Annotated in this window: 49 protein-coding genes and 1 pseudogene (1 of these 50 only partly in view); 27 read left to right on the plus strand and 23 right to left on the minus strand. The window is 63.0% G+C overall.

All coding sequences use genetic code 11. The features are described from left to right. The 3 genes and pseudogenes from AC0L2L_RS15695 to AC0L2L_RS15705 all read left to right on the plus strand — a co-directional run. A pseudogene (locus AC0L2L_RS15695) lies at positions 1-282 on the plus strand (S-(hydroxymethyl)glutathione synthase); the annotation flags it as partial. A gap of 382 nt (positions 283-664) precedes the next feature. Next, on the plus strand, positions 665-3,046 hold the full coding sequence (locus tag AC0L2L_RS15700) for a phosphoketolase family protein (RefSeq protein WP_473579487.1): 2,382 nt from the start codon (positions 665-667) through the stop codon (positions 3,044-3,046). Positions 3,047-3,111: 65 nt separating this feature from the next. Further along, positions 3,112-4,278, plus strand: coding sequence for an acetate/propionate family kinase (locus AC0L2L_RS15705; protein ID WP_473579488.1), 1,167 nt, complete (start codon positions 3,112-3,114; stop codon positions 4,276-4,278). A gap of 210 nt (positions 4,279-4,488) precedes the next feature. Here AC0L2L_RS15705 and AC0L2L_RS15710 read toward each other — a convergent pair whose 3' ends face one another. The 3 genes from AC0L2L_RS15710 to AC0L2L_RS15720 are packed head-to-tail and all read right to left on the minus strand — an operon-like array spanning position 4,489 to position 8,046. Next, positions 4,489-5,304: an alpha/beta hydrolase gene (locus tag AC0L2L_RS15710; RefSeq protein WP_473579489.1), complete on the minus strand. Its 816-nt coding sequence runs from the start codon at positions 5,302-5,304 to the stop codon at positions 4,489-4,491. Between the two features lie 8 nt (positions 5,305-5,312). Then, positions 5,313-6,800: an NAD-dependent succinate-semialdehyde dehydrogenase gene (locus tag AC0L2L_RS15715; protein ID WP_473579491.1), complete on the minus strand. Its 1,488-nt coding sequence runs from the start codon at positions 6,798-6,800 to the stop codon at positions 5,313-5,315. A 19-nt stretch (positions 6,801-6,819) separates the two neighbouring features. Then, entirely contained in the window at positions 6,820-8,046 is a 1,227-nt protein-coding gene (locus AC0L2L_RS15720) for an iron-containing alcohol dehydrogenase (RefSeq protein WP_473579492.1), read from the minus strand. 237 nt (positions 8,047-8,283) lie between these two features. Here AC0L2L_RS15720 and AC0L2L_RS15725 point away from each other — a divergent pair, with 237 nt between their 5' ends. Further along, a complete protein-coding gene (locus AC0L2L_RS15725; protein WP_473579493.1) occupies positions 8,284-8,982 on the plus strand; it encodes a GntR family transcriptional regulator in 699 nt (232 codons plus the stop codon). 108 nt (positions 8,983-9,090) lie between these two features. After that, on the plus strand, positions 9,091-9,684 hold the full coding sequence (locus AC0L2L_RS15730; protein ID WP_027167758.1) for a DJ-1/PfpI family protein: 594 nt from the start codon (positions 9,091-9,093) through the stop codon (positions 9,682-9,684). A gap of 106 nt (positions 9,685-9,790) precedes the next feature. On the opposite strand, the gene AC0L2L_RS15735 is transcribed toward AC0L2L_RS15730, so the two are convergent. The 6 genes from AC0L2L_RS15735 to AC0L2L_RS15760 form a co-directional block, all read right to left on the minus strand. Continuing rightward, the gene (locus AC0L2L_RS15735) at positions 9,791-10,534 is read right to left on the minus strand and encodes a ribonuclease activity regulator RraA (protein WP_473579494.1); all 744 of its coding nucleotides are present in this window, start codon (positions 10,532-10,534) and stop codon (positions 9,791-9,793) included. 22 nt (positions 10,535-10,556) lie between these two features. Further along, entirely contained in the window at positions 10,557-11,720 is a 1,164-nt protein-coding gene (locus AC0L2L_RS15740) for a mandelate racemase/muconate lactonizing enzyme family protein (RefSeq protein WP_473579495.1), read from the minus strand. A 25-nt stretch (positions 11,721-11,745) separates the two neighbouring features. Further along, positions 11,746-12,843 carry an ABC transporter ATP-binding protein gene (locus tag AC0L2L_RS15745; protein ID WP_473579496.1) on the minus strand — a complete coding sequence of 366 codons (1,098 nt, stop codon included), beginning with the start codon at positions 12,841-12,843 and terminating at the stop codon, positions 11,746-11,748. 12 nt (positions 12,844-12,855) lie between these two features. Then, entirely contained in the window at positions 12,856-13,746 is an 891-nt protein-coding gene (locus tag AC0L2L_RS15750) for a carbohydrate ABC transporter permease (protein ID WP_027167754.1), read from the minus strand. After that, entirely contained in the window at positions 13,743-14,702 is a 960-nt protein-coding gene (locus tag AC0L2L_RS15755; RefSeq protein ID WP_473579497.1) for a carbohydrate ABC transporter permease, read from the minus strand. Before AC0L2L_RS15755 ends, AC0L2L_RS15750 begins: the two co-directional genes overlap by 4 nt. 76 nt (positions 14,703-14,778) lie before the next feature. Next, positions 14,779-16,260, minus strand: a complete 1,482-nt coding sequence (locus AC0L2L_RS15760) for an ABC transporter substrate-binding protein (RefSeq protein WP_473579498.1) — start codon at positions 16,258-16,260, stop codon at positions 14,779-14,781. A 218-nt stretch (positions 16,261-16,478) separates the two neighbouring features. On the opposite strand from AC0L2L_RS15760, the gene AC0L2L_RS15765 reads away from it, so the two are divergent. The 5 genes from AC0L2L_RS15765 to AC0L2L_RS15785 all read left to right on the plus strand — a co-directional run bounded on the left by AC0L2L_RS15765 (position 16,479) and on the right by AC0L2L_RS15785 (position 21,456). Further along, positions 16,479-17,189, plus strand: a complete 711-nt coding sequence (locus AC0L2L_RS15765; protein ID WP_027167751.1) for a GntR family transcriptional regulator — start codon at positions 16,479-16,481, stop codon at positions 17,187-17,189. Between the two features lie 50 nt (positions 17,190-17,239). Then, complete coding sequence (locus AC0L2L_RS15770) at positions 17,240-18,406, plus strand: mandelate racemase/muconate lactonizing enzyme family protein (RefSeq protein ID WP_473579499.1); 1,167 nt, start codon at positions 17,240-17,242, stop codon at positions 18,404-18,406. Positions 18,407-18,460: 54 nt separating this feature from the next. Beyond that, the gene (locus tag AC0L2L_RS15775) at positions 18,461-19,819 is read left to right on the plus strand and encodes a mandelate racemase/muconate lactonizing enzyme family protein (protein ID WP_473579500.1); all 1,359 of its coding nucleotides are present in this window, start codon (positions 18,461-18,463) and stop codon (positions 19,817-19,819) included. 101 nt (positions 19,820-19,920) lie between these two features. Next, positions 19,921-20,247, plus strand: coding sequence for an NIPSNAP family protein (locus AC0L2L_RS15780; RefSeq protein WP_027167748.1), 327 nt, complete (start codon positions 19,921-19,923; stop codon positions 20,245-20,247). Between the two features lie 9 nt (positions 20,248-20,256). Next, entirely contained in the window at positions 20,257-21,456 is a 1,200-nt protein-coding gene (locus AC0L2L_RS15785) for a mandelate racemase/muconate lactonizing enzyme family protein (protein WP_473579501.1), read from the plus strand. Between the two features lie 47 nt (positions 21,457-21,503). Here AC0L2L_RS15785 and AC0L2L_RS15790 read toward each other — a convergent pair whose 3' ends face one another. Continuing rightward, complete coding sequence (locus tag AC0L2L_RS15790; RefSeq protein ID WP_473579502.1) at positions 21,504-22,388, minus strand: NAD-dependent epimerase/dehydratase family protein; 885 nt, start codon at positions 22,386-22,388, stop codon at positions 21,504-21,506. Positions 22,389-22,464: 76 nt separating this feature from the next. Beyond that, positions 22,465-23,622, minus strand: a complete 1,158-nt coding sequence (locus AC0L2L_RS15795; RefSeq protein WP_473579503.1) for a mandelate racemase/muconate lactonizing enzyme family protein — start codon at positions 23,620-23,622, stop codon at positions 22,465-22,467. 295 nt (positions 23,623-23,917) lie between these two features. On the opposite strand from AC0L2L_RS15795, the gene AC0L2L_RS15800 reads away from it, so the two are divergent. After that, the gene (locus tag AC0L2L_RS15800; RefSeq protein ID WP_473579504.1) at positions 23,918-24,904 is read left to right on the plus strand and encodes an aldo/keto reductase; all 987 of its coding nucleotides are present in this window, start codon (positions 23,918-23,920) and stop codon (positions 24,902-24,904) included. Between the two features lie 174 nt (positions 24,905-25,078). On the opposite strand, the gene AC0L2L_RS15805 is transcribed toward AC0L2L_RS15800, so the two are convergent. Continuing rightward, positions 25,079-25,792 carry a FadR/GntR family transcriptional regulator gene (locus tag AC0L2L_RS15805; RefSeq protein ID WP_473579505.1) on the minus strand — a complete coding sequence of 238 codons (714 nt, stop codon included), beginning with the start codon at positions 25,790-25,792 and terminating at the stop codon, positions 25,079-25,081. A 461-nt stretch (positions 25,793-26,253) separates the two neighbouring features. On the opposite strand from AC0L2L_RS15805, the gene AC0L2L_RS15810 reads away from it, so the two are divergent. From AC0L2L_RS15810 to AC0L2L_RS15845, 8 genes are all read left to right on the plus strand, one after another. Beyond that, the gene (locus tag AC0L2L_RS15810; protein WP_473579506.1) at positions 26,254-27,534 is read left to right on the plus strand and encodes an ABC transporter substrate-binding protein; all 1,281 of its coding nucleotides are present in this window, start codon (positions 26,254-26,256) and stop codon (positions 27,532-27,534) included. Between the two features lie 2 nt (positions 27,535-27,536). Next, complete coding sequence (locus AC0L2L_RS15815) at positions 27,537-28,460, plus strand: carbohydrate ABC transporter permease (protein WP_473579507.1); 924 nt, start codon at positions 27,537-27,539, stop codon at positions 28,458-28,460. Then, complete coding sequence (locus tag AC0L2L_RS15820) at positions 28,457-29,335, plus strand: carbohydrate ABC transporter permease (protein ID WP_473579508.1); 879 nt, start codon at positions 28,457-28,459, stop codon at positions 29,333-29,335. Before AC0L2L_RS15815 ends, AC0L2L_RS15820 begins: the two co-directional genes overlap by 4 nt. A 41-nt stretch (positions 29,336-29,376) precedes the next feature. Then, positions 29,377-30,132 (plus strand): RraA family protein, encoded by a 756-nt coding sequence (locus tag AC0L2L_RS15825; RefSeq protein WP_473579509.1) that lies wholly within the window; start codon positions 29,377-29,379, stop codon positions 30,130-30,132. A 25-nt stretch (positions 30,133-30,157) separates the two neighbouring features. Next, the gene (locus tag AC0L2L_RS15830; RefSeq protein WP_473579510.1) at positions 30,158-31,213 is read left to right on the plus strand and encodes an ABC transporter ATP-binding protein; all 1,056 of its coding nucleotides are present in this window, start codon (positions 30,158-30,160) and stop codon (positions 31,211-31,213) included. A 565-nt stretch (positions 31,214-31,778) separates the two neighbouring features. Then, entirely contained in the window at positions 31,779-32,762 is a 984-nt protein-coding gene (locus AC0L2L_RS15835; RefSeq protein ID WP_473579511.1) for an ABC transporter substrate-binding protein, read from the plus strand. A 178-nt stretch (positions 32,763-32,940) separates the two neighbouring features. After that, entirely contained in the window at positions 32,941-33,744 is an 804-nt protein-coding gene (locus AC0L2L_RS15840; protein ID WP_473579513.1) for an ABC transporter permease, read from the plus strand. 122 nt (positions 33,745-33,866) lie between these two features. Next, positions 33,867-34,625 carry an ABC transporter ATP-binding protein gene (locus tag AC0L2L_RS15845; protein ID WP_473579667.1) on the plus strand — a complete coding sequence of 253 codons (759 nt, stop codon included), beginning with the start codon at positions 33,867-33,869 and terminating at the stop codon, positions 34,623-34,625. A 37-nt stretch (positions 34,626-34,662) separates the two neighbouring features. Here AC0L2L_RS15845 and AC0L2L_RS15850 read toward each other — a convergent pair whose 3' ends face one another. Beyond that, entirely contained in the window at positions 34,663-36,282 is a 1,620-nt protein-coding gene (locus tag AC0L2L_RS15850; RefSeq protein ID WP_473579668.1) for a GMC family oxidoreductase, read from the minus strand. Between the two features lie 353 nt (positions 36,283-36,635). Here AC0L2L_RS15850 and AC0L2L_RS15855 point away from each other — a divergent pair, with 353 nt between their 5' ends. From AC0L2L_RS15855 to AC0L2L_RS15875, 5 genes are read left to right on the plus strand one after another with little or no spacing between them, the layout of a single operon-like run. Then, the gene (locus AC0L2L_RS15855; RefSeq protein ID WP_473579514.1) at positions 36,636-37,910 is read left to right on the plus strand and encodes a flavin-containing monooxygenase; all 1,275 of its coding nucleotides are present in this window, start codon (positions 36,636-36,638) and stop codon (positions 37,908-37,910) included. 44 nt (positions 37,911-37,954) lie between these two features. Further along, on the plus strand, positions 37,955-38,371 hold the full coding sequence (locus AC0L2L_RS15860) for a RidA family protein (RefSeq protein WP_473579515.1): 417 nt from the start codon (positions 37,955-37,957) through the stop codon (positions 38,369-38,371). Between the two features lie 5 nt (positions 38,372-38,376). Then, positions 38,377-39,048: a DUF1028 domain-containing protein gene (locus AC0L2L_RS15865; protein WP_473579516.1), complete on the plus strand. Its 672-nt coding sequence runs from the start codon at positions 38,377-38,379 to the stop codon at positions 39,046-39,048. Positions 39,049-39,069: 21 nt separating this feature from the next. Continuing rightward, positions 39,070-40,560, plus strand: a complete 1,491-nt coding sequence (locus AC0L2L_RS15870; RefSeq protein ID WP_473579517.1) for an aldehyde dehydrogenase — start codon at positions 39,070-39,072, stop codon at positions 40,558-40,560. 44 nt (positions 40,561-40,604) lie between these two features. Next, on the plus strand, positions 40,605-41,540 hold the full coding sequence (locus AC0L2L_RS15875; RefSeq protein ID WP_473579518.1) for a LysR family transcriptional regulator: 936 nt from the start codon (positions 40,605-40,607) through the stop codon (positions 41,538-41,540). A 6-nt stretch (positions 41,541-41,546) separates the two neighbouring features. Here AC0L2L_RS15875 and argE read toward each other — a convergent pair whose 3' ends face one another. Beyond that, a complete protein-coding gene (gene argE, locus AC0L2L_RS15880) occupies positions 41,547-42,704 on the minus strand; it encodes an acetylornithine deacetylase (protein ID WP_473579519.1) in 1,158 nt (385 codons plus the stop codon). A gap of 219 nt (positions 42,705-42,923) precedes the next feature. Here argE and AC0L2L_RS15885 point away from each other — a divergent pair, with 219 nt between their 5' ends. Then, positions 42,924-44,993 carry an oxidoreductase gene (locus AC0L2L_RS15885; RefSeq protein ID WP_473579521.1) on the plus strand — a complete coding sequence of 690 codons (2,070 nt, stop codon included), beginning with the start codon at positions 42,924-42,926 and terminating at the stop codon, positions 44,991-44,993. 42 nt (positions 44,994-45,035) lie between these two features. Here AC0L2L_RS15885 and AC0L2L_RS15890 read toward each other — a convergent pair whose 3' ends face one another. Genes AC0L2L_RS15890 through AC0L2L_RS15910 form a run of 5 tightly spaced genes read right to left on the minus strand, consistent with a single transcriptional unit; the run spans position 45,036 to position 50,340 of the window. Next, a complete protein-coding gene (locus AC0L2L_RS15890; protein ID WP_473579522.1) occupies positions 45,036-46,169 on the minus strand; it encodes a class I SAM-dependent methyltransferase in 1,134 nt (377 codons plus the stop codon). A 12-nt stretch (positions 46,170-46,181) separates the two neighbouring features. After that, positions 46,182-46,763: a DUF3726 domain-containing protein gene (locus AC0L2L_RS15895; RefSeq protein WP_473579523.1), complete on the minus strand. Its 582-nt coding sequence runs from the start codon at positions 46,761-46,763 to the stop codon at positions 46,182-46,184. Continuing rightward, complete coding sequence (locus tag AC0L2L_RS15900) at positions 46,760-48,415, minus strand: hypothetical protein (protein WP_473579524.1); 1,656 nt, start codon at positions 48,413-48,415, stop codon at positions 46,760-46,762. The genes AC0L2L_RS15895 and AC0L2L_RS15900 overlap by 4 nt, the downstream gene beginning before the upstream one ends. Continuing rightward, positions 48,412-49,416 (minus strand): Ldh family oxidoreductase, encoded by a 1,005-nt coding sequence (locus AC0L2L_RS15905; protein WP_473579525.1) that lies wholly within the window; start codon positions 49,414-49,416, stop codon positions 48,412-48,414. The genes AC0L2L_RS15900 and AC0L2L_RS15905 overlap by 4 nt, the downstream gene beginning before the upstream one ends. 15 nt (positions 49,417-49,431) lie before the next feature. Further along, a complete protein-coding gene (locus AC0L2L_RS15910; protein WP_473579526.1) occupies positions 49,432-50,340 on the minus strand; it encodes a LysR family transcriptional regulator in 909 nt (302 codons plus the stop codon). Between the two features lie 100 nt (positions 50,341-50,440). On the opposite strand from AC0L2L_RS15910, the gene AC0L2L_RS15915 reads away from it, so the two are divergent. After that, on the plus strand, positions 50,441-51,889 hold the full coding sequence (locus AC0L2L_RS15915) for an aldehyde dehydrogenase family protein (RefSeq protein WP_473579527.1): 1,449 nt from the start codon (positions 50,441-50,443) through the stop codon (positions 51,887-51,889). Then, positions 51,886-52,869 carry a membrane dipeptidase gene (locus tag AC0L2L_RS15920; protein WP_473579528.1) on the plus strand — a complete coding sequence of 328 codons (984 nt, stop codon included), beginning with the start codon at positions 51,886-51,888 and terminating at the stop codon, positions 52,867-52,869. The genes AC0L2L_RS15915 and AC0L2L_RS15920 overlap by 4 nt, the downstream gene beginning before the upstream one ends. 25 nt (positions 52,870-52,894) lie before the next feature. On the opposite strand, the gene AC0L2L_RS15925 is transcribed toward AC0L2L_RS15920, so the two are convergent. The 4 genes in view from AC0L2L_RS15925 to AC0L2L_RS15940 are tightly spaced (at most 3 nt apart) and all read right to left on the minus strand, a layout consistent with a single transcriptional unit that may run on beyond the window. Further along, complete coding sequence (locus AC0L2L_RS15925; RefSeq protein WP_473579529.1) at positions 52,895-53,710, minus strand: NAD-dependent epimerase/dehydratase family protein; 816 nt, start codon at positions 53,708-53,710, stop codon at positions 52,895-52,897. 3 nt (positions 53,711-53,713) lie between these two features. Then, entirely contained in the window at positions 53,714-54,916 is a 1,203-nt protein-coding gene (locus AC0L2L_RS15930; RefSeq protein WP_473579530.1) for a pyridoxal phosphate-dependent aminotransferase, read from the minus strand. Further along, positions 54,916-56,547, minus strand: a complete 1,632-nt coding sequence (locus AC0L2L_RS15935) for a hydantoinase B/oxoprolinase family protein (RefSeq protein ID WP_473579531.1) — start codon at positions 56,545-56,547, stop codon at positions 54,916-54,918. The genes AC0L2L_RS15930 and AC0L2L_RS15935 overlap by 1 nt, the downstream gene beginning before the upstream one ends. Further along, a protein-coding gene (locus AC0L2L_RS15940) for a hydantoinase/oxoprolinase family protein (RefSeq protein ID WP_473579532.1) crosses the window boundary here: on the minus strand, positions 56,544-57,054 show its 3' portion. It continues 1,586 nt past the right edge of the window; the window shows 511 of its 2,097 coding nt (coding positions 1,587-2,097); its start codon lies beyond the right edge, outside the window — the gene reads right to left on this strand; its stop codon occupies positions 56,544-56,546. The genes AC0L2L_RS15935 and AC0L2L_RS15940 overlap by 4 nt, the downstream gene beginning before the upstream one ends.

The following is a 57,054-nucleotide window of genomic DNA, read 5'->3' on the forward strand; positions in this document are numbered from 1 at the left end:
GGCTGCGGCGTCCACATGTACGGCCCGGTCGAGCGCGACCATGCCTTCAAGGGCCTGTCCTTCATCCACCCCGAGCGTTTCGAGGAGGACGGCTGGTCGCCGCCGGGCTTCGCCGCGTTTGTCTCCTCGATCATCGAATCCGGCGTCGACCCGAGCCGCATGGCCGGCATCCGCGCCCAGTTGAAGTCGATTGGGCTCGAGCCCTACGACTGCCTCAACCCCGGCCTGATGGATTATATGGCCACCTGGACCGCGAAGAAGACGGGAGCCCTGGCGGCATAGTCCGCATTGCCGCGCTGCGGGGGCGCGGCAGTCGCACCGAAAACGTTTGGCTTGCGGCCGACAAGGCCACATTCCTCGTCGGCGGCCCGTCGCTCAACTCGCCGCTTGTCCGGGTTTCCGGGCAGACATCTTGCCGGAGCCTTCCAGCACGTTCGTTGCCCTGAAACAGAGACTGCCTCTCGCCTTGCTCGATGCCTCGACACCTTCATGCGCTGTTGTGGACTCGAGATGCGGCCGCCTTGGCCTGACGTTTGCGATGGATCAAAGTTCGATCATTCTTCGACCGATAGATCGATAACGGCCAGTCGGTCATGAACCGGCGGCGGCGTCGATGCGTTGTGCTTCAGCCGAAGTCGGTTTGGAACCAGCGAAGGAGTCGGAAATGACCGAGCGTCCCAGCACCAATCGCCTGTCTGCACAGGAGCTTCGCGACATCGATGCCTACTGGCGTGCCGCCAACTACCTGACGATCGGTCAAATCTACCTGCTCGACAATCCGCTGCTTCGCGAGCCGCTTCGGCTGGAGCACGTCAAGCCCAGGTTGCTTGGCCATTGGGGAACTTCACCAGGGCTCAGCTTCATCTACGCGCATCTCAACCGCGTAATCAAACAGCGCGACGCCAACGTCATCTACATCTGCGGTCCGGGCCATGGCGGGCCTGCCATGGTCGCGAACGGCTACCTCGAAGGCACCTACAGCGAGATCGATCCGGATATCTCTCTGGATGAGGCCGGAATGAAAAAGCTCTTCCGGCAGTTTTCCTTTCCGGGCGGCATCCCAAGCCATGCTGCCCCTGACGTGCCGGGCTCGATCCATGAAGGCGGCGAGCTCGGCTACGCGCTCTCGCATGCCTACGGCGCGGCCTTCGACAACCCGGATCTGATCGTCGCCTGCGTCATTGGCGACGGCGAGGCGGAAACCGGGCCGCTCGCCACCTCCTGGCACTCCAACAAGTTCCTCAACCCGGCATCCGACGGCGCGGTGCTGCCGATCCTCCACCTCAACGGCTACAAGATCGCCAATCCCACCATTCTGGCCCGCATCCCCGAGGAAGAGCTGCGTGCGCTGTTCATCGGCTATGGCTACGAGCCGCTGTTCGTCGAGGGCGACGATCCTGCCTTGATGCATGAGCGGATGGCCGTCGTGCTCGATGATGCGCTGAGCCGCATCAAGGCGATTCAGGACACGGCCCGCAACGGCGTGAAGACGGCGCAGCCGCGGCCGAAATGGCCGATGATCGTGCTGCGAAGCCCGAAGGGCTGGACCGGCCCCAAGGAGGTCGACGGGCTGAAGACCGAGGGCTTCTGGCGCGCCCATCAGGTTCCGCTCTCCGGCCTCGCCGAAAACCCTGCGCATCTGAAGATGCTCGAGGAATGGCTGAGGAGCTACCGGCCCGAGACGCTGTTCGATGCCGCCGGGGCTCCCGTGTCCGCGATCCGCGCTGCTGCGCCGCAGGGCGCCATGCGCATGAGCGCCAATCCGCATGCGAATGGAGGCCTGCTGCGCCGGTCTCTCGAGCTGCCGGGCCTGCATCAGCACGCAGTCCCGGTTCAGCAGCCCGGTGGCGTGAAAGCGGAGTCCACCCGTATCATGGGCAAATTCCTGCGTGACGTCATGGCGTTGAACCAAGGCGGCCGGAACTTCCGCATCGTTGGCCCGGACGAGACGGCTTCTAACCGGCTGCAGGATGTCTTCGAGGTGACCGAGCGCGCCTGGATGGAAAAGATACTGCCCGAGGATGTGCATTTGGGCAAAGAGGGCAGGGTTCTGGAGATCCTATCCGAGCACACCTGCCAGGGCTGGCTGGAAGGCTATCTGCTCACTGGCCGCCACGGCTTCTTCTCCTGCTACGAGGCTTTCACCCACATCGTCGATTCCATGTTCAACCAGCATGCGAAATGGCTGGACGCCTGCCGCGAGTTGCCGTGGCGACGGCCGATCGCGTCGCTGAACTATCTGTTGTCCAGCCATGTATGGCAGCAGGAGCACAACGGCTTCAGCCACCAGGATCCAGGTTTCATCGACGTGGCTTTGAACAAGAAGGCGGACGTCGTGCGCGTCTATCTGCCGGCGGATGCCAATAGCCTGCTTTGCGTGACCGATCATGTGCTGCAGACATGGAATCGCATCAACATCATTGTCGCCGGCAAAGCCAATTCCTGGCAGTGGCTGTCCATCGACGAGGCGAAAGTCCACTGCAACGCCGGCATCGGCATATGGGACTGGGCATCGACCGACCGCGGCGCCGAGCCGGACGTGATCATGGCCTGCGCCGGTGACGTGCCGACGCTTGAGACGCTGGCTGCCGTCCAGATCCTGAAGCGCCACGTTCCAGACCTCAAGATCAGGGTGGTCAATATAGTCGACCTGATGACCCTGCAGCCAAAGGAGCACCATCCGCACGGCCTGTCGGATCGCGAGTTCGACGCGCTTTTCACTACGGATAAGCCCGTCATTTTCGCCTATCACGGCTATCCGTGGACCATCCACCGCCTGACCTATCGGCGGACCAACCACGACAACATCCATGTGCGCGGCTACAATGAGGAGGGGACGACAACGACGCCCTTCGACATGACCGTGCTGAATGGGCTCGACCGCTACCATCTCGTGCTCGGCGTGCTCGACCGCATTCCCGAACCGGCCGGGACGCATATCCGGCTGAAGCAGGCCATGGAAGGCAAGCTGATCGGGCACCGGGCCTATGTCCGCGAGCACGGGCAGGACATGCCCGAGATCCTCGGCTGGAAGTGGGAGCAGTAGCGGATGCCGAGGCTGTGCGTCGAGCGGATCACCACTGTCTTCGGCCGGCAGGCGCGGGATAGAAAATGAAGGATACGATCCTTGTTCTAAATGGAGGCTCCTCAAGCCTGAAGTTCGCTGCATTTCAGGAGCGCGAGGAACTTCACCTGTTGGTGCGCGGCAGCGTTTCGTCGATCGGGCACCATCCGCGATTGCACATGGCGCCCACGGCTTTGTCGCCCGAGATGGACAGGGGCTTGGGCGAAAAGCCGATCGATATCGCCAAGGCATTCGAAGCCGTTTCCGGCTTCCTCGCCGACCACGGTCTTTTGCGCCGGATCGGCAAGGTCGGTCACCGCATCGTCCATGGCGGGCAAGAATTCACCCATGCGACGCTGCTCGACGAGCGTACGCTCGATGCCTTGCATGGGCTTGAGCCGCTGGCGCCGATCCATCAGGCGATCAACCTTGAGATCGTCGGCCTTGCCAGCCGGCTTTTGCCCGAGGCCAAGCAGGTCGGCTGCTTCGATACGGCATTTCACACGGCGCGACCGGAGCTTGCCAAGATCTACGGTTTGCCTCACTCGATGTCGGAACAAGGCATAGTGTCCTATGGCTTCCACGGGCTGTCCTACAGCCATATCGCGGCGAAGCTTCGTGACCGTTATGGCGCCGTCGCCGGTGGCCGAGCGATTGTCGCCCATCTTGGCAGCGGCGCGAGCCTGTGCGCCATGAAGGCAGGGGCAAGCCTCGCCACCACGATGGGCTTTTCGACGCTTGACGGCCTGGTCATGAGCACACGCTGCGGCGCCATCGATCCTGGCGTGATCCTGTATCTTCTGCAGGATCGCAAGCTGTCACCCGACGAGTTGTCCACCTTGCTCTATGAGCGATCCGGCCTGCTCGGCGTATCCGGCGTTTCCGGGGATATGCAGACGCTGCTTGCGTCGAGAGACCCTGCGGCGGCCCGCGCCATCGATCTCTTCGTCTATCGCATCGGGCGCGAGATCGGATCGCTCACCGCTGCGCTTGGAGGCCTCGACACGCTCGTGTTCACCGCGGGCATCGGCGAGCATGCGCCTCAAATCCGCCAACGGATCTGCGAGGCCGCTGCATGGCTTGGTGTCGTTGTCGACAACGGTTTGAATCGCGGCGACGAAGCGCTTATCAGCACCCCGGATTCCAGGGTCGACATTCTTGTCATTCCGGCCGACGAGGAACGTGCGGCGGCTGCGGAACTCCTCGGCCTTTAGTGTGCTTTTCTTGCCATCCTCTCAGGATTGGTGCAGGGCGAACGGTCCGAACGGCCTGATTCCCCGATGCGCTGATCGGTCTGCGGCCATCGGCGAGCAGGCGGTAGACGCGAACCGTGCCGAGTTCGACCCGATAGGGCGCCGGCATCAGTCTGCGATGACGAAACTTGAAGCGCCCGAGGAATTTCACTGCGGCGATGAGTGGCGGCGTCAGATTGCCAGCACACGCGCCAACAATTGGCTGGCGTCTGTGCCAGGCACGCCCAGATCGCGAATGCTGCTCATATGATTTGCGCCTGCCAAGCTAGAGCGCGAAACGGCCAGTCCTTGCCGTTCCAGGTGCTCGGCAAACGCCGCAGCCTGACTATGGAAGGGAGGCGTCTCATCGCCTCCGACCGCGATCTCGACCGCCACCGAACTGTCGAAACGATGGCCGATCGGCGAAAAGCTAGTCACCTCCTCGTCAGTGAGCGCGATCTCACCGGCGAGGAAGGAGGTTTGCAAGGGCTTCAGGTCGTAAAGCCCGCCAAGCAGCATGGCTCCCTTGATGGCGGACGGCTCGCTGCTGTCGTTGAAGAGCATGGTAGCAAGATGCGCCCCCGCTGAATGACCGCTAATTGTCAGTTGCCCGGGATCGCCGCCAAAATTCGCGATCCTCTCACCTACCCACTGCCTGGCGCGGCGCACCTGGTCCACAATTGCAGCCATCCTGACGGCAGGCATCAACGCATAGCCAACGACAACCGCGATCGCTCCTGCGCTGGTGACGGTGTCGGCGACGTAAGAATAGTCGTTCTTAGAGAACATGCGCCAGTAGCCGCCGTGGATGAAGATGTGCACCGGCAACGACTCGCGTTTGCCCGGCGGGAAGAAAAGGTCCAGGGTTTCGGCGCGGTCGGGCCCATAAGCGATATCGGGGACCGTTGGGATTTTCGCCCGGGTCTCCGCGCTTTTGCGGCGAATCTCAGCGACTATGTCGTCGAATTCGAGGACGTGATCTCGAGTGCGGAACGGATCTTTGGTCATCTGTGCATTCAGATCGTCACGGCGATGTACTTCGCCTCCATGAACTCGCTTATGCCGTGCTTGTGGCCGCCCTCTCGGCCCAATCCGCTCTGCTTGACGCCGCCGAAGGGCGCCGCCGGATCCGACATCAGGCCGCGATTGAGCGCGATCATGCCGGATTCGATCTTCGATGCCACGCGCATGCCCTTGGCCAGGTCGCGGGTGTAGATATAGGCGGCGAGGCCGTATTCGGTATCATTGGCCCTGGCAATGACCTCCGCCTCATGTTCGAAGCGGCTGATCGGCGCAACGGGTCCGAAGATTTCCTCATGTGCCATGGCCGCATCAGGCGGAACGTCAGTGAGCACTGTCGGCGGATAGAAATACCCTTTCTCGACGGGCACCTCGCCGCCGCACAGGATCGTGGCGCCGCGTGCAACGGCGTCTTGTACGAGGCGATCGATCTTGCCTACGGCTTTCCTCGTGATCATCGGGCCGCATTCGGTTTCCGAATCTGTGCCCGCGCCCATTTTGAGCGCCGCCATGCGTTTACGCAGCCCTTCCGCGAAAGCGTCATGGATGCCGGCCTGAACATAGAGCCGATTGGCGGCCGTGCAGGCCTCGCCGGCATTGCGCATCTTGGCAATCATGGCGCCATCGAGCGCTGCGTCCAGATCGGCGTCGTCGAAGACGATGAACGGCGCGTTGCCGCCAAGCTCCATCGAACAGGAGATGACGTGTTTTGCCGCTTCGGCAAGAAGCACCCGGCCGACGCCGGTCGAGCCGGTGAACGATAGCTTGCGCACGCGCGCATCGGCCAGCATCGCCGCTGTCACCGGGCCTGGATTCGAGGTGGTGACGACGTTGACGACACCGGGAGGCACGCCGGCATCTTCATAGAGAGCAGCAAGCGCGTATGCTGTCAGCGGCGTCTCGCTGGCTGGCTTCAGGATGACGGTGCAGCCGGCCGCGAGCGCCGGCGCGATCTTGCGCGTCGCCATCGCCGCCGGGAAATTCCACGGCGTTATCAGAACGCAGATGCCGATGGGCTGGTAGTCGACCACGATGCGGTTTGCGCCAGACGGCGCAAGGCCGAACTCGCCGGTGATGCGAACTGCCTCCTCGGCGTTCCATCGGAAGAATTCGGCCGCATAGGCGACCTCGCCGCGCGCGTCGCGCAGGGCCTTGCCATTCTCCAGGGAAATCAACACGGCCAAGGTCTCGGCTCGTTCGGTCATCAGCTCGAAGCAGCGCCTCAGGATCTCGGAGCGGCGGCGGGGCGGGGTTTCGCGCCAGCTGGTTGCTGCCCCAGCCGCCGCCTCGACCGCAGCCGCGGCGTCGGCGAGCGTGGCGTCGGGAACTGCCGCGATCACAGCCCCGGTCGAAGGATCGGCCACTTCGATGATGCGGCGGTCGGATGAGGGTCGCCACTTCCCGCCAATGTAGAGCCCATGCGAAAATGGACTGTAGTCGGACATGTCGGAATCCTGCTCGAATAGCTCTGTGGAAATGTTCATTGGAATCGGACTCCATTCCTCACATCGTCGCGGCCGACATGTCGCCGCTATAAGCCGCCCTGACCAGACGCTGCATGGCGGGCAGGTCGAAGGGGCGGGGATTGTTCTTGATCAGCCGGTCGATGCCGAGCGCCTGTCCCGCCGTCCAGTCGATCTTGTCCTCTGGAAGGCCAAGATCAGCTAGCGTCCGAGTGATGCCGATGGCGTTGAACAGTCGCGCAACTTCCTCGATTGTGGCGTCCGCCAGCTGATCGGTGTCGCGGTCCTGGCGATGCAGGCCAAGCGCCGTGCCGATTTCGGCGATCTCCGGCGCTACCGCAGGCAGGTTGTAGGCCATCACGTAGGGGAGCATCGTCGCGACGCCCAGCCCGTGCGGCGTATGCGTGAGCGCGCCGACCGGATATTGCACGGCATGGGCGGCAGCGGTTCCGGCAGTGCCGAAGGCGCAGCCGGCGGCGAGCGCGCCCATCATGACATCGGCGCGCGCGTCCTCGTTCGACCCGTCGTGATAGGCGGTCTCGAGGCTGCGGCCCAAAAGCCTGATCGCCAGCAGCGCGAAGTGATCCGTCAATGCGCTCTTGCCGATGAAGACGTGTTTTTGCGGCAGATCGGCATCGGCGCTGCGTCTTGAAGCCGTGAAGGCTTCGATGGCATGGGTCAGCGCATCGGCGCCTGCGATGGCGGTCAATGACCGCGGGCAGGTTGCCGTCAGGTCGGGGTCACAGAGCGCAACCGCGGCAATGAGGTGGGGGCTGGAGATACCGACCTTGAGCGTGCGCTCAGGGTCGGAAATCACGGCGACCGGGGTCACTTCGGAGCCGGTGCCGGCCGTGGTCGGTACTGCAATGACAGGAAGAGTGGGACCCGGCACCTTGAACTCACCATAATAGTCCTGGAGCTTGCCGCCATGGCTGAGCAGCAACGCGGCGCATTTGGCCATATCCAGGCAACTGCCGCCACCGATGCCGATCACCATGTCCGGCTTGAAGCTCTTTGCTTCCGCAATACAGGCGCCGACGCTGTCGCGAGGCACGTCAGGCAAGGTCCGGTCGTAGACGAGTACGTCGATCTGGGCAGTTTTCAATCCATCGAGGATTTCAAGGAACTCAGGCGTTCCGGCGAGGCGTTCGTCCGTGCAGATGAATGCGCGCCGGCCATATCGACCGGCAATGGCAGGCAGCGCATGGCGCTGGCCTTTGCCGAAGAGAATTTCGCGCGGCAGGCGCACGGCTGCAAACAAGGTCATGGATTGAGATCTTTCAAACAAAGCGATCGGCCAAAGTGGCAGGTTCGTCGCCGACCTGCCTTGGCAAGTTCCCCGGGTTCAGCTTTCGTGGCGGTCCGGGGTCGCGCCAAGCGCGGCGCAGATCCAGAAAGCGTCCCCAGCCCATCCCGTTCATATCCTCTATAAAATCGTATAGGATATCGTATTGAATTGACCGAAGCATCGTGTTAGGGCTTGCTCGTGTCAAGAGGCAAAACGATGCACGACCCGGATATGACCGTCGATAACGAAGCCCGCGCGAGTGGCCGCATCCAGCGGGCCAACAGTCTGGCTGGAGATGTCTATGAGGCGATCTTCGCGCAATTGATGTCGCTGAGGATCCCCCCGGGATCGCGGATAACCGTCGACAATCTCGTCAGAGAGTTCAACGTTTCTCACACACCTATCCGCGAGGCCCTCGGCCGGCTGGAAGGTGAAGGGCTGGTGTTGAAGACCCATTTGATCGGTTATCGCGCCGCTCCGCAGATCACGCGGCGCCGGTTCGACGAGCTCTATGAACTGCGGCTTCTGCTTGAGCCCGCCGCCGCGGCCAAGGCTGCGGCAACCTTGGACGAGGAGCGCCTTGCGGCCCTGCAGGAGGCAGCGGGCGTGATGGCCCGGCGGGTGGGGAAGGACGAGCGCCTGCGCTATGCCAACTTCGCGCGGCAGGATGCGATCTTTCACGACAAGATCATGGAGTTCGCGCAAAACGAGCTCATCCGCGAGACGCTGAACCACCAGCATACGCACTTCCACATCTTCCGCCTGATGTACCACTCACGCGTCACCGAAGAGGCGCTGGACGAACACGAGGCGATCCTCGCTGCCTTCGCCGCGGGCGACGTCGATGCCGCCGCAAAGGCCATGCGAGTGCACATCGAGAATTCGCGGGACCGGCTCCTGCCAGCTTTCGAGTAACCGCAGGCCAATGCCAAGGAATGCTTCCCAGACTCCCCCGTTCCGAATTTCGTAACGCAGCCAAGGCGTTCACGCGCCTTGGTACCTCCAAGTCGAGAAGGAAAAGTCATGCCAGCCAAGAAGATACTGATGCTGACCGGTGAGTTCACCGAGGAATACGAAATCTTCGTCTACCAACAGGCGATGGAGGCAGTCGGCCATACCATCCACGTTGTCTGTCCCGACAAGAAGGCCGGGGACCTTATCAAGACCTCGCTTCACGACTTCGAGGGCGACCAGACCTACACCGAGAAGCTCGGTCACTATGCGTTGATCAACAAGACGTTCTCCGACGCGGAGAAACAGCTCGACCAGTACGACGCCGTTTATTGCGCCGGCGGGCGCGGGCCGGAATATATCCGCACCGATAAGCGCGTTCAGGCCATGGTGCGCCATTTCCACGAAGCCAAGAAGCCGATCTTCACCATCTGCCACGGCGTTCAGATCCTGGTGGCGGTCGACGGCGTCGTACGCGGCAAGAAGGTCGGGGCGCTAGGGGCCTGCGAGCCGGAAGTGACGCTTGCCGGGGGCACCTATATCGACCTGTCGCCAACGGAGGCCTACGTGGACGGGACGATGGTTTCCGCGAAAGGTTGGACAGCTCTTGCCGCCTTTATACGAGAGTGTCTGAAGGTGCTCGGCACGGAAATCCGGCACGGCTAGCGAAATGGGCGGGTACTTGGAGCGAATGGTGTTCTATCCCGGAATTCGTCGCTCCAAGTACATCCAACGGTCCGCCGCTCGCCGCAGATGATCCATGCGCTAATTCTCAATTCTCGATGCGTTTTGTCCTACGCCACTCCTCATACTCTGCGCGGGCATCGTCATGCAGCGGATAGTAGCGTTGCAAGGGTGCGCCCTGCATCAGCTTCTCTCGTGAGAACTCCTCCCAATCGTGGTGCTTCTGCGATTCCTCGATGACCTTCGGAGCCATTGAGACGGGTACCACCACCACCCCGTCGTCATCGGCGACGATGATGTCGCCCGGGATCACGGTGACGCCGCCGCAGGCGATCGGAACGTTGACCGCGTTGGGGTAGATGCTCGTCTGCACATGATAGTTCGGCGTCCAGCCGCGCAGCCATAGCGGCAGATCGAGCTTTTCGACATTGGGCCGGTCGCGCATGCAACCGTCGATGACGATGCCGGCGCCGCCTCTGCCCTTGAAATAGGTCGACATCATATCGCCGAAGACGCCCGAGCTCATGTCGCCGCGCGCATCGACCACCACCACGTCACCTTGCTGCGCATGATAGAGAACGTGCCGGTGCAGTTGCGTCTCGGGATCGGCATATTCTCCCTCACTGAACAGGTCCGGCCGCTGCGGCAGGAACTGCAGCGTCAGCGCCGGCCCGACGATCGACTTGCCATGGTTCTGCGTCACCGGGCCGACCATGTGGGGATTGCGGAAACCCATGTGGCCCAGCGTGCCGGCAACCGTCGCGGCGCCGATCTCCCTCAGCGCGTCGATCAGGTCCTTGGGCGGCCGGGTGATGTCGGGAATATGCGTCATGATGGACTCCGGTTGAATGGAACTACCAGTTGGTGACAGAACCGTCGCGGCGCCTGAGGTGAGGCGCCTCCCAGAAACGGAAACTCTGCGCCTGGACCGCCACTTCGTTGACCTCGACGCCGAGCCCCGGCAAATCGCCGACCGGATAGTCGGTCCCGTCGAGCCGCGGCTGCATGGGGAACAGCTCCGAATTGTCGAAGCCCAGCTTCCTTTCCGGCGCCCTGGTTTCGAGCCAAGCGAAGTTGGGCACCGCGGCGGCGAGATGCACGGTTGCGGCGGTGCATACCGGACCGAGCGGATTGTGCGGCATCAGGTCCACATAATGCGCCTCGCTCCAGCCGGCGACTTTCATTGCCTCGGTGAGCCCGCCGACATTGCAGACATCGAGCCGGTTGAACTGATGGATGCCGCGCTCGATGTAGGGCAGGAACTGCCACTTGCCGGCGAATTCCTCGCCGATGGCAAAGGGGATGTCCGTCATCGTGCGCAGGGATTCGTAGGCCTCCGGCGTCTCGTCCCTTATCGGCTCCTCGAGGAAATCAAGCACGCCGCGGCCGAGCTTGTTGCAGAAGCTCGCTGCCTCCGCCACCGACAGCCGATGATGGTAGTCGATGCCGAGGACGGCGTCGTCGCCCAGCGCCTCGCGCGCCTTGTTCAGCATGTTGGCGGTGGCGCCGATCGACTCGCGAGGCTCGAAGACGTCCTTGCTGTTTTGCCCCAAAGGGAAGAAGCGGATCGCCTGCCATCCTTGGGTGCGCAATTCACCAGCCCGTTCGATGGCCGCATCGCCCTCGAGCTCGTCTCCGGTCGAGGCGAAGGTGGGAATGCGGTCGCGCTGCTTGCCGCCGAGCAGTTCGTAGACCGGCACCCCCAGCGCCTTGCCCTTGATGTCGTGAAGGGCGATGTCGATTGCCGAAATCGCCGCCTGCAGAACGCGCCCGCCTTCGAAATACTGGCTACGATAGAGCTCCTGCCAGATCCGGCCGATCTGCATGGCGTCGCGGCCGATGAGAAACTCGCGATAATGTTCGAGCGCGCCGGCCACGGCCTTCTCGCGGCCGCTCAAGCCGCTCTCGCCCCAGCCGAAGATACCCTGGTCGGTCTCGACCTTGACAAGCATCTGGTTGCGCGTCCCCACCCACACCGGATAGGGCTTGATCGCGGTGATCTTAAGCTTCTCAGTCATCCAGCCACCCCACGAACCGCCTGCCTCAGTCGGCCTTGAGGGCCATTTCTGTTTCGGCGTCGAACAGATGCATCCGCTCCTGGTCGAACTCGAGCCAAATCTGCTCGTCGGGCGCGACGGCAATGGTCGGGGGCACGCTGACATTGACGATGGCGCCGGACAGGAACGCCTGCACGAAGGTGACGTCTCCGGTCGGCTCAACCGTGTAGGCCTTGGCCGGAATGGTGCCAGGGATAGAACTCTTGTGCAGCTTGATCGTCGAATGGCGTGCGCCGAGCACGATCTTCCTGGCGGTCGCTCCCTGGACCTTGCGTGCGTTGGGTTGCGACAGCGCGAGGCTCCAGCCTTCAGCGCTCGTCAGAACGGTGTCACCGTTAGCCGTCGATGCCTCCAGCGGAATAAGGCTCATCGCCGGGCTGCCGATGAAGCCGGCGACGAACATGTTCACCGGATGGGCAAAGACCTGCGCCGGCGTATCGTATTGCTGCAGATAGCCGCCGTTCATCACCGCCATCCTGTCGGCCATGGTCACGGCTTCGAGCTGGTCGTGCGTCACATAGATGATCGTCGCCTTGAGGTCCTGGTGGAAGCGCTTGATCTCCGAGCGCATCTGCACGCGCAGCTTGGCGTCGAGATTGGAGAGCGGCTCGTCCATCAGGAACACCGCTGGATCTCGAACGAGGGCGCGGCCGAGGGCCACGCGCTGCTGCTGGCCGCCCGAAAGTTCGCGCGGCTTGCGCTCGAGCAACTGCGTCATATCGAGCACGCGGGCCGCTTCCTTGACCTTCCTGTCGATCTCGTCCCTGGGGAGCCTGCGCATTTGCAGCGGAAACGCCAGGTTCTTGTAGACCGATTTCTGCGGGTAAAGCGCGTAGTTCTGGAAAACCATCGCGATGTCCCGGTCCTTGGGGTCGAGGTCGTTGACCACGCGCTCCCCGATGACGATGTCGCCCGATGTGACCGAGGTCAGACCCGCGACGAGATTGAGCGTGGTTGTCTTGCCGCAGCCCGAAGGGCCGACGAGCGCGACGAACTCGCCGTCATTGACCGTCAGCGAAACGTTGTTGACAGCTTTGAAGCTGCCATAGGTCTTGACGAGATCTTTGAGGACCACGTGGGCCATCGGCAGCAGCTCCTAGTGCTTGACCGCGCCTTCCGTGAGGGCGCGTACGAAGTATCGTTGCAGGACGAGGAACAACACGACGACCGGCACGCTCATCATGAAGCTTGCCGCCATCAGGCCTGGAAAGTCGGTCGTGTTTTCCGAGAAGAAGCGCTGGATGCCGACCGGCAGGGTCAGCTGTTCGTTCTTGGAGAGGAAGGTGTAGGCGTAGATGTACTCGTTCCACGCGCCGATGAAGGAATAGATCGCGGTGGCGATGATGCCCGGCGTCGAGAGCGGCATCACGATCAGGATGAACGCCTGGAATCGCGTTGCGCCGTCGATGCGCGCCGCCTGTTCGAGCTGCACCGGGATGTTGTCGTAGAAGCCCTTGAGCAGCCAGATCGCCAGCGGCAGGCCAAAGGTGAGATAGGTGAGAACGAGCGAGCCATGCGTGTTCACCAGCCCGAGTGCGCGCATCAGGATGAATAGCGGCACGAGAAAGATGACCGCCGGGAACATGTTGCGCAGCAACACCGCGAAGAACAGGAAATTCCGCCCAGGGAAGGTGAAGCGCGAAAACGCGTAGGCTGCCGGAACCGCCACGATCACCGAAAGGATCGTCGTGGCGGTCGACACGACAAGACTGTTCCAGAAAAAGCGCAGGAAGTCCTGGCCGACGCTGTTTTGCGGATCGAGCAGCTTCTGATAGCTGGAAAGGTTAGGCTGATCGGGCCACCATTGCGGCGGAAATTGCATTGCCGCGAAGCCGGACTTGATCGAGGTGAGCAGCATCCAGATCATCGGCAACGCGGTGTAAAGCAGCATGAAGGCGAGGAAGATGCGCCCGCCCCACCGCCATCCGTCGATTCGCATGCGGCGACGGGCCTGGTTTCGAGGGGCCGTCTCGGCAATCGTGCTCATGCGCTCCCATCCTTCCGCTCGTTGCCGCTCAGCGCGCGGACGTAGAAGTAGCCCAGCGTCATCAGGATGAGGAACAGAAGTACCGAGTAGGCCGACGCCACCCCCCAGCGCTGCCGGCCGAAGGCGAGCTCATAAATGTGAGTAATCCAGATATGCGATGCGTTCGACGGCCCGCCGCCGGTCATGATCCAGGGGATGATGAAGGAGTTGAAGTTGGCCACCGCGAGCAGCAGGATCGTCACCGTCGAGACGTTTCTCAAATGCGGGAAAGTGACGTGCCAGAAGCGCTGCCATGCGTTGGCCCCGTCGACTTTCGCGGCGCGCAGCAGCTGGTCGGGGATCGTCTGCAGGCCGGCCATCATCATGATCATGGCAAACGGGAACTCGCGCCAGATATTGACGACGATCAGGGAGGGCAGCACGGTGCTGACGCTGTCGATGAAATTCGGCGGCCGGTCGGCCAGTCCGAGACCGACCAGCACGGCGCCGATGACCCCGAAATCCGAATGGTAGATCCATTTCCAGATATAGGAGGCGGCGACCGCGCTGATGACCCAGGGAATGATCAGGATGGCGCGCAAGACACCCCGGCCGACAAAGTCGCGATGGAGCGCCAGCGCGGCGGCAAAACCCAGGACAAAGGAGATGAAAGTGGATCCCAGAGTCCAGATCATGGTGTTCAAGGTGACCCGCCAGAACACCTGACTGGTCAGGATGGCCGTGTAGTTGTCGATGCCGATGAAGGTCTTGTCGCGGAGCTGCAGGCCGGGCGGCGTGTTGAAGAAGGACAGCTCGATCGTGTAGTAGATCGGGTAGGCAATCACGATCAGCATCACCGCGATTGCGGGAAGCACATACGCGTAATCGGCGCGATGCTTCCAGACCTTCCGGAGCACGCCGGACCTGGCGGATCGCAATCTTCGACGAGCCTCGGCCTTGCCGGTCACGATCGTCACTGTGGCGTGCCCTTGTTCTCGGGAGGAACCGGCCGCGCTCCTGGCGCAGCCGGTCGGATCGTCGGTCAGGCCGGGACTAGAGTCCGCCGCCCATCAGGTCTTTCACCTTCTTGGCAGCGTCATCCGCCGCCTGGTCGACGGTCATTGCTCCGGTGAGGGCATTCTGCAGCATGTCCGGGATGATGATGTTCATGATCTCGGGAGACTGCGGCAGCGCCGGGAACGGGATGCCGTATGGCAGCATCGAGGTCGTGACGTCGAGGAACTTGATGTTGTCCAGACGTTCCTTCATCCATTTGGTCTTGAAGCCGTTGAGATTGCCGGGGTTCGAGCCGGCATAGGCCATCTTCAGCGACCATTCGGGGCTCGTCCACATGCAGATGATGGCCTTTGCAGCCGGCTCGTCCACCTTGCCGCCCTCGACATATTCGGGCTTCAGGATGTGAATGTTCGAGCCGCCGAACACGACGGCGCGCTTGCCGTCGGGGCCGGTCGGAATCAGGCCGTAGCGCATGTTGTCGATGACGGTCTGTGCCTTGTCCTTGTCGGTGCCCGTCGCCTTCTTCTGGAGGTCGAGCATGACGTTGTAGTCGGACGGGTGCGAGATCATCATGCCGAGCTGGCCGGCGAGAAACAGCGGCTGGTTGTCGGCCTGCTGGTTCGTGAGTGCGGAAACCGGAACCGATTTGTCGCGAACATACATGTCGTACGAGGCTTGCAGCGCCGCCTTGCTCTGCTGGCTGTCGAGCTCGATCTGCTTATAGGTCGGGCTCGCCGCGGTCTCATCGAAGACGCCGCCGCCATAGGCCCACAGCTGCGGCATGAAGCGGTATGGCGTGTTGCCGGCATTCTTGCGCGCCACGAGGCCGTAACCGGCAATGCCGAGCTTGTCGTGGATCTGCTTGGAATATTTTACGACGTCGTCCCAGGTTGCCGGAGCCTTGTCCGGATCGAGGCCCGCACGCTTGAAGATGTCGGCATTCCAGATGAAGGCCATCGTCTCGTTGTTGGTCGGAATGCCGTAGGTCACGCCGTCCCAGGTCACGGCTTTCATGGCGCCGGGCCAGAAATCCTCGGTCGAATAGCCTACGTCCTCGGGCTTCAGCGGCTGCAGATAGCCCTTTGAGGCGAACTCGGTGCCACCCAGGATTTGCAGGCGGACCGCCATCGGCGCGGCATTGCCAAGGAGCGCTGTGCGGAACTTGTCGAGCAGATCATTGTAGGTGAGGGCTTGTTCTTCGAGCTGGATGTTCGGATAGGTTTTGCGGAAGGTCTCGAAGAAATCCTTGTAGTACTGGCGTAGAAGGTCGGGGTCACCCTCGAACACGCCCTGATACCAGAAGGTCAGCCGCCCCTTATAGTCGAGCGGGGTGACCTTGGCGCAATCGGCCGCCGTGTCGAATTCCTGCGTGCCCGCAATAGAGCGCACATATTCCGGCGACCACTTGCTCAAGTCGACCGGCGGCGCGCCTAGCGCCGGCGCGGCCATCAACGATGCCGTTAACGCAGTTGAGACAGCGCCGCGCAGGACGGCACCGCCGAGCGTAATCCTCGTCATAGGTATCCTCCAGTTTCTCTCCCGTGCCGCTTTGCGTCGAGGCAAGCGGTCCTTGCTCGTTCGACCGAGGGGATATTTCCCCGCTCTAATGTATCCCTTCGATCACTTTGTACGTTTTCAGATCACAGTTTACCTGTCAACGCGAAGAATCGTACATTGTTTTATCGATGTCGAGCGTGATATAGGGCGGAGGGTGTATTGACTTGGGGGAGCTGGCTTTGGCCGAGACGAGCGATTTTAAAGCGGAGCCACCTGCGGGGATTGACCCCATCGGAGCCTCCAGCGAGGGCGCCTCGCTTTATGAACTGATCAGGGAGGACATCATCGAAGGACGGCTAGCCGCGAACGAACGGCTTGTGGTCGCCGATCTAGCGCGGCGACACGGCACCTCGACCAACCCGGTTCGCGAGGCCCTGCAATTGTTGCGCGGGGAGGGCTTTGTCATCTTCAGCCCCAACCGCGGGGCGCGCGTGCGGCCCATAGACCAGGACTTTGTCCGGGATATCTACGAGATCGGCGTCCTGATCGAACCGGCCTTGACACGCTGGTTCGTGAACATGGCAACTCACGAGGACATCGCCGAGCTCGAGCGTCTTCAGGGCCTGATCGAAGAGAACAATTTTGCCGACACGTTCAGGCACAGTGAGCTCGATACCGCCTTCCACACCGTAATGTACCAGCGGCACTATAACCGCCATGCGGCGGAGCTCTGGTGGAAGCATCGTGAGGTGTTAAGGGCGGTCAGCCGGCGGTTCAGTTTCACGCTCGCCAGACGCGCCGCGATCATTCGCGAGCACCGCGAGCTCATCGCGCATGTAAAGGCCGGAGAAGCCGACAAGGCGGCCGAACTCATTTCCCGCCATGTCGAGGGTTCCGGCCGGCATGTGCTCGAACACATGCGTGCGCGCATTGCGGCTCGAGCCGGATAGCCGATCCGCAACATCATCATCCTGGCCATTTCACAAAAAGGGTAGTTGAGATGAAGATCACGAGCATTCGGCCATGGCTGATCAAGTCCGATGCGTCCTATTGGGGCGAGTACCTGTTCGTCGAAGTGGCAACCGACGAGGGGGTGAGTGGCTGGGGGGAGATCACCACCACCACAAAGCTCGCCAACCGCGCTCTCTGCACCATCCTGCGGCAGATCGGCATCGCCGTGACAGGCGAGGATCCGGCCCGGATCGAATATCTCTGGCACAAGATTTTCCGCAGCTTCACCTATATGGGCAGCCGGGGCGCTGCCGTCGAATGCGTGAGCGCCATCGACATAGCCCTTTGGGACATCCGGGGCAAAGTCCTCGGCAAGCCGATCTACGAGCTGCTGGGCGGACCGGTGCGCGATGAGATCGCGCTCTACACCCATCCCAACCAGGCCAAGTTCACCAGCAAGGACGCTGTGGTCCGCGAAATCCGGGACATCGTCGAGTCCGGGCACACTGGGCTCAAGTTCGATCCTTTTCCCCACCAGGGCCGCAGCCTCGACGGCGTGTCCCGCGAACAGCGGGACGGCTACCTCGACGGCAGCATGACCCGCAAGGACGAACGCGAAGCAGCCGAGCTCACGGCCCTGATCCGCGAAACGGCGGGGCCCGACGTCGACATCCTCATCGATGCGCATGGCCGCTTCGACGTTCCCACCGCCATTCGCCTCTGCCGGAGCCTCGAGGAAGCCGGCAAGATCGACTGGTTCGAGGAGCCCTGTCCGCCCGAGAGCCTCAACGCGCTCAAGCAGGTGCGTGAGAAGGTTAGCGCTGCCATCTCGTGGGGGGAGCGCGGCCACACCAAGTGGGATTTCGTGCCTGTGCTGGAGAGCAAGCTCGCCGACTACATCATGCCCGACGTCACCTGGACCGGTGGCATCACCGAGCTCAAGAAGATTTCCGCCCTGTGCGAAGCTTACTATGTGCCGGTCTCGCCGCATGACGCCGCCGGACCGATCAACGTGGTCGCGGGAGCGCAGGTGATGATGACGGTTCCCAACTTCTACAAGCTCGAGACGTCGGAATGGAACCTGGGCAAATACGATCACCTCATCGACACCCCGCTCGACGTCGCGAATGGCAGCCTCAGGCTGACGTCGAAGCCGGGTCTCGGTGTCGAGATGAACCGCGACTACCTGCAGGCTCACGAGATCGAGCTGGGCTAGCAACGCTCAATGCCGGCGGGGGCTTAAATCTCATCGACCAAAACGAGGACAGTCATGCCAAAGACGGGTGGAGCCGATGAGGCCCTCAATCGGGTGAACACGAATTCCAAGCCGTCCGATCTTCGCATCACCGACATGCGGGTGGCCGAAATCGTCGGGGCGCCGTTCACCTCGGCGCTGCTCAAGATCTACACCAACCAGGGCATCGTCGGACTTGGCGAGGTGCGCGACGGCGCCAGCGCCACCTACGCGCTGATGCTGAAGAGCCGTTTGCTTGGCGAGAACCCTTGCGACATCGACCGCCTGTTTCGCCGGATCAAGCAATTCGGTGGGCACGGCCGGCAAGGGGGTGGCGTCTCGGCGGTCGAAATCGCGTTGTGGGATCTCGCCGGCAAGGCCTATGGCGTCCCGATCTACCAGATGCTCGGCGGCAGGTTTCGCGAAAAGGTGCGTGTCTATTGCGATACCGACGCCGAAAGACCGAGCGGGACCGAGACCGGCAAGCGCCTCAAGGAACGCATGGACCGCGGCTTCACCTTCCTGAAGATGGACCTGGGCTTGATGCAGATCGCCCATGTCCCGGGCGCGGTGGTCGCGCCCGCCGGTGTTCTCGAAGGCTTTTACGCCAACCCACGCGGCCGCGGCGGTTCGTTCGAGGAGCGCAAGGCACGCAATCTCGCCTACGATGCGCAGAACGTGCCGCACCCGTTCACAGGCCTGCATTTCACCGAAATGGGGATAGACCTGCTCGAGCAGTATATCCACGAGGTTCGCGAGGTTATCGGCTACGAGATACCCTTAGCCATCGATCATGTCGGCCACATCTCGCTGCAGGACGGCATCCGCCTCGCCCGGCGCATCGAAAAATACGTCCCCGCCTGGCTCGAGGATGTGATTCCCTGGCAGTACACCGATCAGTACCGGCAGCTGCAGCAAGCGACCTCGGTGCCGATCTGCACCGGCGAGGACATCTATCTCAAGGAAGGCTTCGAGCCCTTGCTCAGGAGCGGCGGCCTCTCCATTATTCATCCGGACCTGCTCACCAGCGGCGGCATCCTGGAAACCAAGAAGATCGGCGATATGGCGCAGGATCACGGCGTCGCGATGGCGATCCATATGGCTGAAAGTCCGATCGCCGCGATGGCCGCCGCGCATGTCGCCACCGCGACTGAAAACTTCATGGCGCTCGAATACCACTCCGCCGATGTCGACTGGTGGGACGATATCGTCACCGGCCTTCCCAAGCCGCTTGTGAAGGACGGCTTCATCACCGTTCCGGACAGACCGGGTCTGGGCATAGACGATGTGGTCGACGAGGTGATCAGCCAGCATCTGCAGCCCGGTGTCACGGGGATATGGCAATCCACCGAGCATTGGGACAATGAATATAGCTGGGACAGGACCTGGAGTTAGCCCAGCCCTTGCCCTCATTCCCCCAGGCTCACAGGGCCACCGACCGACCATTCGTGTCGACCTCTCTCAAGGGAGAGGCGAAGAAAGAAACGGACGAAACCATGATCTACGAACTGCGTATCTATGACTGCCTGCCGGGCAGGCTGCCGGCTTTGCTCAAGCGCTTTTCCGACCAAACGCTGGCCATCTGGGAGAGGCATGGCATCCGCCAAGCCGGGTTTTTCACCACGGCGATTGGCGAAAACAGCAATCGCCTCACCTATTTCCTCGCCTGGGAATCGCTGGCCGAGCGTGAGGCGAAATGGGGGGCTTTCGTCACCGATCCGGCATGGCACAGGGCCCGGGACGAGTCTGAGCGCGACGGGCAGATCATTGCCAATATCAGTAGCCAGATGCTCACGCCGACAGCTTTCTCGTCTGTGAAATAGGACTGCGCCATGAAGATCACCGACCTGCGTTGCGCCGTCATCGGCAAGCATCCGATCGTCCGCGTCGTGACCGACGAGGGCCTCTACGGCCTGGGCGAGGTCGAGTTCACCAAGACCTACCTGAAGCCCTTTGTGCTGCATTTCCGAGAGGCGCTGATCGGCGAGGACCCGACTGACGTCGAGCGCGTGATGCTGAAGATCCGCCAGCGCGGCTCCTTCAAGCCCTATGGCGCGGCGGTGAGCGCCATCGAACATGCGCTGTGGGACATTGCCGGCAAGGCCGCGGGCGTGCCGGTCTATAAGCTGCTCGGCGGCAAGGTGCGCGACAAGGTGCGCGTCTACAACGGCTCGATCCGCCGGAAACGCGCGGGCGACCGGCCGGAGGATTACGCCGCCGACGTCAAATGGATGATGGAGCAGCCGCAGAACTTCTTCATGGTCAAGCAAGGCATCTCGTTCCACTCCAACATGAAGGACACCGTCGAGGGCTTCCACTACGGCGTGACGCAGAAGAAGGCCGGCTATCACGGCGCCATGGATCAGGGCATGATCAGTGAGCGCGGTTTCAATCACATGCTCGACTGCGTGATTGCGATGAAGGAGGTGCTGGGCGACAGGGTAAGCCTGGCGCTCGACTGCGGTCCGGGCTGGATGCTGCCCGATGCGATCAAGTTCGCCCGCGCGGTCGAGAAGTACAATTTGATGTGGCTCGAGGACATGCTGACCGGCGACTATGTGCCATGGGTCAATCCGCAGGCCTACCGCGAGCTGACCACCTCAACCTCGACGCCGATCCACACCGGCGAGCAGATCTACCTGCGACATAATTTCAAGGAATTGATCGAGACGCAGGCTGTGCGGGTCATTGGCCCCGATCCTGCCGATATCGGCGGCATTGCAGAGCTCAAATGGGTGGCCGAGCACGCCTACATGCACTCGATCCTGATGGCCCCGCACGGCACCGCGAACGGCCTGCTCGGCCTCGGCGCGCTGATCAATGTCTGCGCCACCTTGCCCGCCAACTACGTCGCCTTCGAATATCCGAGCGCCTCCGACCCGTGGTGGGAAGACCTTGTGATCGGCCTGCCGGCCCAGATCGTGAAGGACAGCATGGTGGATCTGCTGGAAGCGCCGGGGCTGGGCCTCGATATCGATGCCGAGGCGGCTCGGAAGTATCTCCAGGAAGAGGACGCGGGCTTCTTCGACTGAACCATCCTCCAGCCTACTTGACGCTGCAGGTCCGGGCATCGATCAGGTCACTGTGTCCGCCAGTCATACTCCTGCCGGAACCCAAGGACGTCGCGCAGCTTCCGATTTGAGATAGGTCCCTCGAACACGTCCATGGCGCGTGTGACGGGTATGTTGGGTGCATGCTTGTTGAGAAACTCCGCCGTCGGCATCTCAGCCACGATGTTGTCGTTGACGGCGTTGAATATCTGGAAACCCAAACCGTCCTTCGCGATACACAGATCGACGATCTGGCCAAGATCCCGCGCATCCATATAGGTCCAGCCATCGCGCCGCCGTTTGGAAGCGTCGGCCAGGAATTCCGGGAAGCGGGCATAGTCCTGCGGTTCGACGACGCCGCCGATCCGCAGCGCATAAATGTCGGCTCCAGTGCGGGAAGCGAACGAGCGCGCGATCTTCTCGCCCAGCACCTTGGAAAGACCATAGCTGTCGGTCGGATCGACGTCGTAATCTTCATCCACCGGAAACGACGTGAAATCGCGATCGCCTTCGGCGAAGCACACGCCATAGACTGTTTCGCTGGAGGCGGTGACGATCTTGCGGATGCCGAGCTTGGTGGCGGCCTCGATCACATTGTAGGTCGACTGCACATTGGCGGCGAACATGGCGTTGTCCGGCCGCAGGAATATTCGCGGCAGCGCCGCGAAATGGACCACGGCGTCGACGGGGCCGCGGCCCTTTCCGCCAAAATACTCGCCGAAACCGAAATGCAGCGTCAGCGCATTATAGGTTTCGCCTGCGTCTGCAAGATCGGTAACGACAGTATCCACGCCGGGCACGTCAAGCGGCGTCAGGTCGAGGTTCAGAACCTGATGTCCACGTTTGAGCAGGTAGGGTATGACGTGACGGCCGATCTTGCCGCTGCCACCGGTGAAAATGATCCGCTTGCCCATGGTTCCTCCAACGGACTTCGTCGAGCGAAAATCTGGCCAAAGACTCGCGCCCGGTCAAAAGCTGCCCAGTCCCGCGCTATTCAAAGACGCCGTAGCCGGGCACGGCATATCTGTGAACGCCGTCCATGTTGAGTTCGACGCCGATGCCGGGTGCTTCGGGCACGACAATGTGACCATCCAGAACGATAGACTTGGCCCCATCCGGCAGGCGCACATAGCTGTCCCACGCTTCGCGCTCCTCGAGAGCATGCCACTCCAGCACGAGGAAGTTGGGAACGCTCGCACAGACATGGCATGTCGCCATTGTGCCGAGCGGCGTCGACACGAGGTGCGGCGCGAACGGCACGTAATACATCTCAGCGAGATTGGCGATCTTGCGGCTTTCCGCGAGACCGCCGCATTTGGGCACGTCCGGCATGACGACGTCGGCGCCATAATTCTGGAACAACTCACGAAAGCCCCAGCGCAGGTAGAGATTTTCGCCGACACAGATCGGGGTCTTGGTTCGCATGCGGATCTGCTTCAGGGCCTCGACATTTTCCGCCGGAACAGGCTCCTCCAGCCACAGAAGGTTGAAGCGCTCCATCTCCCCCGCAATGCGGCTGGCACTGAGCACGTCGTAGCGCGCATGCAGGTCGATACAGAGATCGATGTCAGGACCGATCGCGTCGCGCACCGCGGCCACGCGTTCCACCATGAAGCGCAGTTCCGCGCCGTTGATGGTGTGGTTTGCCGCGTCGAACTTTGCCGGATGGCGCAAATTGTCGATGTCGAATTTCAGCGCCGTAAAGCCCTCGTCCACCATGCGGCGGGCGCGCGCCGTGCATCCTTGCGGCGAACCGGCTTCGTCATCGCCGTCACCGCAATCGGCATAGAGCCTGATGCGGTCGCGAAACTTGCCGCCGAACATGCGGTAGAGCGGCTGGCCAGCAGCCTTCGCCGCTACGTCCCACAGCGCCATTTCAAGCCCGGTCAGCGCGATGAGAAAGACGCCTGCCTGCGCACCGGAAAACACATGGTCGCGGCGGATCTTGTCCCAGCAATATTCGACGTTGCGGGGATCCTGTCCGATGAGTTCCGACTTCAATTCCGAAATAAGGCCGACGATAGCGGCCGCGCCCGCATCCGGATTCGCCTCACCGTAACCGGAAATGCCGGCGTCCGTGTCGATACGGATCAGGGTCGCCTTGCCGTGGTAGGCCACGACCGCCGTCTTGATGTCCACGATCTTCACCGAACCCTCCTCCAATAATGGCGCACCGCGCTTTCAAACATAAGATACAGACCACATCCAACTTGTCCGATGAGCATATAAGATGAAGGGATAGGGCGTAAACCCTCCTCTGAACGATTATGCGGAAAAGGCGCATTGAGCTCCGAAGTGCTTAAATAGCCGAGAATTTTGCCCTTCCGGTCAAAGGTTTCAAATAGCCTGAAGCTACTTGTTAGACGAGCATATAAGCGTATAAATAGGTTGCCGGCAGGGCGGCAAGCCAGGCCACCGCGTGACGGAAATAAGGAGGAGCAGGATGCAACAGCGACAGCTAGGATCGTCGCCGGTCAAGGTGTCGGAAATCGGCCTGGGAACTTGGGGTATGTCCGGGGCATTTTGGGGCGCGGCCAATGACCCGGAGTCGATCCGGGTGATTCGACGCGCCTTGGAGCTTGGCATCACGCTGATCGACACGGCCGAAGCCTATGGACATGGTCATGCCGAGGAGGTCGTCGGCAAGGCGCTGGCCGGCCACCGCGACAAGGCGATCGTCGCGACCAAGGTTGCTCCAAACCATCTCGAACCGGCAGCGATAGAGGCGGCGCTAGACGGTTCGCTGAAGCGGATGCAGACGGATTATGTCGACGTCTATTTTGTCCACTGGCCGAATTCGGATTTTCCCATCGGCCCGACAATGGAGATGATGGAGAGGCTGCGGTCGTCGGGGCGGATCAAAGCCGTCGGCGTTTCCAACTTCAGCACGGCCGATATGGACAGCGCGCGCCAGCACGGCGTGATCGATGTGCTTCAGCCTCCCTATAATATGCTTTGGCGCGAAGTGGAGGCGGAAACTCTGCCCTATTGCCGCAAGCACAATATCGGCGTCATGCCCTATAGCGGTCTTGCCCAAGGGCTGCTCACCGGCCTGCTCTCGCCCGAGACCAAATTCGTCGAGGGAGACGAGCGGCGCACCACCGTGCTGTTCCAACCCGGCACCTACGAGCGAGCCGTTGGCGCCGTCGATGCCCTCAAGCCAATAGCGGCGAAATACGGCAAGACGCTACCGCAGCTTGCGATCCAATGGCTCACCAGCAGGACGGGTGTGAGTTCGCCCCTTGTGGGCGCGCGGACGGTCGAGGAGCTTGAGGAAAACGTCGAGAGTGTCGGTTGGAGGATTTCCGATGCGGACCTCGCGGCCATCGACAAATTCACCGCCCCCATCTGGTCGGAAATCAAGGACAAAGGCGACATGTTCGGATATCGCGCCAAGCAGCGTCAGGAACAGGAAGCCAAAAGGGCCTAGAGCGGTTCACCGTTTCATGGAAGCGGCGAACCGCTCTATCTCTTTGTTTTTACGCAATTCCGGACGGAAAGCCGTTTCACACCTTCCTGGAATTGCTCCAGTTCGGTCCGTGTCCTCCCGACACGCAAGCGGCGCGGTCAGCTTCGACAGCTGGCCGCGCCTGGGGAACGGTATTCAACTCGCCATTTCTTTGTCGGGCATGGCGACGGCAGTGGTTGCCTTCAGGTGTCGGCGCATTGCCTCTTCGGCGCGCTTCGCGTCGCGTGCCACCAACGCCTCGTAGATCGCTCGGTGCATCTCCGTGGCGGAAGGAAGAGCATGCGGCATCTGGTTGCTGACGCGTCTGCTCGCAGCTTGCCACCACCGCGACGAATACATGAAACGGTCAAGGATCCTGTTCTGGGAAGCGCGGCAAATCTCCATGTGGAAGTCCAGGTCAAGCTTCAGATAGGCGTCCGGATTATCCTCGCTGGCGGACATCGCTGCGAGCAGCGTGCCGAGACGTTCGAGGTTTTCCTTGGTCATGTGCTTGGCAGCGATGGCGGCGATGGCGGGTTCGATGATTATTCGCGTCGCGTGGGCTTCGGCAAGCAGTTCGCGGACCTGTTCGGGCGGCAGCCAGTCGATGAGCAATGGACTGAGATAGTCCCATTCTTCGGCAGGACGCAGCACCACGCGCCTTCCCTGTGCGATCTCGATCATATCGAGAGAGGCCAGAATTTTCAGCGCTTCCCGCGCGACCGCGCGCGAAACCCCGAACTCCTGCAGGATCTGCTGTTCCGATGGTCCCTGGCCACCCGGGACGCCGCTGGTGGCGATGCGACGCGCGAGCACGCCCGCCACCTGCTTGGGCAAAGTTTGAAGCTTGACCTCCATGGAATCGACCATTAACATCCACTTGTCTGATAAGCTTATAGGCTGATGGTTGGATATGCAGTCAACTTATCTCATAAATGCTCACTAACCTAAAACTCGACCCGCGGGAAGGGACGTTGGGACTCTCCAACTTCGGTATCCCAGCCCGCGACGTTCGAGATCAGGACCTTTGCGTGGTTGGCTGACCGCGCGCGTCGAATGTGTTCGGCCGGCTCGACGGCGCGCGACGCATCGATTGCGCGGTTTGCGGGTCGCAGAGCCCGCCGGAAGGAAGGCAGGACGAAAGGAAAAAGCTGCCGCCGGACGTCTCTGAGGCCATAGGCCTCGGCAGGGCAAGGCGGTGTGTGGACGGGAGTGATCCGGACAGTCTCGCTGTGGGAGGAGCAAAGCCACACCGGGATCCAAGGGAATACTTGCCGTCGTCGCTCAACCCCACAAGGGGCCGATCAATCACAAGCAAGGAGGAAATTGTGATGTCCGCAAACCTATCGAGACGCAAATTCCTGGCCGCGAGTGCCGCAGCGACGGCCGGTTCACTTGCCGCGCCGTGGATCGCCAGGGCAGATGCGAACGAGATAACCGCACTGCTGATCACCGGCGGACCGCTCTATCCCAAATACTGGGAGAAAATCGTCCAGGATTTCACCGCGAAGACCGGCATCAAGGTTCGCTACGATCTGCTAGAATTCACGCCGTTGACATCGAAAGTCATCACACTAAGCGCCGCCAAATCGAGCCAGTACGACGTCTACAGCACGCACACCGCGCAAATAGATTCCTACTTCAACCATTTTGCCCCACTCAACAGCTATTTCAGCGAGTCCGAATTGGCTGACTTCTATCCGGTCGCGGTCAAATATCTACGCGATCCCAAGACCGGCAACCTGGCGGCCATCCCGCGCAATATGGATGCACGTGTGCAGTACTACCGCAGCGACGTCTACCAGGAGAAAGGCTTGAAGCCGGCCGAAACCTGGGAGGATCTCGTTGACGTTGGCCTGAAACTCACCGGCAATGGCCACTATGGGCTGGTCGTGCCGGGGCAGGGTGATCCCGCGCAGCGCACCTTCAGCGACCTGCTCTGGCAAGCCGGCGGCGATTGGGTCGATCAGGCCAACAAGCCGGCTTTCAATTCCGAAGCAGGCATCAAAGCGCTCACCTTCTACCGCGATCTCATCCAGAAACACAAAATCGTGCCGCCCGACGCGGTCGGCTATCAGTGGAACGAGAACTCCACGGAACTGTCATCAGGAACGGTCTATGCCAATTTCGATTGGCCGGGCGCCTTCGCGACCCTTTCCAATCCGGAGACCTCACGCATTGTCGGCAAATGGTCGACCGCACCCTACATCAAGGAAAAGGCAGCGATTTCATGCGCCATCTCCCATGCCATGGCCCTCAATGGACAATCGGGACGCAAGGCACCCGCCGTCGAGTTCATCAAATACACGGTCGGCGCTGAGGCGCAGCGGCTGCAGTTCGATCAGTTCACCAACTTCCCCAGCAGCCAGTCGATCGCCAAGGAAGTAATAGCGGCGGCAAAGGGCCCGCAGGCGACATGGCTGCAGCAACTTGAGACGACGATAGCGAACGGCAAGGAATGGCCGAAGCTGGCGGGCTTCTCGAAAGTCTGCACCTTGATGTTTTCGGCTATCGAACAGGCTCTGAGCGACCAGGTCTCGCCGAGCGACTCGCTCAACCAGGCTGCGACTGAGGCGGAAGAGATCATGCGCCGGGCCGGAGCTTACGACTGAGGATGCAGCCTGTCGCGCAGCACCAGGCGTCAGGGCGTCGGCGACGTTCGCCGCTGCCCTACACCTGGCAAAAGGGGTACCTCCTGGCCAGCCCGGCGCTCCTCGTCATGCTCGCCATCCTCATCTATCCGCTCGGATATTCTTTCATAATGAGTTTCTTTCGCTGGGATCTGAGCGGCTCCGCGCCATTTGCCGGGGTCGGGAACTACACCGACGAACTCTTCGGCCGTCAGTTCAATCAGGCGCTGCGAAATCAGGCCATCTTCAGTGTCATTTCCATCACGGTGGAAGTGGTGGCGGGAATGGCGATCGCCGTGCTCGTCAACGGCAAATTGCGCGGCATGCGGCTTGCGCGAACCCTGCTGCTGGTGCCGCCGATGATCGCGCCCGCCGTCGTTGGGCTGAATTTCCGTTGGCTTTTCAATACCCAGTACGGTCTCGTGGACGCGTTGCTGCGCATGTTCAACCTGCCCAATATCCCGTGGCTCAATCATCCGGCCTGGGCTCTTGTCTCGGTGATTGTCGCTGATGTCTGGCAGAACACGCCGCTGATGGTGCTGCTGTTTCTTGCCGGTCTGCAATCCTTGCCGCAGGAGCCGCTCGAGGCCGCCACGGTGGACGGCGCCACGCCATGGCAGCGCTTCTGGCACATCGTGCTGCCGCTGATGCGGCCGGTCATCATGATAGCGCTGATGCTTCGCATCATCGACACGTTCCGCACCTTCGACGTCGTCTGGCTGATGACGCAGGGCGGACCGGGAGGCGCCACCAACCTGCTCACCGTCTATTCCTATCTGCTGGCGTTTCAGGCGGTGGATTTCGGACACGCGGCGGCGGTTTCCTATATCGCGCTTGCGATGTCGCTGTTCGTGCTCGGCCTGCTCTACGGAGTGCCGTGGCTGCTTGCAAAACGGAGGGCGATATGACCGAAGCCGCGATCGTCAGCGCGCGTCCCAAGCCAAGGCGCCGTCGCCGCCGGCTCACCGCAGGCGTCGCCGGTCAGTACCTGGCGCTGGCTCTGACCGTCGCTCTCACCGTCTTTCCGCTGGCATGGTTGTTCCTGACCTCGATCCGCAGTTCAGCCGACATCTTCTCTGTCCCGGTGCACATCATCCCCGTGACCGCGACCATGGCGCAGTACGTCTCCGTTTTCGCGGAGTACGACACGATGGGTTATGTGTGGAACACCGTCATCGTCTCGGTCGCGACGGTCATCCTGGTCCATCTGCTGGCAATTCCGTGTGCGTACGCTCTGTCGCGCTTCAGGATGCCGGGCGTCATGCTGATTTTCGGGGTGCTTTTGATCATGCGCATGATTCCGGTCATCGCGCTTGCCATCCCGCTCTTTGCCGTGTTTGCCGCCATGGGCCTGCTGGACACCATCTGGGCGCTGATCCTGAGCCATACGGCGGCCAAACTGCCCGTCGCCATCTGGCTGCTGCTGGGCTTCATCCAGGATGTGCCGAAAGAGATCGAGGAGGCTGCCCAGTCGGACGGCGCCGGCACGGTGCGCACACTGGTGCAGATCGTGGCGCCGTTGATTGCGCCCGGCATCGGGGCCAGCGCGGTCATCACCTTCCTCTTCACGTGGAATGACCTGTTGCTCGCCTTGACGCTGACCTCAAGCAAGGCCGCGCAGACGCTGCCAGTCGGGCTTACCAATTTCGTTTCGCAGTTCGGAATCGACTGGGGGGCGATGTCGGCGGCCGGCGTTCTCATGGTCATCCCGACACTGGTGTTTGTCTGGTTTGCCCAAGGCCTACTGGTCAAGGGTCTCACGACCGGCGCAGTTCGCGGCTGAATTGAGAGACCTAGAAAAACTTCATCGACGGAGGATGAGACGTGGAAGTAGTCCAGGCAGCGGCAATAAAGGACATCTCTCGGCCACCGAGGCAACTGGTCGACGCACTTGCAGCGATCGGTTCAGCGACCTTGGCCAGCGAGCTCTATCACAAGATGGGTATTCGCGATCCGCAGATCCGAGGGCCGCGGCCGCTAAGGGCCGGCCGCACGGCGGCCGGGCCGGCACTCACGCTCCAATGCATGCCGAAGCGCGAAGATCTTTACAACGAGTCTGAATATGAAGAGCCCGAGCGCCAACTCCACCGTCACGTCCTGTATCCTACCCAGCCGGGCGACATGGTGGTCGTCGATGCGCGCGGCGATCTTGGCAGCGGTATCTTCGGTGAGATGATGTTGACGTATTTTGCGGGGCGGGGCGGGGCCGGCGTCGTTGTCGACGGGTGTATCCGAGATTCCGCCCAGGCGGCTGCCCTGGACATCGGCATCTGGGTCAGGGATGTCACGCCGAATTTCCATGCCCAGACCAATATCGTTCCCTTTGCCGTCAACGTTCCCATCGCTTGCTCGAACGTGCTCGTCATTCCAGGAGACATCATCGTTGCCGACGATGATGGCGTGGTCGTGGTGCCGGTGGCCCTTGCCCCAAAACTGGTGGCACTCGCCGCAGAACATGTCGAGTGGGAGGAATTTTCCCGAATGCGCTTGGCCCAGGGCGGCGACCTGCGAAAATACTACCCATTGAGCCCCGAAGGCGAGGTCGAATATCGCGCTTGGCGGCACACTCAGCAAAAGTGAGCAGAGCCGGAACGGGAGGACGTGAGTGTCTGCAATTCAGATCGACCAGTTGGGTAAAAGCTTCGGCGCGGTCGAAGTTCTGCACAATGTGAACATCGACATCGCCAGCGGCGAGTTTGTCGTCCTTGTCGGTCCCTCGGGCTGCGGCAAGTCAACCCTTCTGCGCATGATTGCCGGCTTGGAAGAACAGACGACAGGCGAGATCCGCATCGGCGGGCGGGTGGTCGACGAGATGCCGGCCAAATCGCGCGATATTGCGATGGTCTTCCAGAGCTATGCGCTTTATCCGCACATGAGCGTCTCCGACAATATGAGCTTTGCGCTTCGGCTGGCCAAGGTCCCGAGAGCGGAGATCGTCGCGAGGGTGAAGACTGCCGCCGAAATCCTCGGTCTGCAGGATCTGCTTGGCCGCATGCCGCGCCAACTCTCGGGCGGCCAGCGCCAGCGTGTCGCCATGGGCCGCGCGATCGTCCGAGATCCCTCGGCCTTTCTGTTCGACGAGCCGCTCAGCAACCTCGACGCCAAGCTGCGCGTGAAGATGCGGGCCGAGATCAAGAGGCTTCACCAACGGCTCGGGCGCACCAGCATCTATGTCACGCATGACCAGACCGAGGCGATGACGCTCGCGGACCGGATCGTGGTGCTGAACAAAGGCCGGGTCGAACAGATCGGCACCCCTTCCGAACTCTACGAGAACCCTGCCAATCTGTTCGTCGCAGGCTTTATCGGATCTCCGGAAATGAACCTGATCAAGGGCCGCATCGACAAGGGTGCATTCACAGCCGGAGAAAGCCTGCACCTGCCTTTGCCCAAGGGCATGGAATTCCACGATGGAGCAGAGGTGATCTACGGAATTCGTCCTCAGCACGTCGTCATCGGCGGGAAGCATGCGAAGGCAACGGTTCAGGTGGTGGAGCCGACGGGAGAGGCTCAGGAACTAACGCTGAGGACAAGCGGCGTCGAAATTGTGACCGAGGTGCGGGATCGACCGCCATTCAAGCCTGATCAAGAGGTTGGATTGGAGATAATGGTTTCAAAGGTGCATCTGTTCGACGCACAAAGCGGCACTAGGATAAATTAGAACGCGGTTTCTCGCGCCTGACGAGAAAAAGAGACACAGATTGATCCGCTGGTGACCATAACCAGCCGCTAACATATTGATTTCCTGTAGAAGCGACGCCATCCGGGCCCACCATTGTCACATTTATCAATGACTTGGTCTCGCAGGGGGGGTCCAGTGGGCCGCGGTCTCGCGCTTCATCCCTCTACAAAGGCTCTGTTTCGCTAGGCGGAGTTTCCGCTGCCCGCCCGCAAATGTGACGGGCGGATCGAAACGATGACTGAAAGGTTCAGCACCCGGCACTTGGCGCGGCGCACCTATTCGACGATTTTGGCCATCCTCACCAAAGGCATCGCCGCAAAGTCGATGACGCTGATGGCGCCGGGCCGCCGCTTCGGTTTCGGCGAAGCAAAAGACAGAAAAAGACTTCTTTTGGCGATCCGGCCCGGATGCTCTCTTGCGGGCCTAGAACACGCAAGGCTCGCCTGGGAGGCGACGCATAACAAGAGAGCGGCTGCCGAAACACCGCTTGGCATGGGCCAGTTGAATGGGCCGATGCCAGCAACAGCCATGGGGAACCACGACAATGAAGACATTCCGAAATTGCCTGATGACCGCGGTCAGCGCAGGCCTGCTGAGCCTGGGACTTGCCGCTCCGGCGAATGCCGGCGCCATTCGCCTCGGCATGACCACCTGGGTGGGTTATGGGCCGCTGTTTCTTGCCCGCGACCTCGGTTACTTCAAGGAGGCGGGCGTCGATGTCGACCTGAAGGTCATCGAAGAATCAGCGCTTTACATGGCGGCGGTGGCAGGTGGCGACCTCGACGGCGCCGCCTCCACCGTCGATGAACTGATGAAGTACCGCTCGGACGAGCTCTGCTTCAAATACGTGCTGGCGCTCGACGACAGCCACGGCGGCGACGGCGTCGTCACGAAGGCCGACGTCGCGTCGCTCAAGGATTTGAAGGGCCAGCAGGTGGCCCTGAACGAGGGCTCCGTTTCCGAGTTCTGGTTCAACGTGCTCCTGAAAAAGGAAGGCATGACCGAGGACGACGTCACCATCACCAACATGACCGCCGATGACGCCGCGACCGCCTTCATCGCCGGCCAGGTTCCGGCTGCCGTGACCTGGGAGCCGCACCTCACCGAAGTCCGCAAGGGTGGAAAGGGCAAGGTGCTGATCGATTCCACCACTACGCCCGGCCTGATCGTCGATGTGATCGCGCTTAAATGCGATCTGATCGAGAAGCATCCCGAAGACGTGAAGGCCCTCGTCAAAGGCTATTACAAGGCGGTCGAATACATCAAGACCAATCCGGACAAGGCCTACGAGATCATGGCCAAGGGCATCGGCGGTTATCTCGAGAAGCCCGAGGATTTCGCCGCCGGCGCCAAGGGCGTGCGTTATTACGACCGTGCCCGCAACCTAGAATTCTTCGGGGCGCCGCAGAAGAGCGAAGCCTCCGACCTGGTGAACTTCGCGCAGGACGTCTGGGGCAAGGCAGGCAAGCTCAAGATGACGATCGACGCGAAAACCATCCTCGACACCGATTTCATCAAGGAACAGTGAGACCTTCGAGATCGTCGGTGCCGGCCGGTACGGGCCGGCCCCATTTTCCCGAAAGCAAGAATTGGCCGGCGCGTACGAGCCGGCCCCGTTTCCCGAAAACCAGAGTTGGTCGGCCTTTCGGGGCCGCCCGGTTTTCCCGAAAGCCAGCGTTTCGCGCTTAATCAACGGAGGCCATCTTATGGCACAGAGGCGGACGGCATGGACACGCCTGACGACCCCATTCGCCAACATCCCCGCCAGCACGGCAACGACGCTCGCACTGGCGATGTGGGTAGTCGTGATCGGTGGCTGGGCCCTCCTGTCCTATGGCCGTGTCGTGCCGAACATGTTCCTGCCGACGCCCGGAACGGTGCTGCAGACGACCTATCGCATGTCCCTGGACGGCAGCCTTTTCTACCACACGCTGACCAGCGCCAAGGTGGTGCTTCTAGGCTTCATCGTATCCTCGCTGATCGCGGTGCCGCTGGGATTGTGGATGGGCACCTACCGGGTGGTGCAAGCGCCGCTGGAGCCGCTGGTCAACTTTATCCGCTATCTGCCCGTGACCTCCTTCGTGCCCCTGTTCATCCTTTGGATCGGCATCGGCATCGAGCAGCGCATCGCGGTCATCTTCTTCGGCACCTTCTTCCAGCAGCTCGTGATGATCTCCGATTGCGCGCGCGGCGTATCCAGGGACCTTGTCAACGCCTCCTACACGTTGGGCACCAAGCGCAGCGAAGCCGTGTGGCATGTCATTTTTCCCGCCGCGCTTCCCGCGATCCTCGACACGCTTCGCGTCACCATGGGCTGGGCCTGGACATATCTGGTGGTGGCGGAACTCGTCGCGGCGTCGAGCGGCCTGGGCTATATCAGCCTGAAGGCGATGCGCGGCTTCCAGGTCGATGTGATCTTCATGGCGATCGCCGCGATCGGGCTTCTCGGCCTCATCACCGACACGGCATTCCGCATCATCCGGGCAAGGGTCGCGCCATGGGCACCTTGATCTTGAACGCATCCTCGCAAACCGCAGCCGGATCAAAGGTAGCAATGACCGAAACCATCAAGGCGAACAATCCGGCCGGCACGGCCGCGGCGGCCGGCGATCCGCGCTCGGCCGGCACCACGATGGCCGTCGAAGACGTGACGCTGCGCTACGGCGACGCCAATGGCGTGCTGGCCCTGGACGATGTGTCGCTGAAAGTGGCGAAGAACGAATTCTGCGTCATCGTCGGTCCTTCGGGATGCGGCAAATCGAGCCTGCTCTATCTCGCCGCCGGCCTCAATGATGCGACCTCGGGCAGCATCAAGGTCGACGGCAGGGAAGTGATCGAGCCTGGTCCCGACAGGGGCATGGTGTTCCAGAGCTACACCTTGTTTCCGTGGCTCACGGTGCGCGCCAACATCGAGTACGGACCCAAGCGCAAGGGCTTGCCCGCACAACAGCGCAAGCAGATCGTCGACCAGTATCTCAACGAGGTCGGCCTCGCGCCCTTCGCCGACCACTACCCGGCGCAGCTCTCCGGCGGCATGAAGCAGCGCGTCGCTATCGCGCGCGCCCTTGCCAACGACCCGGCCGTTCTCCTGATGGACGAGCCTTTCGGCGCGCTCGACAGCCAGACGCGCGGCACCATGCAGAAGCTTCTCTTGCGCGTCTGGGAGCGGCAGCAGAAGACGGTGCTCTTCGTCACCCACGATATCGACGAGGCGCTGGTGCTCGGCGATCGCGTTCTGGTGATGACGGCCCGGCCCGGCAAGATCAAGGCCGAGATCAAGGTCGACATCCCGCGGCCGCGTTCGATGGACGTGATCCTCGAACCCGACTTCATCGCGCTCAAGCGCCGCATCCTCGGCCTGCTGCACGACGAGATCGACGAGGATCACTGAGAACGCTGAACTGCGCCAAAAAAAGGCTGGGCGATTTTTATCTTTCGCCGTGGCGCGCCGAGCTAAGAATCATCTCCGAAGCCTTCTGCCCGATCATCATGCTTGGCGCGTTGGTGTTGCCGCCGATCAGCTTCGGCATGACCGAGGCGTCCGCGACCCGAAGCCCATCCACGCCGCGCACCTTGAGCGTCGCCGGATCGACGACCGCCATCGCGTCCGTTCCCATCTTGCAGGTTCCCACCGGGTGATAGACGGTCAGCGCCTCGGCGCGCAGATAGGCGAGGATTTCGTCGTCGCTGCGGACATCCTTGCCCGGAAGCATCTCCTTGCCGCGCACCTCGTCGAACTCGGGCGAGGCAAAAATCTGGCGTGCGATCTTGATGCCTTCGACCAGCACCATCGCGTCGTCTTCATGCGTGAAGAAGCGGTGGTCGATCAGGACGTCCCGGCGAGTGCTGTCGCGCGATAGCCTGATCTCGCCGACGCTTTTCGGCCGGAGCACGCAGGTGTGGATGGCGTAGCCGTGGCCATATTCGATCAGCCTGCCGCGATGGCTGCGATAGCCCGGCACGAAGTGGAACTGGATGTCGGGAAGGCCGTTCGCGTGCCTGGTCTTCGCGAAGCCGCCGGCCTCGACATAGTTGGTGGTGAGCATGCCCTTGCGGCGCGCGAAATACTGGAAGGGCGCCGCCGTGATACGAGGCAGGTTGGCGATCGACAGGCCGAGCGTCCTGGTGCTCCTGGAGCGCACGGTGATCATGCCGTCGACATGGTCCTGCAGGTTCTTGCCGACGCCCGGCAGGTCGAGGACCGGCGTGATGCCGATCTGCTGGAGCTCGCCTGCGGGCCCGATGCCGGAGGCCATCAGGATCTTGGGAGAATTGATGGCGCCGGCCGAAAGAACGATCTCGCGGCTGGCCGAGAGTATCTTCTGCTGGCCCTCATGCCGCACGCGCATTCCTGTGGCGCGCCCCTCGGCAATGACAAGGTCGATCACCTCGCATTCGCTGAGCAGCGTCAGGTTCTTGCGGTCGAGCACCGGACGCATGAAGGCGCTGAAGCTGCTGAAGCGCTGTCCTCGGTCTTGTGTGACGTTGTAGATCCCGAGGCCGAACTGGCTCTCGGCATTGAAGTCCGTGTTGGCGGGCAGGCCGGCATTTTTTCCGGCCTTGACGAACATGCCGGAAAGCACGTTCGGATCGCGCGGATTGTCGACCAGCAGCTCGCCGCTGATGCCGTGATAGCGCGGGTCCTGGGCGATCAGATTCCGCTCCAGTTTCTTGAACACGGGCAGCACGTCGCGATAAGCCCAGCCGGCGCAGCCGAGCCCGGCCCACTCGTCATAGTCCTCGGCGGCGCCGCGAATATAGACCATCGAGTTGATCGAACTCGATCCGCCCAGCGCCTTGCCGCGGTTGACCGGAATCCTTCGATTGTTGAGCTGGGGCTGCGGCACGCCGACGAAACAATAGTCGTAATTCGGGTTGCCATAGAGCGACAGGATGCCCGCCGGCACCTTGACCCGCAGGCTGTTGTCGCTGCCACCGGCCTCTATCAGGCATACCCTGACCGACGGATCGGCGCTCAGCCGATTGGCCACCACGCAACCGGCTGAGCCAGCGCCCACGACGATGTAGTCAAAGCTTTCAGTCTTCATGCCCAGCCCCTCGAAAATGCCGGCGTCGGAAGCATGGCGGAACGGATCGCCGCGAAGGCGCATCCCTGTTCCGGAACCGTCCCGTGCCGACACATGTCCAGCTTCGCCACCACCTCATGCGCTGTCGATCCGACCGCCGGGACTCTAGGTGCGTCTGTCGGTGCGAGAAATTCGGAAATGGTTACGCGTGACTTCGGAGATTCGTTATGGGCGCACGCAGGCACGTGCTGCTACTTGTGGGCGCCAGTAGAGAAGCGATCGGATGGCGCAGCCTGGCTCCCATCCATCAACTGCCCGAGATCGTTTTCATCCCGCGCAGCGGAAGCTGTCGGATGGTCAGAGAAGGACTGAGCATGTCGGTTGAGAAGATAGACACGCTTGTCGTTGGCGGCGGCCAGGCGGGAGTGGCTATGAGCGAGCACCTGAGCAAATGCGGGGTGCCCCATCTTGTCCTCGAACGCGGCCGGATTGCCGAGCGCTGGCGCTCGCAGCGCTGGGACTCCTTGGTCGCCAACGGCCCGGCCTGGCATGACCGGTTCCCGGGCATGGAGTTTCCCGTCACGGGTCCCGACGGCTTTCCCTCAAAGGAGGAGGTCGCCGACTATTTCGTCGCCTACGCAAAGCAGATCAATGCGCCGATCCGCTGCGGCGTCGAGGTCAAGCTTGCGCAGAGAAATGCCGGCCGGCCCGGGTTTCGCGTCGAGACGTCGGAAGGCGTGATCGAAGCCAACAGCATCGTCGCCGCGACCGGACCTTTCCAGGTCCCCGTCATTCCGCCGCTTGTCCCCAACGACGCAGGCATCCTGCAAATCCATTCCAGCGCGTATCGCAATCCCGATCAGTTGCCGAAAGGCGCGGTGCTGGTGGTCGGCGCGGGATCGTCAGGCGTGCAGATCGCCGATGAGCTGCAGCGCGCCGGCAAGCGCGTCTACCTCTCGGTCGGCCCGCACGATCGCCCGCCGCGTGCCTATCGCGGCCGCGACTTCTGCTGGTGGCTGGGCGTTCTCGGCAAATGGGACCTCGAAACCCCGGGACCGGGCACGGAACACGTCACGATTGCGGTGAGCGGCGCGCGCGGGGGCGAAACGATCGATTTCCGCCGGCTGGCCGCGCAGGGGCTTACGCTCGTCGGCATGACCAGGACCTTTCAGGACGGCGTGATGACCTTCGCGTCGGACCTTGCGAAGAACATTGCCCGTGGTGACGGCAACCTGATGTCGCTGCTTGACGAAGCCGACGCCTATGTCGCGCGCAATGGTCTCGACCTCCCGGAAGAGCCCGCGGCCCGTCGGATCGATCCGGATCCGGAATGCGTGACCAATCCGATCGCCAAGCTCAATCTGGCCGAGGCCGGAGTAGCGGCGATCGTATGGGCGACCGGCTTTGCCGTCGATTATAGCTGGCTGAAGGTCGACGCCTTCGACGAGAAGGGCCGGCCAAGGCACCAGCGCGGCGTCTCGACCGAGCCCGGGATCTATTTCCTGGGGCTGCCCTGGCAGTCGCGCAGGGGGTCGAGTTTCATCTGGGGCGTCTGGCATGATGCCAAGCACGTTGCCGACCGCATTTCGACGCAGCGAAAATATCTCGCCTATCACGCAGCCGCGAAGCGCGAGCCAGTGGACGCCTGACCAGAGCTGACCACAGCTACGAGCCTGACCTGATGGAGACCAAGATGGCGCATACGCGAATTCGCACCTTCAACACCAAGGATACCTATCCTGAACAGAAGCTCGACAACGATCTCTGCCAGGCGGTGGTCACGCGCGGCGGCCGGACCGTCTATCTGCGCGGCCAGTGCCCGCAGGATCTCGACACCGCCAAGACCATCGACAGCCACGATCCGGTCGAGCAGACCCACAAGGTCATGCAGAACATCAGGCAGCTTATCGAGGAATGCGGCGGCACGATGGAGCATCTGGTGAAGGTGGTGGTCTACCTGACCGATGTCCGCCATCGCGAAGCCGTCTACCGGACGATGGGCGAATACATCAAGGGCGTCCATCCGGTTTCGACCGGCGTGGTCGTGTCCGCCCTGGCGCGGCCGGAATGGCTGGTCGAGATCGACGGCACCGCCGTGATTCCGGATTAAGCGCCATGACCTTCTCCATCGTCGCGCGGTGCAGGCGCACAGGCATGTTCGGGGTGGCGGTGTCGTCATCGTCGCCCGCGGTCGCGGCCCGCTGCGCCTATGCGCTGGCAGGTGTCGGCGCGGTCGCCAGCCAGAACGTCACCGACCCAACGCTCGGGCCGCGGGCATTGGAGCTGATGGCGCGCGGCGCCTCCGCTGCTGAAACCGCCGCGATCCTGAAGCGCACGGCCTTCAGCGAATACCGGCAGGTCCTGGCGGTCGACGCGGCCGGCGGCAGCGCAATCCATTCCGGGCCGAAAGCGCTCGGCATCTGGGCCGAGGCGCGCGGCGAGGACGTCGCCTGCGGTGGCAACCTGCTTGCCAATGACAAGGTTCCGCAGGCCATGGTCGACGCCTTTCTTGGCTCCCAGGGCGACCTCGGTGACCGGCTGATCGCCACCATGCGCGCCGCGCTTCATGCCGGCGGCGAAGCCGGGCCTGTCCGCTCGGCCGGCATGAAGCTGGTGCGCGACGTCTCGTGGCCCGTCGCCGACCTGCGCTGCGACTGGACCGAGGCGTGTCCCATCGAGCAACTGGCAACGTTGTGGGAGATCTACAAGCCCCAGCTCGATGTCTACGTCACCCGCGCCCTCAACCCGTCCGATGCGCCGAGCTATGGCGTTCCCGGTGACGAGTAGCCCCGACAATCCGGAGCCAGCATGAGCGAACTCAGCCATAAGGAATGGGTCGGCAAGGCGTCCGCGATCTGCTTTCGCGACAAGGCGTTCATCGACGGCAAGGCGGTGCCCGCGCGCTTCGGCCGGACTTTCGCCAGCATCAATCCGGCCACGGGAGCGACGCTCGCCGAGGTCGCGTCATGCGGGGAAGAGGATATCGACCTTGCCGTCGCCGCGGCGCGACGCAGCTTCGAAGCCGGCGTCTGGTCGCGAACGAGCCCTCAGCACCGCAAGGAGGTGCTGCTGCGGCTGGCAGAGCTGCTGCGGGCGAACCTGCAGGAGTTGGCGCTGCTTGAATCGCTCGATATGGGCAAGCTGGTCAAGGACGCCGCCAGTATCGACGTGCCGGGCTCGGCTGCGATCTTCCAGTGGTATGCCGAGGCGATCGACAAGCTCTATGACGAAGTGGCGCCGACGGGTCAGGGCGACCTCGCGCTGGTGCGGCGCGAGCCGCTCGGGGTCGTGGGCGCCGTGGTGCCGTGGAATTTCCCACTCGACATGGCGACCTGGAAATGCGCGCCCGCGCTTGCGGCGGGCAATTCGGTGGTACTGAAGCCGGCCGAGCAATCGCCTTTCTCGGCGCTCAGGCTGGCGGAACTCGCCATGGAAGCGGGCTTGCCCGCCGGCGTGCTCAATGTGGTGCCGGGCCTCGGCGAGACCGCCGGCCAGGCGCTCGGCCGCCACATGGACGTCGATTGCCTCGCCTTCACCGGCTCGACCGCCGTCGGCAAGATGTTCCTGCAATATTCCGGCCAGTCGAACATGAAGCAGGTCTGGCTGGAGACCGGCGGCAAGAGCCCCAATCTGGTGTTCGCCGATTGCGCCGACCTGGATGCGGCCGCCGACATGGCGGCCTTCGGCATCTTCTTTAACCAGGGACAGGTGTGCTCGGCCAATTCACGGCTTCTGGTCGAGCGCGGCGTCAAGGATGCGCTGGTCGAGAAACTGGCGGAGCGCGCGGCGGCGACGCAACCCGGCGACCCCCTCGACCCGGCATCGAGGATGGGCGCGATGGTGGACGCGCGGCACGCCGCGACCGTCATGCGCTTCATCGATAGCGGCAAGAAGTCGGCCCGGCTGGTGACCGGCGGCGGCCGGGTCGCCGTCGACGGGCGAGGCAGCTTCGTGCAGCCGACGATCTTCGACGATGTTTCGCCGGACGACCCGCTTGCGCGCGACGAGATTTTTGGCCCGGTGCTGTCGGTCATCGCCTTCGACACCGAGGATGAAGCGCTCCGGATCGCCAATGACAGCGTCTACGGCCTGGCGGCATCGCTTTGGACCGACAGCCTGTCGCGGGCGCACCGCATCGCGGAGCGGCTTCGGGTCGGCACCGTCTCCGTGAACACCGTCGATGCGCTGAGCCCGATGACGCCTTTCGGCGGCTTCAAGCAATCCGGCTTCGGACGCGACCTGTCGCTGCACGCGCTCGACAAATACACGGCGCTGAAGACCACCTGGATCAAGTATTGAGGACCGCGACTTGATCACCGGCTGCAAACCGGCAACATAGCCACATGCCGCTCCGCTTCACGCTCAGACAACTCGAATATTTCGTCGCGGTCGGCGAAGCGGGCTCGATCGCCAAGGCGGCGGAGCAGGTGAACGTCTCGCCACCGTCGATCTCGGCGTCGATCGCCCAGCTCGAAGCGGAGTTCGGTGTCCAGCTCTTCGTGCGCAAGCACTCGCACGCCCTTGCGCTGACAGCGGGTGGGCGCCTGTTCCTCAAGGAAGCCGCGCGCCTGCTCAATGACGCGGACGCGCTGCACGACATTGCAGGCGATATCGCGGAAAAAGTGCGCGGACCGCTGGCGATCGGCTGCCTGCTCACCTTCGCGCAGATCGTGCTGCCGGCGTTGCGCCGGAAATTCGAGGATGCCTATCCGGACGTGCGCGTCCGGCAGTTCGAGCGCAACCAGGGGCAATTGTTCGAGATGCTGCAGCGTGGCGAAATCGATGCCGCGCTGACCTACGATCTCGAATTGTCGCAGGACATGACCTTCGAGCCTCTGATGCAGTTGCCGGCCTATGTGATGCTGCCGGCTGCGCATCGCCTGGCGGGAAGGGCGGGCATCACGCCCGAGGAACTGGTCGATGAGCCGATGGTGCTGCTCGACCTACCCTATAGCCGCGAGTATTTCCTCTCGGCTTTCCAGCCCAAGGGCTTGCGCCCTAAAATCGTCGAGCGCACCGGTGACATCGCCGTGATGCGCTCGATGGTCGCCAATGGCTTCGGCTACGGGATCGCCAATATGCGGCCGCTCAACACGATGTCGCCGGACGGCAAGTTGCTGGTCTTCGTGCCGCTGCTGGGCGACCTCAGGCCGCTGACCATGGGAATTGCGCTGCCGAACGCCGAGCACCGCACGCTGACGGTGCAGGCCTTCATCGACCACTGCCGCCGCTTCGTGGTCGAGCAAGGCGTCTTCGGCACCGAACGCATCGTCAAATGAGGAAGGTTACGGCCAGCCGTCGGCGAGCCGCGACAGCAGCCTCTCCAGCATCTCGTCGCAACGCCGCAACTGTTCGACGCTGACATATTCGTCCGGCTTGTGCCCTTGCGCCATCGAGCCCGGACCGCAGACGACGGCCGGCGTGCCGAGATCGCGGCTGAACAGCCCGCCTTCCGTGCCGAAAGCGACCTTCATGGTGTCGTTGGCGCCGATCAGCGATTTGACGAAGGCGACCGCTTCGGAAGCCGGCGGCGTGTCGAGGCCCGGATAGGTGTTGGTGATCTCGATGTCGATCGCGGCCTCAGTCGCGATCGAAGCGGCGTCGGCGACAATGCGCGCAGCGGCGTCGCGCAGCCTGTCGAGAATGACGGCGGCATCGTCTGCGGCAACGTTGCGGATCTCGAAATCGACCTCGCAGAGGTTGGGCACGATGTTGAGCGCCACGCCGGCGTTGATCTTGCCCACATGCACCGTCGTGTAGGGAATGTCGTAGTCGCCGTCGCGAGCGCCTTCGCGGGCCAGCCGGTCCTGCTCGTCGCGCAAGGCGCGCACGAAGTCGCAGCCGAGATGGATGGCGTTGAGCGCCAGCGGGGCGAGCGCCGAATGGCCCTCCCGCCCCTTGCAGACGGCGCGCGCCGCAAGCTTGCCCTTGTGTCCGGTCGCCACTTGCATATTGGTCGGCTCGCCGACGATGCACAGCAGCGGGCGTTGCGGTGTTGCGCCCAGCATTTCGATCAGGTCGCGCACGCCGAGACATCCGACCTCCTCGTCGTAGGAGAGCGCCAGATGCAAGGGCGTGCGAAGCGCCGTCTTCGAGGCCTTGAGGCATGCCGCGAGCGCGCAGGCGACGAACCCCTTCATATCCGCGGCGCCACGCCCAAAAAGCTTGCCGTCGCGCTCGGTCATCGCGAATGGCGGCAGCGTCCAGTTCTGGCCGTCGAAGGGCACGACGTCGGTATGGCCGGACAGCATGATGCCTGGCTTGCCGGCCGGTCCGATGGTGGCAAAGAGGTTGGCCTTGTGGCCGTCGGCGCTGTGGATGATCCGGCAGGCGATGCCGTTCGCGCCGAGCAGGTCCGCCGCGTAGCCGATGAGGTCGAGGTTCGAGTCGCGGCTCACGGTCGGGAAGGCGATCAGCTTTTCGAGGATCCTGATGCTATCCATGTCTCTTGCCTTGTTGCCGCTACCGGCTGTGTAGCATCGTGCCGCGCCGGCGCTGAAGTCGCATTTGGCTCAGCCCCGGTTTATCGCAGGCTAATCCACGCGCGCGATTAGGCATGTCCTAATCCGCACAGAAGAAATCCGTAGTTTTCCCGCGCCGGCGCCAACTTATGAGTAACCTCCAGAGCACCGGCGACGCCAAGCCGGTTGGAAGGAAGCCAGATGCGCGACCCACGCTACGACATTCTGTTCGAGCCGATGAAGATCGGTCCGGTAACCGCCAAGAACCGCTTCTATCAGGTTCCCCACTGCAATGGGGGCGGCTATCGCGACCCTTCGGCCGCGGCCGAGATGCGCCGCATCAAGTCCGAAGGCGGATGGGGCGTCATCTTCACCGAGCAGACGGAGATGCATCACACCTCCGAGATCACGCCCTTCATCGAGCTCAGGCTATGGGACGATGCCGACATTCCAGCTTTGGCCAAGATGGCCAAGGCGATGCACGAATATGGGGCGCTCGCCGGCATCCAACTCGCCTATTCCGGCATAAACGGCCCCAACCTCTACACCAAGGAGGTCCCGCGCGGGCCGTCGGCCCTGCCGATCCGCACCTTCACCAACGATCCGGTGCAGGCGCGCGCCATGGACAAGCAGGATATTCGCGACCTGCGCCGCTGGCATCGCAATGCCTTCAAGCGCGCGAAGCAGGCGGGTTTCGACCTGGTGTGCCTCTACGGCGCGCACGGCTTCGGCATCATCCAGCATTTCCTGTCGACCGCCACCAACCAGCGCAGCGACGAATATGGCGGCTCGCTGGAAAACCGCTCGCGGCTGATGCGCGAGCTGATCGAGGAAGGGCGCGACGCGATCGGCGATACGTGCGGCCTGACGCTCAGGCTGTCGCTGGACGAGATGATCGGCGAGCTCGGCTTCGCCAACTCGGAAGTCCGCGACATGATCGAGATGCATTCTGACCTGCCCGATCTGTGGGACCTCGCTCACGGCGCCTGGGAGGATTGCTCCGGACCGTCGCGCTTCAAGGAGGAGGCCGCGCAGGAGAGCCTCGTGTCCGGCATCAAGAAGCTGACCTCGAAGCCGGTCGTCGGCGTCGGTCGTTTCACCTCGCCGGATGTAATGGTCAAGATGATCAAGTCCGGGACGCTCGACTTCATCGGTTGCGCGCGCCCGTCGATCGCCGATCCTTTCCTGCCGAAGAAGGTGGAAGAGGGGCGAATCGAGGACATACGCGAATGCATCGGCTGCAACATCTGCATCACCGGCGACATGACCATGTCGATCTCGCGCTGCACGCAGAACCCGACATTCATGGAAGAGTGGCGCAAGGGTTGGCATCCCGAACGCATGCAGGCCAAGGGGGACAGCGACAGCGTGCTGATCGTCGGCGCCGGGCCCGCCGGACTGGAGGCCGCCCGCGCGCTCGGGCTGCGCGGCTATCAGGTGGCGCTAGCGGAAGCGAGCACCGAGCTCGGCGGACGCGTGGCGCGCGAGTGCCTGCTTCCGGGTCTGTCGGCCTGGGGCAGGGTGCGCGACTATCGCCAGTACCAGCTTAGCCAGATGCCGAATGTCGACATCTATTTCGAAAGCCGGCTGTCGGCGGACGACATCCTGTCCTTCGGCTTCCAGAACGTCGCCATAGCGACCGGATCGACGTGGCGGCGCGACGGCGTCGCGCGCGCCCATGTCGTGCCGATGCCGATCGATGCCGCGATGCCGGTCTACACGCCCGACGATCTGATGGACGGCAAGGTGCCGTCCGGCAACGTCGTGCTGTTCGACGACGATCATTACTACATGGGCGGCGTTCTCGCCGAGCTGATGGCGCACCGGGGGGCCAAGGTGACCTTGGTCACGCCGTCGGCCTATGTCTCGGACTGGACCCGCAATACGCTGGAGCAGGGCGCCATCCACCGCCGCCTGGCGGAGCTGGGTGTCGATATCGTCCTTAACCGCACAGTCACAAGCATCGCTTCAGGCGGCGTCGTGACGGCCTGTGTCTATACCGGCGCGAAACAGGAACTGGCGGCCGATGCCGTCGTCCTGGTCACGTCGCGCAATCAGGACGACGCCGTGTGGCGCGAGCTCAAGGCCCGGGAGAACGAGTGGGCCGACAATGGCATCTGTTCGGTCAAGGTCATCGGCGACGCCGAAGCGCCCGGGCCTATTGCCTGGGCAACCTATGCCGGTCACCGCTTCGCCCGCGAGCTGGACGAGGCCGATATCGGCGATGCGTTGCCTTTCCGGCGGGAAGTTACTGCGCTGGCGCTCGACTAGACGTTGTGTCGTTCAACCATCGTTGCTGGGCAATGACGAAGCTTAGCGCAAGTTTGGTCTCGATATCCGTTGTGACTTGACGATTTCCGTCACGCAGTGGACGTAGTCCATGCGGTGCTCTGCCGGCGCTCGAGCCACGTCGGCTTCGTAAGCGCCGTAGAAATCGTCGACGATCGCGGAGCGGTCGCTTGCGGGACGCGAGGAATCCAGCGCGTTGGCAAAAACAGTCTCGGACCAGGAGCGCAGCGTCGGCACATAGGCTTTGGCGAAATCCTGCGCATTGCCATGAACGCGGAACGCCTCGGCATAGGGGCAGGGCGTCACCATCGTGAACATCGTCTCCAGCCCTAGTCCCGCTTGCGACACCTGCGAAGCGGGGTCGCGGAAGGGTGCTGCGAACTCGTCCGGCGTCTTGTAGAATTGCTGGAACGTCGCGTTGACGTATTCGGTCTCGTTGATCCGCCCGGCTCGAAGCAGATCGCGCCAATGGCGAGCGAAGCAATCGAACATATCGGCGCCTGTCGTATGTCCGAGATAGCGCCCTTCTTCGTCGACGCAGAAATTGGCAAGGGCGAGCCTGCCGCCGGATCGCAACTCGCGCGCCCTGGCAAGCAGGATCGTCTCCCAGTCGCGAAGAGCCTGGGCGCGAAATTGCTCGCGTTCCCTATCGGTCGCGCCGACCGCCTGGACGTGATCGGCGATCATGCAGGGCCTCTTGCTGATCCAATGCATCGCCGTGGCGGAGAAGCCGAACGACAGCGAATTGTCCGGCAGGATCTGGCGATAGAAGCTGGTTCCGCTGCCAAAGATGTAGAGCGCGGGAGTCTCGGCCAGTGGAACTTCCGTGTACGTTCCAAGAAGGCCCTGGCTCAGCCGGAACAGGGTCGAGAAATCGTTATGAGGCAGGTCGGTGTAAGTAATCGAGATATCCCGGTGCGGTTCCGTTTCCCGAACGGCGCCGACCAGTCGCCGCATCATGTCCATCGAGGTGCCGCCATCCGCCGCGCCGAAATCGGCGATCGCGAAAGGCTGGCCGTCGGCCAGCCGGGGCATCCTGGCGACAGCCTCGACGACGAGGTCGCCGACCTTGTCGATGACGTATTTGGCGCCGACGGTGTTGGCCGAGTAATAGCCCGCCCCCCGCATGGCGATCTTCTGGCCGTCGGCTGCGCTCATTTCCTTTTCCCCTTATTCATCGTCCACGCGGCCTCCACCGGCTCCGCGGACGCGCGACCTTTCGCTTTCCGGCACATAGGTTTTGGCCGCGAAAGAATTCAGCGCCGCGAGCGTCCGCTCGTCGATCGCTCCGCGGCGGCCCATGAATGGCTGCATGGTCCCGGCACGGCCTTCGATGACGACATCGGCCCGAGGCGTCAGCAGCCCGACCGGCCGCGCCATGCGCATATTCGAGTGGCGCAACATGGCGTCGAGCCAGACCGGCAGGCCGACATCCAGGATGGCGAGCGGCAGCGCGCTCGGCGGAGGCGGATCGTCGAGCAGCAGGGCCGCCGTTCGGATGGGACAAAGCGGCCTTGCAGCCGCGGCGTCAGCCTCGCCGTTCCTCCAGCGCGTGGCGCGGGCAGGAGCCGGCGCTTCGAAGGATTGCGCGTTTTCGGCAAGGCTCAGCATGGCCAGACCCCAGTTTTCGTCGTCGACCGCGATCCTGCGCGCCGCCCGCCCGATATCCTCGGCCAGTCCCCATGAAAATCCCGCGCCCCGCGCCGCCTTGGCGCTCAGCGTTTCCACCTCGTTGAGCGACAGGTCGATCACGCGGCCGCTCCTGACGGCGCCGCCATGGCGACATCCTCGATGAGGGGTTCGCCGCTGAAGAGCGCGATCCGAAGCCAACGGTCGGAGCGCGGATCGAAACTGCGCGCGCCGAAGAACGCCAGCTTGGCGCGCAATATGTCGACGGGCCGCAGCTCGGCGCCGATCAGATTGTCGTGGATCTCGGAATAGGGGAACCGGGCGACGATCTGGGCGCGCCGCGCCGCATGGCGCCATTCCGGCCGGCGAAGCAGGAATTCCGCCACGCGGCTCGAGGCCGGCTCCTGCGCAAGCGCCGCGGCCAGGCCGAGCGCATCGCGCGCGGTGGCCAAAGGCTGTTCAAGCTCGGCGCCGTCCTCCTCGAAGCGTTCGCCAAGCCGGGGCTCGAGCTTCTCCGCCGAGACATACCAGAAACGCGCATTGGCGGCCGGCTCGGTGAAGTCGACGCTCGCCGCCCAGGAATAGCAGCCGACAAGCGCCTGGCGAAGCGAACCGCAAGTCATGCTGCCATCGATGCCGTGGCCGGGCGTCTCATCGGCCTTCATCGTGTCGCCGAGATCATCGACCAAGGCGCCGTTCGGCTCGAGGATCAGCGAAACACAGGCTTCCTGCCCCTCGAGCGAGAAGTGGTCTTCCGCGAAGCGGTAGAGCGCATCCCAAGGATGGGGCTTCGCCAGAAGCTGATCCAGGTTTTCCGCCAGCGAGTCGAGATTGTCGGCCAGAAACCGTGTTGCGGCGGCCTGGCGGCTGTCGTCGCTGTGCCACCTGGCAACGCGTCGGCGCAGATCGGTGAGAGCCTGCAAAAACGCACTTCGTTCCATCTCGCCGGCGCGCGGTTCGGCGCGAACCCGCGCCAGCGCGGTTTCGCGAGCCAGGAACCAGCTATGCGTCAGCAGCGGATGGCGAACGAGGAAGGGAGCCATGCCCAGCCCCGTCGCATTGCCAACTCCCAGCGCCCGGCGCAGATCCGGCGCCAGCCTCGCCGCGCCGGCGGGATTGCGGCGATGGGCGATGTGATCGACGAGGTCGAGCGTGAAGGAACGGATCAGCCAGACGGTAAGCATCTCCGCCTGGAAGGATCCCGAAAGCTCCGGCCGCGAGGCGATCTCGTCGCGGTCGGCGATGCCGAACTTGCCGTTGCCGTAGACCGCTGTCGTGCGCAGCAGATAGCCGACGCCGAGCAATTGCTCCTCGTCCGGCTGTTGTCCTTGCGCCAGGGCCGCGGCTACCTCTTCGAACAGCCTCACGCTTTTGTTTGCGCGCGCCAGCACGAGTTCGCGGCTTGTGAAACGGCCCGCCTCCTGCAAGGGCGCATTTGCCTCCAGCCGCGCGACCTCGGCAGCGTCCGGCAAGCCGTCATAAAGGACGTAGCTTGTGTCCCAGGCCTGAGCGATCACCCGGTCGGAACGCTTCTCGTCGTCGAGTGGCGTCGAGAACGTGACCAGGCTGTAGGTCCTTGCCGGGGTCTCGACCGCATAGACCGCGCGCCCAAATCCATGGTCGTCCAGGTCGAACCGATCCTTGCGTAAGCGCCAGCGTTCCCTGGTTGCGCGGCGGATCAATTGGCGCAGGAAGCTGAGGCGCGTCGGATGCGCCGCGCCAAGCCGCTGCAGGCGCATGACAAGCTGGGGCGGGCGCAGCGCGATAGCCGTCATGCGGCAATCCCGGCGAGCTTTTCGAGAGTGGCAAGCGTTTCCGCCGCCACTTCGATGCCTTCGCTTGAATTGCGCTCGCGCGCGCCGAAGCGCTTTGTCCCGGGAAGCCTCGCCTCGCCGACGAAGGCGCCCGCGACGGTCTCTAGATTCCCGGCGAACGCGCCGGCCGAGGTTGCATCGGGCGAGATCGCCAGGAAGAACTGGCCAGTTCCAGGCGGACCTCCGGCGGTGCCGGAGAAGGGGCTCGCGACAAGCCCGGGGTTCGCCCCCGTCAGGCAAGCGGCAAAGATCTCTACCAAAAGGGCAGAGCCGACGCCCTTGTAGCCGCCGGCCGGCGCCATCGTGCCTTTCATTGCTTCGTTGGGGTCGGTGGTCGTTTCGCCGCTTGCATCGAAGGCCCAGCCGGGAGGGATCGTCTCGCCGGCGCGGGCCCGCTTGATGATTTCGCTCTTGGCGACGACGCTCGCGCTCTGATCGATGACGAACCGCGCGCCGCCCTGTCCGTCCGGGACCGCAAGCGACCACGGATTTGTGCCGACCGCCGCCTTGCGGCCACCCCAGGGCGCGATCGAGGCCGGCGCGTTGGTGAATCCCAACCCGACCAGGCCTTCCCGGGCGATGCGTTCCGTGTGATAGCCCAGCGCGCCGCAATTGTAGGAGTTGCGGATGGCAAGCGCCGCGACACCTTGCGAACGCGCCGCTTCGATCAGCAGCGGCATGCCGATGGCAATGGCGGCATGCGCAAAGCCGTTGCCGGCATCGACCGCGACAGCCGCCGGCGCCGGCCGCGTCAGGTGAGGCTCAGCCAGCCCCTGGACCTTGCCGCAGGTGAGATGTTCGCAATAGGTCGGCAGGTACATCAGGCCGTGCGACTTCAGGCCGTCGCGTTCAGCCGCCGCGATGCCGGCAGCCAACGCCTGTGCCTGCGCCTCGCTGGCGCCATGGCGCATCAGCGCGTTGTGGGTGAGCGTCTCGATCCGGGCTTGCGTCAGGCGTGTCATCCCGTCACCCGCCAATCATGCCGCCGCATAGCCGAACTCTCCTTCACCCGCCTGCGTCTGCTGGCGAATGCATTCGATGAACCGCAGCGACGCCGGCTGCAGGTTCCTGCCTTCCTTGGCGATCCAGCCCACGGTGCGGCTCGAGCGCGGATCGGCGAGCGGAACGAAGCGCACGGCGTGGCTGCATTTCCAGCGGCAAAGCCGGGGCAGGATGGTGACGCCGAGCCCGGCCTCCACCATCGCCAGGTTGGAGCTCACATTGGTCGCGGTGAGTTTCGAGCCGGCGGCAAGCGCCTCGGTCTCGGCAATGCCCAGTGCCGCGGCGGCGCCGTTGCGGATGAAGCTGTCGCCATCGAGTTGCGCCCATTTCAACGGACGCTTCGACTTTGCCAGGGGGTGATCGACCGGGCAGACGAAGTCCAGCGGCTCGTGGAACAGCGGCTCGAAGCTGAGCTGCGGCCGCTTCGTTGCCAGCACGCACAGGCCGACTTCCACCATGCCGTTCTCGACCGCATCGACGATGGCGTTGGAATCGCTGTCGCGGACATGGATGTCGAACCTGCTGCCCTCGGCGCGAAGCTGGGCGATCGCGCGCGGCAGCAAGGTCACGGCGACCGAAGGCACGCTTGCCACGTCGCAGCGTCCCTGCCGGTCCGCGGCGTAGCTCGTCATCGCCAGGCAGGCGCGGTCGTAATGGGCGATCACGGCGCGCGCCTCGTCGAGCACGATGCGGCCGACCGGCGAAAGCGCGCCCTTGCGTTCGCTCTCGAACAATGGCGCGCCGATATCGTCCTCGAGCTGTTTCAAGGTCATCGAGACGGCGGACGGGGTGCGGCCGACCTGGTCGGCGGCGGCGCGCACGCCGCCGGTCTCGCAGACCGCGACGAAGCTTCGCATGCCGGTCAGGCTGATGGTTCTGCCCACTGTTAAGCTTGCCTGAACATTTGTGCCAAAAATTGAGCTTGATTGAAGTTCACAGCATTGGTTAGGTCGTTGTCAACCGAATTGATGCAGGTCGAAGAGAATGCTGAACGGTCAGAACTTCGTTGCAGGCGAATGGCGCGACGGCGCCGACTGGGCCGAGGATATCAATCCATCCGACGTGACGGATGTTGTCGGGCGGTTCGCCCAGGCGCAGCCGTCCGACATCCATGACGCAGTGGCGGCGGCCCACAACGCGCAGCGGGCGTGGGCGGCGGCCGGGCTCGAAGCCAGAGTTGCCGTTCTCGACGCCATCGGACGCGAGCTGATGGCGCGCTCGAAAGAGCTTGGCGAGCTGCTGTCCCGCGAGGAGGGCAAGATCCTGGCCGAGGGCGTCGGCGAGGTCTATCGGGCCGGGCAGTTCTTCACCTATTTCGCTGCGGAGGCGCTACGCAATCTCGGCTCTTCGGCCGAGTCCGTCCGGGCCGGCGTCGATGTGCTGATCGAGCGCGAACCGCTCGGCGTCGTCGCGATCATATCGCCCTGGAATTTCCCCATCGCCACCGCGTCCTGGAAGATCGCGCCGGCACTGGCTTTCGGCAATGCGGTGGTCTGGAAACCGGCCAGCGCCACGCCGGCCAGCGCCTGGGCGTTGACCGAGATCATCAGCCGGCAGGCGATCCCGAAAGGCTTGTTCAACCTGGTGACGGGGTCGGGATCGACGATCGGCCGCGAGCTCGCCGCAAACGCCGATATACAAGGGCTGAGCTTCACCGGCTCCGGCGCCGTCGGTTCCGGCATCGCGGCACTGGCGGCAGCGCGGTTTGTAAAGCTTCAGCTCGAAATGGGATCGAAGAATCCGTTCGTGATCATGGACGACGCCGACCTCGACCGCGCCGTCGACCTCGCCGTGAACGGCGCCTTCGGCGGTTCGGGCCAGAAATGCACGGCGGCCTCACGCCTGATCGTCCATAGGCCCGTCCATGACGCCTTCGTCGAGAAGCTGCTGGTGAAAACCAAGGCGCTGAAGGTCGGCCATGCCCTGGAAGCCGGCGTCCAGATGGGGCCGGTCGTCAGCGCCGGGCAACTCTCCGCCAACCTCGACTATGTGACGCTCGGTAAAAGCGAAGGCGCCGAGCTTGCCACGGGAGGCGAAGCGCTCGATCTGGCGCATCGTGGCCACTATATGGCGCCTGCCGTGTTTCTGAGCGGCCGTTCGCGCATGCGCATCAACCAGGAGGAGATGTTCGCGCCGATAAGCTGCGTCATTCCCGCAGACGATCTCGACGAGGCGATCTTCCTTGCCAACGACACGCCGTATGGGCTGACGGCGGGGATCGCCACGCGTTCGCTCGCACGCGCCACGATGTTCCGCCACGCGTCGCGTTCGGGCTGCGTCATGGTCAACCTTGCGACCGCCGGCACCGACTATCACGTGCCGTTCGGCGGCGTCCGCGCATCGAGCTACGGTCCGCGCGAGCAAGGGCGCTCGGCGGCCGAATTCTACACCCAGGTGAAGACCTCCTACATCTACGCGGGCGTACCCGAATGACCGTCGCTACCGACACGCCTCCAGTGCTCATCGACGGGCTGCAATACTGCAACTGGTCACGCGAGATTTTTGAGCAGATGCGCCAGGGCGGCTTGACTGCGGTCCACGCCACGGTCGGCTATCATGAAGGCTTCCGCGAGACGGTCCGGCACCTCGTCGATTGGCGGACACGCTTCCGCGGCAACGAAGACCTGATCCTTTTGGCGCGCGACAGCGGCGACATCGAGCGCGCTCGCGCCTCGAACCGGACGGCGATCTTTCTCGGTCTGCAAAACCCGATGCCTATCGAGGACGACATCGGGCTGATCGAAATGCTGTTCGATCTCGGCATCCGCTTCATGCAGCTCACCTACAATAACCAGTCACTGCTCGGTTGCGGCTGGATGGAGAAAGAGGACAGCGGCGTGACGCGGATGGGGCGAGAGGCGATCGCCGAGATGAATCGGCTCGGCATGATCATCGATCTGTCGCATGCCGGCGAACGGACCGCGCTGGAAGCGATTTCGCTCTCGCAGCGTCCGGTGGTCGTCAGCCACGCCAATCCTCGCTGGCTGCGCGACAGCAATCGCAATGTCTCCAAAGCCGTCCTGCAGGCACTGCGCGAAAGGGAAGGATTGCTCGGCCTTTCGCTCTATCCGCTGCATCTTCCGAACGGTTCCGACATAACGCTAGGGCAATTCGGGGAAATGGCTTCGGAAGCCGCCCGGATCATGGGCGCTGAGCATCTTGGTATCGGCTCGGATCTCTGCCAGGACCAGCCCGACAGCGTGGTGCGCTGGATGCGCGAGGGTCGTTGGACCCGCGACGTACAGGCGACCGCGAGCTTCCCGCTTCAACCGTCATGGTTCGGATCGAACCTCGATTTCCCCAGGCTTTCGGAAGGCCTTCTATCGGCAGGCTTCGGCAAAGCCGAAACCTCGCTTGTGCTCGGCGGCGCCTGGCATCGCTTCATCAAGGCCAGCCTGCCTTCCGGTGGCTGACCGAGGGCGGTCGCTGACTGCCACGCTATCCTGCCGGCTTGTCGTCGGGGTGGCCAAGCTCGCAGAACCAGCCGCCGAGATATTTCACCGACGGCTTCTTCGGATCGAGAACAGGAGTCTTCGCCTCGATAGCGGCGCGAAACGGCTCGGCACTGTCCTGCGGGATGAATCCAAGGTGGTCGGCGCCGCTGTTGTCGACCATCTTCACCTTGTTGTCGGAAATGCCGAACGAGATCGTGTGGCCGACGCGCGGCGCGGTCAGCGAAGCCTCGACCAGGCGCACGCAGTCGTCGAAGGAGAGATAAGACCACAGCATGCGGCGGTCGGCGGGTTCCGGGAAGGACGAGAAGATGCGCAGGCACGCGGTCTCGATGCCGAACTTGTCCCAATAGAGCCGGCTGAGGCTTTCGACGAAATTCTTCGAAACGCCATAAAGGCTGTCGGGACGCGCCGGCGCATCGACACCGATATGCGCCTCGATCTCGTGGTAGCCGATCGCATGCACCGAGGAGGCGTAGATGACGCGCTTCACGCCGTGTTTCCGCGCGCCTTCATAGATATGGTAGGAGCCGCGGATGCTGGAATCGAGGATGGTCTGCCATTCGCATTCGAGCGGCGCCCCGCCGAAATGCACGATCGCATCGCAGTCCTTGGTCGCCGCGATCGTCGCCTCCATGTCGGCGAGATCGAAGACCGCTTCTTCCTCGTGGGGCGCAAGATCGCCGAACGGCTCGCGCCCCGCCAGGCGGATTGTCTTGGCCAGCGGCACCAGCCCTTTACGCAACTGTGAGCCGAGCCTGCCGGCGGCGCCCGTGATCAGGATACGTTCGTAATGCGGCATTCTCTACTCCACTTGCGCGACGGCGGCATTGATCCGCGAGATCGCCTCGGCCAACACCTCTTCGCTGGTCGCGGTCGAGATGCGGAAATAGGGTGACAGTCCATAGGCGACGCCGGGCACCGACGCCACCCGGCCTTCGTTCAGAAGATAATTCGATACAGCCGCATCGTCCTCCAGCACGACGCCCTTGGGCGTCTTGCGGCCGATCAGGCTGGCGCAGCCGATATAGGCGTAGAAGGCGCCCTCCGGCGGCGAGAGCGTCAGGCCGTTGATCTTCCTGATGCCGTCGACGACCAGGTCGCGGCGCCTCTCGAAAGCCTGCCGGAAACGCGCGACCTCATCCTGCGGGCCGTTGAGCGCGGCGACGGTCGCTGCCTGGGCGATCGAGCAGACCGAGGTGCAGGACTGACTCTGGATCGTCGACATCGCCTTGAGCAGCGGCGTCGGCCCAGCCGCATAGCCGACGCGCCAGCCCGTCATCGCATAGGATTTCGAGACGCCGTTGACGATCAGGGTGCGGTCCTTGAGTTCGCGGCAGGCCTTGCCGAACGAAACGAATTCGCGCCCGTCGAAGAGGATGTGCTCGTAGATCTCGTCGGACAGGATGAGCACCTGGGGGTGTTTTGCCAGCACCGCGCCCAGGGCCTTCAGATCGGACTCCGAATAAACCGCGCCGGACGGGTTTCCTGGCATGTTGAGGAAAAGCCACTTTGTCCTTGGCGTGATTGCCTTTTCCAGCAGGTTAGGCGTCAGCCGGAAACCCGTTGTCTCCGGGCACTCGACGACAATCGGCGTGCCGCCGAGAAGCTTCACCATTTCGGGATAGGAGACGAAATACGGTGCCGGCAGGATCGCCTCGTCACCGGTCTCCAGCGTCGCCATCAGCGCGTTGAAGATGATCTGCTTGGCGCCGTTGGCGACCACGATGTCGTCGGCCGTGTAGTCCAGTCCGTTCTCGCGGCGGAATTTTCCCGCGATGGCTTCGCGCACCTCGACCGTGCCGGCGGCTGCCGTATAGAGTGTCTGGCCGGCCTTTGCCGCGAAATGGGCGGCATCGACAATGTGATTCGGTGTCGGAAAATCGGGCTCGCCCAGGCCGAGATCGATCACGTCCACGCCCTTGGCGCGCAGCGCCTTTGCCGCTTGGGAGGCCGCCATCGAGGCCGATGGCTTCACCACCGAGAGGCGCGAGGCAACATAGCTCATCAGTCGTTCTCCGTGATGTATCCCTTGGATCGGTCATTGGCCCGTGCGCCGGCGCTGCGCCTGGCCGGATCGCCATAGCCACCGCCGCCCGGCAATTCCAGGATCAGCCGGCGCCCTGCCGGCACATGCTGCCAGCCCTTGGGGCGCATCTTGGTGCCGTCATCGAGCTTGACCACGCCGGCAATGCCCGGCTTGCCGCCGTTGCGTCCGTGAGCCGGATGATTGACGCGGTCGAACATGGCGGAAAAGTCGAACTCGTGTCCTTCGGTCGCGGCGATCTCGATGACCTGTCCAAGGCCGCCGCGAAATTCGCCGTCGCCGCCGGAGCCCGGGCGCAGCTCCTTGCGCCAGATCACGATCGGACCGGTATGCTCGGTCGCCTCGATCGGCATCGTGTGCACGCCGGAGGGAAAGGCCGTCGCCGACAAGCCGTCGAGTTCGGGGCGGGCGCCCATGCCGCCGGAGTTGAACATCAGCACTTCGGCCCGACGACCGGAGCCGCCGGCGACAGGCCGCGCCGAGATGTGGATGTTCCACAGCGCGCCGGCGCCTTCGGCGAGGATCTTGCCGGGCAACGCCTTGGAGAAAGCGCCAAGCACCAGGTCGGGAACCATGTGGCCGAAGATATGCCTGAGCGCCACCGGCGCCGGCCGCACGGCATTCAGGATGTTGATCGGCGACGAGACGGTGAAGAAGGCGAGCGAGGCGGCATTGTTGGGAATGTCGGGCGCCACCATGCATTTCAGCGCATAGCAGGCATAGGCCTTGCTGTAGATGATCGGGCAATTGATGCCCCAGCGGCTCATCGGATCGGTGCCGGTGAAATCGACCTCGACATGGTCGTCGCGGACCGAGACCGTCGCGGCAAGCTTGACCGGTTCGTCGTAGCCGTCGGTCACCAACTCGTTCGACCAGCTTCCCTTGGGCAGCGCCTTGATGCGTTCGAGCATGGCGTCGCGGGTGCGCGAGAAGATGAATTCGCCGAGCCCGTCCAATGAGGTGAGCCCGATCTCCTTCATCATGTCGACGAGGCGGCGATGGCCGACCTCGTTGCAGGCGGCTAAAGAATAGAAATCGCCGACCACCTGGTTCGGCTCGCGGACATTGGCGCGCAGGATGCGGACGAGGTCGAAATTGACCTTGCCCTTTTCCGCGAACTTCATGATCGGGATCTGGATACCTTCCTCATAGACCGACTTGCCGTCGGCGCCGAAGCCGCGCCCGCCGACATCGACGACATGCGCCGTGCAGGCGAAGAAGGCCACGAGCTCACCGTTCCGGAAGGACGGCGACACCATGGTGATGTCGTGCAGATGGCCAGTGCCCAGCCAGGGATCGTTGGTGACATAAGTGTCGCCCTCGAACATGTTGTCGCGCGGGATCTCGTTCATGAAATGCAGCACGGCTTCGGCCATGGTGTTGACGTGGCCGGGTGTGCCGGTGACCGCCTGCGCCAGCATCTGGCCGCGCGGGTCGAACACACCGGCCGACAGGTCGCCGGATTCGCGCACCGAAGTCGAAAAGGCCGTGCGCAGCAAAGTGAGCGCCTGTTCCTCGACCACCGAGATCAACCGGTTCCACATGACCTGCATGCGGATTTCGCTGATGTTGCTCTTGCCCGGGTCGCTCATGCCTGGCTGCCTTTGCGGATCAGGAGGATTGCACCGTCGCTCTGGATGACGGCGTCGAAGCTGGTGGTGACGACGGTCGATGTCTCGCGCTCGACGATGACCACGGGGCCCGCCACGCGATCACCGGCGCAAAGCGTGTCGCGCTCTACGATGCCATAGGTCTGGGGCGCGCCGGTCGCTGGATCGAACACCGCGCGGGTCGTCGCCGGCTCGTTCGACGTCTCGCCCGTGGCCAGTTCGTGTCTCGCAGCGGAAGGACGAACATCGGTCGCCTTCACCGACCATGTGACGATCTCGATCTCCAGCCCGTCGAGCCCTTCGATGGCGCGGCCGAAGAAGCGCTGGTAGCTGGTCTCGAACAGCTCCTTGAGCTTGGCGACGGCATCGTCGCCGAACGGCTCGTCCGCCAGCGGCACCGGGATTTCCCAGCCCTGGCCGGCATAGCGCATGAAGGCGGTGATCTCGCACACGATCTTGCCGCTGGCGCCGGTGCGCACAAAGCCCTCG

It is taken from the genome of Mesorhizobium sp. WSM4832 (assembly GCF_055811115.1).

Excerpts from the sequence above, each read along its gene's own strand:
- AC0L2L_RS15725 (WP_473579493.1), top strand. The coding sequence starts at position 8,284 with ATGCACGACCCGGATATGACCGTCGATAACGAAGCCCGCGCGAGTGGC.
- AC0L2L_RS15740 (WP_473579495.1), bottom strand. The coding sequence starts at position 11,720 with ATGACTGAGAAGCTTAAGATCACCGCGATCAAGCCCTATCCGGTGTGG.
- AC0L2L_RS15845 (WP_473579667.1), top strand. The coding sequence starts at position 33,867 with ATGGCCGTCGAAGACGTGACGCTGCGCTACGGCGACGCCAATGGCGTG.
- AC0L2L_RS15935 (WP_473579531.1), bottom strand. The coding sequence starts at position 56,547 with ATGAGCGACCCGGGCAAGAGCAACATCAGCGAAATCCGCATGCAGGTC.
- AC0L2L_RS15885 (WP_473579521.1), top strand. The coding sequence starts at position 42,924 with ATGCGCGACCCACGCTACGACATTCTGTTCGAGCCGATGAAGATCGGT.
- AC0L2L_RS15855 (WP_473579514.1), top strand. The coding sequence starts at position 36,636 with ATGTCGGTTGAGAAGATAGACACGCTTGTCGTTGGCGGCGGCCAGGCG.
- AC0L2L_RS15840 (WP_473579513.1), top strand. The coding sequence starts at position 32,941 with ATGGCACAGAGGCGGACGGCATGGACACGCCTGACGACCCCATTCGCC.
- AC0L2L_RS15915 (WP_473579527.1), top strand. The coding sequence starts at position 50,441 with ATGCTGAACGGTCAGAACTTCGTTGCAGGCGAATGGCGCGACGGCGCC.
- AC0L2L_RS15930 (WP_473579530.1), bottom strand. The coding sequence starts at position 54,916 with ATGAGCTATGTTGCCTCGCGCCTCTCGGTGGTGAAGCCATCGGCCTCG.
- AC0L2L_RS15750 (WP_027167754.1), bottom strand. The coding sequence starts at position 13,746 with ATGAGCACGATTGCCGAGACGGCCCCTCGAAACCAGGCCCGTCGCCGC.
- AC0L2L_RS15850 (WP_473579668.1), bottom strand. The coding sequence starts at position 36,282 with ATGAAGACTGAAAGCTTTGACTACATCGTCGTGGGCGCTGGCTCAGCC.
- AC0L2L_RS15810 (WP_473579506.1), top strand. The coding sequence starts at position 26,254 with ATGTCCGCAAACCTATCGAGACGCAAATTCCTGGCCGCGAGTGCCGCA.
- AC0L2L_RS15790 (WP_473579502.1), bottom strand. The coding sequence starts at position 22,388 with ATGGGCAAGCGGATCATTTTCACCGGTGGCAGCGGCAAGATCGGCCGT.
- AC0L2L_RS15900 (WP_473579524.1), bottom strand. The coding sequence starts at position 48,415 with ATGACGGCTATCGCGCTGCGCCCGCCCCAGCTTGTCATGCGCCTGCAG.
- AC0L2L_RS15715 (WP_473579491.1), bottom strand. The coding sequence starts at position 6,800 with ATGAACATTTCCACAGAGCTATTCGAGCAGGATTCCGACATGTCCGAC.
- AC0L2L_RS15860 (WP_473579515.1), top strand. The coding sequence starts at position 37,955 with ATGGCGCATACGCGAATTCGCACCTTCAACACCAAGGATACCTATCCT.
- AC0L2L_RS15785 (WP_473579501.1), top strand. The coding sequence starts at position 20,257 with ATGAAGATCACCGACCTGCGTTGCGCCGTCATCGGCAAGCATCCGATC.
- AC0L2L_RS15905 (WP_473579525.1), bottom strand. The coding sequence starts at position 49,416 with ATGACACGCCTGACGCAAGCCCGGATCGAGACGCTCACCCACAACGCG.
- AC0L2L_RS15775 (WP_473579500.1), top strand. The coding sequence starts at position 18,461 with ATGCCAAAGACGGGTGGAGCCGATGAGGCCCTCAATCGGGTGAACACG.
- AC0L2L_RS15720 (WP_473579492.1), bottom strand. The coding sequence starts at position 8,046 with ATGACCTTGTTTGCAGCCGTGCGCCTGCCGCGCGAAATTCTCTTCGGC.
- argE (WP_473579519.1), bottom strand. The coding sequence starts at position 42,704 with ATGGATAGCATCAGGATCCTCGAAAAGCTGATCGCCTTCCCGACCGTG.
- AC0L2L_RS15835 (WP_473579511.1), top strand. The coding sequence starts at position 31,779 with ATGAAGACATTCCGAAATTGCCTGATGACCGCGGTCAGCGCAGGCCTG.
- AC0L2L_RS15760 (WP_473579498.1), bottom strand. The coding sequence starts at position 16,260 with ATGACGAGGATTACGCTCGGCGGTGCCGTCCTGCGCGGCGCTGTCTCA.
- AC0L2L_RS15780 (WP_027167748.1), top strand. The coding sequence starts at position 19,921 with ATGATCTACGAACTGCGTATCTATGACTGCCTGCCGGGCAGGCTGCCG.
- AC0L2L_RS15800 (WP_473579504.1), top strand. The coding sequence starts at position 23,918 with ATGCAACAGCGACAGCTAGGATCGTCGCCGGTCAAGGTGTCGGAAATC.
- AC0L2L_RS15820 (WP_473579508.1), top strand. The coding sequence starts at position 28,457 with ATGACCGAAGCCGCGATCGTCAGCGCGCGTCCCAAGCCAAGGCGCCGT.
- AC0L2L_RS15890 (WP_473579522.1), bottom strand. The coding sequence starts at position 46,169 with ATGAGCGCAGCCGACGGCCAGAAGATCGCCATGCGGGGGGCGGGCTAT.
- AC0L2L_RS15710 (WP_473579489.1), bottom strand. The coding sequence starts at position 5,304 with ATGACCAAAGATCCGTTCCGCACTCGAGATCACGTCCTCGAATTCGAC.
- AC0L2L_RS15770 (WP_473579499.1), top strand. The coding sequence starts at position 17,240 with ATGAAGATCACGAGCATTCGGCCATGGCTGATCAAGTCCGATGCGTCC.
- AC0L2L_RS15875 (WP_473579518.1), top strand. The coding sequence starts at position 40,605 with ATGCCGCTCCGCTTCACGCTCAGACAACTCGAATATTTCGTCGCGGTC.
- AC0L2L_RS15700 (WP_473579487.1), top strand. The coding sequence starts at position 665 with ATGACCGAGCGTCCCAGCACCAATCGCCTGTCTGCACAGGAGCTTCGC.
- AC0L2L_RS15705 (WP_473579488.1), top strand. The coding sequence starts at position 3,112 with ATGAAGGATACGATCCTTGTTCTAAATGGAGGCTCCTCAAGCCTGAAG.
- AC0L2L_RS15925 (WP_473579529.1), bottom strand. The coding sequence starts at position 53,710 with ATGCCGCATTACGAACGTATCCTGATCACGGGCGCCGCCGGCAGGCTC.
- AC0L2L_RS15815 (WP_473579507.1), top strand. The coding sequence starts at position 27,537 with ATGCAGCCTGTCGCGCAGCACCAGGCGTCAGGGCGTCGGCGACGTTCG.
- AC0L2L_RS15730 (WP_027167758.1), top strand. The coding sequence starts at position 9,091 with ATGCCAGCCAAGAAGATACTGATGCTGACCGGTGAGTTCACCGAGGAA.
- AC0L2L_RS15870 (WP_473579517.1), top strand. The coding sequence starts at position 39,070 with ATGAGCGAACTCAGCCATAAGGAATGGGTCGGCAAGGCGTCCGCGATC.
- AC0L2L_RS15745 (WP_473579496.1), bottom strand. The coding sequence starts at position 12,843 with ATGGCCCACGTGGTCCTCAAAGATCTCGTCAAGACCTATGGCAGCTTC.
- AC0L2L_RS15735 (WP_473579494.1), bottom strand. The coding sequence starts at position 10,534 with ATGACGCATATTCCCGACATCACCCGGCCGCCCAAGGACCTGATCGAC.
- AC0L2L_RS15920 (WP_473579528.1), top strand. The coding sequence starts at position 51,886 with ATGACCGTCGCTACCGACACGCCTCCAGTGCTCATCGACGGGCTGCAA.
- AC0L2L_RS15865 (WP_473579516.1), top strand. The coding sequence starts at position 38,377 with ATGACCTTCTCCATCGTCGCGCGGTGCAGGCGCACAGGCATGTTCGGG.
- AC0L2L_RS15805 (WP_473579505.1), bottom strand. The coding sequence starts at position 25,792 with ATGGTCGATTCCATGGAGGTCAAGCTTCAAACTTTGCCCAAGCAGGTG.